Below are 53288 nucleotides of genomic sequence, written 5' to 3'. Positions count from 1 at the left end.
ACCCGACATCGCGCATCCCGTCAAAATCCATGATCGCATCAACCATCTCTTCTCCACGAACAACAGGACAAGAAGCACCTCCTGGAATCACTGCTAAAAGATTATTCCATCCGCCACGAATACCACCGGTATGTTTTTCAATTAACTCACGAAAAGAAACACCAAGAGCTTCTTCAAATGTACAAGGTGCATTTACATGCCCCGAAACCATAAACAATTTCGTTCCAACATTATTTGCACGTCCAATCGATGAAAACCACGAAGCACCTCGACGTAAAATCGTTGGAACAACGGCTATAGACTCTACATTATTGACAGTCGTTGGACATCCATAAATTCCCATATTTGCAGGAAATGGTGGTTTAAGCCGAGGTTGTCCCTTTTTTCCCTCAAGACTCTCGAGAAGAGCCGTCTCTTCACCACAAATATAAGCACCCGCACCATGATGAATAATAATATCACATGCATGCCCATATTTCGTTTTTTTACCTAGTAAACCGGCACTATAACACTCATCAACAGCAGCTTGAAGTGCTTCACGCTCGCGAATATATTCACCGCGAATATAAATAAAAGCAACATTTGCTCCCATGGCAAAAGTAGCAATTACACATCCTTCAATGAGAGTATGAGGATCATGGCGTAAAATATCACGGTCTTTACATGTTCCAGGTTCTGATTCATCCGCATTGACAACCAAATAATGAGGACGACCATCACTTTGTTTGGGCATAAAGGACCATTTCATTCCAGTAGGAAAACCTGCTCCACCACGGCCACGCAACCCCGATGCCTTTACTTCATCAATAATCCAGTCACGACCTTTTTCAATAATTGCTTTGGTACCATCCCAATGCCCACGTGACATTGCAGCTTTCAATGACTTGTCTTTTAAACCATAAATATTGGTGAAAATGCGATCCTTATCAGCTAGCATACCCCACCTTTTTTTCTTTTGCCCGTAGCATTCTTAGCTTTTCCTCAAACGCAGCTTTAAAACATATTTTTTAAAACTCTTAACTTTCCGTTAAATATTGTCATATGGGTAAAATTATAAAATATCCCCTCAAAAAATAGCTACTATGCGCCCAATCCTTCCTTATCTTTTTTCTTTGAAGACTTCAGTGATTTTTTTTCTTTACCATCAATGAGAGAAGTTAACCCGCTAATTGGCTCGGATGATTTACGACTATTTTGCGGACCAACCATTATTTCAGAACCTTTCCCCGCTGCAAATGCATCAATAATTTCTTCAAGGCGTTCTGCTGTAAGATCTTCATAAGTATCTTTAAAAATCATAACCATGGGAGCATTAACGCAAGCACCAAGACACTCCACCTCTTCCCATGATAATGTTCCATCCGAATTGGTAACAAAAGGTTCGTGATGAATTTTTTTCTGACAAACTTTAATTAATTCATCAGACCCACGTAACATACAGGGTGTGGTTCCACAAACTTGAATATGTGCCTTCGTTCCAACTGGTTTGAGTTGAAATTGGGTATAAAAGGTCGCAACTTCTAAAACACGAATATATGCCATGGAAAGAATCTGCGCGATATGCTCAATTGCAGCACGTGTCACCCAGCCATCTTGCTCTTGAGCACGCATTAATAATGGAATCACCGCAGACTGTTCACGCCCTACAGGATACTTCTTTATGGTATTTTGTACCCATATCTGATTTTCTTTTGTAAAAGAAAAATCTGCGGGTTGATAAACATCATCTGCAAGACGGCGCACGGACATTAGCGATCAACCTCCCCAAAAACAATATCAATTGAACCTAAAATAGCTGTCGCATCCGCCAACATATGCCCTCGAGTTAAAAAATCCATGGCTTGAAGATGAGCAAAACCAGGAGCACGTAACTTAACACGATAAGGCTTATTGGTTCCATCAGAAACAAGATAAACCCCAAACTCACCCTTTGGAGCTTCCACAGCTACATATACCTCACCTGGAGGTGTATGAAAACCTTCTGTATAAAGTTTAAAATGATGAATAAGCGCTTCCATCGAACTTTTCATTTCACCCCGCTTTGGGGGCACAATTTTGCGATCTAAACTCGAAACAGGTCCATTTTTTTCCGTACTTAGCAAACGATCCACACATTGACGCATAATTTTGGCCGATTGACGCATTTCTTCCATACGAATCAAATAACGATCATAACAATCACTATTCTTACCTACAGGAATATCAAATTCCATCTCATCATAACACTCATAAGGTTGGCTCTTACGCAAATCCCATGCAACACCGGCTCCGCGAATCATAACCCCAGAAAAACCACGCGCCCAAGCTTCATCAATACCCACCACACCAATATCTACATTACGCTGTTTAAAAATCCGATTTGGTGTTATAAGTGCATCCAGTTTACCAAGAGCAACAAGAAATGGATCAATAAAATTACCAATATCCTCAATTAAAGATTCTGGTAAGTCTTGATGCACTCCACCAGGGCGAAAATAATTAGCGTGAAGACGTGCTCCACACGCACGTTCATAAAAAATCATCAATCTTTCACGTTGCTCGAATCCCCAAAGTGGCGGTGTCAATGCACCAACATCCATTGCCTGCGTTGTTACATTAAGCAAATGATTAAGAATGCGCCCAATCTCAGAAAATAAAACACGTATTAATTGCCCTCGTTTTGGAACTTCAACGCCCAATAATTTTTCAATAGCAAGTACAAAAGCATGCTCTTGATTCATGGGAGCAACATAATCTAAACGATCAAGATAGGGGCCTGCTTGAAGATACGTCTTTGTTTCCATTAATTTTTCGGTACCGCGATGCAATAATCCAATATGCGGATCTACACGCTCAACAACTTCACCGTCCAATTCCAGAACCATACGCAAAACTCCATGCGCTGCAGGATGTTGCGGTCCAAAATTGATATTAAAGTTTCGAACACTGACCTCAGCCACAATATACCCCTTGCTTTTCTAAAACTTCATACCAAACGTTAATAAAAACTCTTATCACACCCAAAACTGGTATTTTAAAGACTCACATCCTAATCTTAAGCCTTATCAGCTCCCATATCATTTCTTGACATCTCCTTTGTCATCACACGGTAAAACATTTTGTGCTCCTTCCCAAGGAGAAAGAAAGTCGAAACTGCGCATCTCTTGTCGTAAAACAACTGGCTCATAAATGACTCTCTTTGCCTCATTATCATAACGACATTCAACAAACCCAGTTACAGGAAAATCTTTGCGCAAAGGATGTCCTTCAAAACCATAATCCGTTAAAATACGTCTTAAATCGGGATGCCCTGAAAATAAAATCCCATACATGTCATACGTCTCACGCTCATACCACTCTGCCCCAGGATAAATAGAACACGCGGAAGCAACGGGGGTATTTTCATCAGTACGTACCTTAACACGCAAACGCACATTCTCACGAGGAGATAAGAGTTGGTAAGAGACATCAAAACGCTTATCACGAGAGGGATAATCAACCCCACTAATATCTGTAATATTAATAAACTGACAGCGAGAATCATCACGAACAAACATTAATACATCTGTAATTGCATCAAGACGCGATATTATCGTTAATTCACCAAATGCAAGAATGGTTTCTTCAAGCTTATCGCCTAATTTGTCTTTCAAATAGGTAGCAAGTTCAACCAATGTTTCACTCATCATAACAATGAAGCCCCTATCGCTCTATGGAACCCGTACGACGGATTTTTTTCTGCAGTAATAATATACCGTACAGCAATGCTTCCGCTGTGGGAGGACACCCTGGAACATAAATATCCACAGGCACAATACGATCACACCCACGTACAACCGAATAAGAATAATGGTAATATCCACCACCATTTGCACACGATCCCATAGAGATCACATAACGCGGCTCCGGCATTTGATCGTAGACTTTTCTTAAAGCTGGCGCCATCTTATTTGTTAGAGTGCCTGCAACTACCATCACATCTGATTGGCGGGGTGAAGCGCGTGGAGCATATCCAAAACGCTCATTATCGTAGTGAGGCATAGAACACTGCATCATTTCGACAGCACAACAAGCCAAGCCAAAACTCATCCACATGAGAGAACCAGTACGCGCCCAAGTAATCAAAGCATCTGCTGAGGTAACCAAAAATCCCTTATCTGACAATTCAGCATTAACATTACGGAAAAACTCATCATCAGAACCTATTAATTTGCCCGTCTCTGGATCAATAATCCCTTTTGGCTTTGGAGCAATCATCATTGAATTGTTAGATATTAATCCCATTCAAGAGCTCCTTTTTTCCATTCATATATAAATCCGATAGTTAAAAGTGCTAAAAACACAATCATCGACCAAAAGCCAAACATACCTATCGAACTAAATGAAACTGCCCAAGGAAAAAGAAAAGCAACTTCAAGATCAAAAATAATAAACAAAATTGATACTAAATAAAAACGAATATCAAACTTCATGCGCGCATCATCAAATGAATTAAACCCGCATTCATAAGCCGATAATTTTTCTGGATCGGGAGAACGATAAGCCACTATATAAGGCATAATTAAAAGAACCCCCGCAATAACTGCCGAAACAATGATAAAGATCAAAACCGGTAAATAAGAGCTCAATAAATGAGTCATAATCCTCTTCCACCTTAAATGAAATGATCTAAACTAACGTAATCACTCCACATTATTAAACCAAACAGAAATTACGAATTACTCTATTAACTTCGCTCGCAGCATTTTAAGAACATATCGAGCAATAGTTTTCTTATTGGCATAGGTAACGCAGAGCAAAGAAAGACGCAAGCCTTATTCTTATAAAACACATAAAAAGGAGAAAAACTTAACATTCTATAGAATATTCTAAAACCAATACTCTATGCGTTATACATTCTACTAAAGATACTTTATTCAATAAAACGGGAAATCCATAAAAAAATAAGAAATGGCGCGAGTGACGGGGCTCGAACCCGCGACCTCCGGCGTGACAGGCCAGCACTCTAACCAACTGAGCTACACTCGCACACTTCTTTCGAACCAATTCATGGTTGGCATAAGCGATCGTGTAAGGGGTTCATTCGTTTATGTCAAGCAGGCTTATGCATTTTTTAAAAAAAATCATCAAACACAATCTTTATTCTTGCGTTTGTAAAATTTTTTCCTTAATAGAGTGCACATTCGATTGCTAATCATTGTATTGGGCGATTAGCTCAGCTGGTAGAGCGCCTCGTTTACACCGAGGATGTCGGGAGTTCGAGTCTCTCATCGCCCACCATTTGGTTTTCTTAAAAAAAATAAGTCATTGTTTTTTCATATCTTTTTTAGGATTAGGGAATCTAGAACAAAGATGCGGAAATAGGATTTTACAGTATACCTCTATAGGTCATCTATTTTTTTCCAACTTTCTCAAATAATTTTTAAAATTCTTCTAAGCTCTATTCATTATCAAGAAATCAAAAAGTTTTATGATAAAATTTTGCAACAAGCATAAACTTTACCTTTTCAGAAAGATATACTTTAGACTAGGTTGTGTAGAATTATGATCCTACCTTACTTCTCCACAAATTGTTTCACAATAAACTCAAAATTCCTCATTTAGTGCAATTTTCAAAAAGAACTCTATCCTAGAAATTATTTTGATTAACATTCAAGTAATTTTATTAAAAACGTTTAGAAATTCATTTAAATGATTGACCTTTTGCAAGAACTTTGTAAAAAGATGTACTTGTTTTGGAGGGGTGGCCGAGCGGTTTAAGGCACCGGTCTTGAAAACCGGCGTGCAGGAGACTGTACCGTGGGTTCGAATCCCACCCCCTCCGCCACAGCACTTTTATCGTGCTATAACTTATTGATTTTGTAGATGTTTTTTTAAGGTGCGGGATAAATAAATAAAGGTTCGGGAATAGGATTTTCAAACCTGTACCTAAAAAACACTTTCTTTTTTACCGACTCTTTCCAACAATTTTTTAAATTCTGCCAAATCTTGCTGTGAAAAATTTCCTAAAGTTCTAACAAACATGCCAACAACTTCACGCCCAAATGAATCAGAAGTCTTTATCGTAAAACTCTTACGGCAAGAATCTGCCTCTTTTCTTAACTTTGAAGCAGTTTCTTTATCTAAACCGTAAAGCTCTATGACCTTTTCTTCCATGCCAACGGGTACAAATTTTTTGCCAATCTCAACTGAAGATAAAAATGATACGGATATATCTCATTTCTCAGCCATATCTAAAAGACGTTCTGAGTGATCAAGGCGAAGTTTTCGTAAAATTTTGCCAAATGATGTCACCATATAAAAAGCCCTGTTAGAGAAGAAAGATTTCTTCTGATTCTAACAAAGCTTTTTGAGACTTGCTTCAATTATTGCGAATCAGCACTTCCTTTCCAGGTGTTTTTTGCCATACTGGATGTCCGAACTGTCTCTAATTCTAAAAAGTCAAAATCTTTAAAGATCTCTCGAACAGCATCACAATCATTCAGACTCAAAACAAATTTACCTTGCATGCCTTTGAGAACTTTTGCCATATTGACAAAATCGTCCCCAATAAAATTTCCAGAGCTATAACGCTTCTTCTTTATAAGATAAGGTGGATCTCAATAAACTGTCCGGTGCATAAAAAATTCAACAACCCGTTCCCACGATAAGTTTAAAATAACTGTATCAAGCAGTTTTTTCCTAACACGTCTCATTTTTGCTAAAAGTTTGTCCGGATTAAAGCTTACCGTTTTTTTTCCTACAAAGCTAAAAGAATAGTAATCTTCTTTCCCATACATGACGCAACGTTGGAGAAACAAAAAGCGCGCTGCTCTTTCAACTTTCGATAAGCTCTCTGGATCAATAGCAGAAAATTTTAAAAAACAACTGTCTCGAACAAACAAACCACTCCAATCGTTTGGCTAAATCATCAAAGTCATTTTGAACACATTGAAACAGATTCGTGATCTCACCATTCAGATCATTAATGACGGAATATTTTGCTGGTCTTTTGTTTAGGAAAATGACGCCTGAACCTAAAAACGGTTCAACATAAGTTGCATGATCAATGCTCTTTAAAATCGGTATAATTTTCTTACGTAGATGATGTTTTCCACCCATCCACGCAAATAGTGTCTGTGTAAAGTCTTGTTTTGTCATATTTTTAAAGGAAAGGTTTTATGTGCTTTAATTTTTGGTGAACCATTGTTTTAAATGTGCAATGACATTATCTATGGCATCCATAAGACGGGCAAAATCTAGAATAAGCAAAAAAAGAAAAAATGCTATCCATTTCATGAGGCGCGACATCACTTTCACACTTTGGTAGGCAATCATCATTTCTTGAAGAGTTGCTTTTTCCGCTTCTGTAAGCTCTGTGTGTTTTTCACCCTTTTTTCTTACCATGTTCCCACCCACACAAACGTTCGCCTTGCTTATTATGTTTTAAGATCTCTCTTGCTAAGTTTGAACTGATGACATACAAATCGTGCTGGCTTAAATAAATAGGCAACCAACCAACACAAGAAGAAGCATATTTATGGGTCACGCAACCAGTCAGAGAGAGCAGAGCGCACATCAGTATCAGTCTCTTTGTTAACTTCATTTTCTACCTCAAGACGTGTGATTGCTGTCTTTAAAGCATTCTCTGTTTGTTTTTGCTGTTCAGCCTTTTTGCCAAGTGTAAAAACTCTCGCTAAAACTATAAAAAAAGCGGCAAAAGCCGCACCTGTGAGCATGAGATTTTTTTTTATCCATAAGATCATAAACTCTGCTCCTGAAAGCGTTTGGCAACAAGGAAAAGACCAGCACCTGCTGCGAGAACCATAATCCCTGCTAATGCCCATTGGATAGGACCATTGCCTGCTAATAAGCCTCCAAGTCCAGAAAAAGAACCAATAATGGGTGCCAATGCTTCTGCTTTAAAGAGAGCTGTTGAATCCTTTGTTTCTACGGTTTGGTAGTTGGAGGAAACAAAAGCGCCTTTTGCCCATAATCCTGCTTCTGCTGCACGCCGGTGGACAAGGCCTTGTAAACGTTTACCACCTGCTTTGGTCCATTTTTGTAATTCGGCAGGTATCGCTTCATAATCGCCTTTGTTCAGTCTTTTAAGCAGTGTCGAATTTTGGAAAGCTGGAATGCCTACATTATAGCAAAAGGAAACAAGAGCACCAAACTGCTCGTCACTTAAATTTACACCCACTGCTTTTTCGACTGCTTGTTCATATTGGTGCAAATCTGCTAACAGCATGGTTTCAGCTTTTTTTTCTGTAATCACCATCCCCTCAACAACTGTTGGTTTTCCAGCTTTCCCTGTATGTCCATAGCCAATGGTCCAAACACCCGAGACATCTTGATAAGCCTGCAAGCGCAAACCTTCCCACTTTTTCAAACAGCCTAAACAATCTTCGCTTATTTTCCGTGTCATTACTTTATTCCATCCTATAAATAGACCTTTATGAGTACAGCGCCATCGCCACCATCGCCGCCAATTTTGTCATCACCGGGCTTTCCATCGAAATATCCACCGCCACCGCCACCGCATTCTTTACCACCTCTTCCCCCGTTACCACCTTTATAACTTTCACCACCTTGTCCCATGATAGAACCCTTGCACTTACCGCCACCGCCACCGCCGCCGCCCAAAAATGAACTGCCACCGCTACCTGCTCTCTTATTGTCGATTCCACCACCACCACCGTTTCCACCAGAGAAAATAGCACTCTCACCGCTGATGCCCTCTCTACTTCCCCCTCCATCACCGCCTTTCCCTCCAAAATTAACGAGGGTCATACCAACGGAATACCCTCCTTCCGCAGAAAGAACGCCCTTAATAATCGTCCTACCACCATTGCATAAAATATTACTGTCGTTACCTTTACCACCACGACCAATGTAAACTGTTTTTAATTTGTCTAAATCAGATCCTTTCATGTTAACATGAACGCATTGACCGCCGCCGCCGCCGCCACCTTTAACGCCTCCACCTCCTCCACCCCAAGCCCATATTTCAATATCTGTCTGATCGGTGATCCCTTCTGGCCAAGGAATGTCTCCATTTTCTGTCATGAGGATTTCAATAGGTTTTCTCCCCCAACTGCCATTATGAGAGCCACCGCCACCACTGCTGTTGTTGCAATTTGCTTTAATTGAAGCCATGAGGTCGGCAGGTGAGATAAGTGCATCTCTTGTTTTTGTGCCATCAATCCAGTCTTGTTTTGCAAGAGGTTGGATGAGATCAACTTTTTTCTCTACACTGCGTGCTGTCTCTTGCGCTTTATTGGCTATTGTTTGTGCAGTGGTCGCAATCGTTTTTGCATCCGCAGCATTTTTTTGTGCAACGCTTGCCTCAGCTTGTGCCTTTTCTCCTATTGCTTGTGCGTCTTTTGCTGTCTCTTGCGCTTTATTGGCTGTTGTTTGTGCAGTGGTCGCAATCGTTTTTGCATCCGCAGCATTTTTTTGTGCAACGCTTGCCTCAGCTTGTGCCTTTTCTCCTATTGCTTGTGCGTCTTTTGCTGTCTCTTGCGCTTTATTGGCTGTTGTTTGTGCAGTGGTCGCAATCGTTTTTGCATCCGCAGCATTTTTTTGTGCAACGCTTGCCTCAGCTTGTGCCTTTTCTCCTATTGCTTGTGCGTCTTTTGCTGTCTCTTGCGCTTTATTGGCTGTTGTTTGTGCAGTGGTCGCAATCGTTTTTGCATCATTTGCAACATGAAGCCCTTGTTGTGCAGCGTCTTCAACTTTATCAATTTTTGCAATCTGTGTACGTTCTTGGGGCGTTAAGATAAGATGTTCGCTTCCTTCTTTCATATTGTCCATATCAAATGCATTTTTTTCTATTTGATCTGGATCATAGACTGATTTTGACATCCCAACAGATTTTGACGCTAAAAAATAATGGATGGTATTTTTGAGATCTGCCGGAGAGATGGGATAATAAGCGCCTTCACTTCCTTTATGCCATTTTTCTATGGTTGGCTGGACAGGGCTTAGCCATCGTAGCTTTGCTCTCTCTTCTGTTGTCAAAATCTTTTTGCTAGGTCCCTCATGCATATTTTCCATGGAGAATGCATTTGCCCGCACATTGTCTGGATCATATGTTGCCATGTTCATATCGCCAATTCCTAAAGGCGATATTTTTATCCACCCACTCCCGGATAAAATGGTATTTTCATGGGCTTCTCCACCTGCATCAAGATCGCCAATTGTGACCTTATCTTTGTAAGCAAGAGCTCCGATATCTCTCTTGGCCACCGCATCATCGGCTTTTTTTCCCTGAGCTGCCGTTGCAAAATATTCCACCCCATAAGCGGCTGCGCTGCCCACTGAAACGGGTGCAAGCGCCTTACTGTCTAAAACACCTTCTTTGACTTCTTCTTTTGTTGCTGGTTCAAGCTTAAAGATATGTGTGTGATAGGGTAATGGCATGGTCTTTCATTCCTTAATCCGTTTGTTCGTGAGATTGTGTGTGGAGAGTGAGATACTGTAAGCGCAAGGCATCAATGGTTTTTTGCATGATCTCAAGACGTTGTTCTGTTGCTTTTTGATACTGTGTCAAAGCGCTTAAAAGATCGTTCTGTAGGTCGTTTTTGATAAGATCAAGGACCTTATTTAAAGGTGCGTGAACCATTTGATTGCTTGCATAAAAAAGGACGCGGATTTGTTCCGCGTCCGCAATATTATCAATAGCGGCTGGGTGATTGATCATCTAGAGAACTCACGATTTTATGGCATAAACAACTGTTGTATTCACAGGGCGTGTTTCGCTTTCACCTGTTGAAGATATGGTTACCTTATGGGTGTGTGCTCCAGCAGGCTCTGTTACTCCTGTGGTGTAATCGGGATCATAATATGGGTTTCTTCGACCAACTCTATTGGGTAGCCATCCGAATGTTTGATAGCGAAAGTTGTGGGTATGCTCCCCCGCTTCTTCAATGGTTGCAGCGTGTGTATGTGTTTTGATAGCATCATACTGCGTTTTGGCAAATTGTCGACTTCTGTCTAAGCCGCGACCATTATCAAAGCCTCGTAAAAACATTCCTCTCAAATCTGGAACTTTAAAAGTTGTATCGCTGTCTTTTCCCCATTGTGTCCCTATTGCCTCGAACAATTGCGGATAATCTTTACGTTTATAGGTTGCTCCATCACATAAAAGCCAACCATTTGGTAGTTTTTGCATCGCAAAGGTTGCAATAAACCCACAAGGGAAGGTTTCGATCTTTGGAGGTGGAAGTGGGGTGGGATTTAAGAGATACCAGCTTTCCTGTGCTTTTGTTGATACGCCATCATTATAGACGATTTCATAGATACCACCCGTTTGTAACTCACCGCCCTCTAAGGGCACTATACCCATATTGCTTGCTTTATAGAGTGGTTTTGCGCCTATATTATTCACATTTATTGTAGCAGGTCCCACATTTGTCCCACGCGCTTTAAAGCGTAGCATGATATCATTTTTATATTTTGCTATAGGCGAAATTGTTGTTAATGTTATGGTTGTTGTTTTCTCTTGTCCAGTCACGATAAATTTTGCATCAAGAGACCCACCATTATCGGCAAGATATTCACGCACACGCTGCATCATGACACGCGCACTATCATTGACAGAACTAGGAGGTTGTCCCTCTGCCCAATTAATCATGCTATCGGAGTGCGCATTTTTATCCGCTGTTAGTGACCAATCATAAATATCAGACATTCTAAGCCCCCGTTCTTTTTTATAACTCTTCTCATCGTTGTTGCATTTTTTGCTGCCCATCTGAGCAAACAGAACGAGGGGGGTGCCCCTCTGCCCCATTAATCATGCTATCGGAGTGCGCATTTTTATCCGCTGTTAGTGACCAATCATAAATATCAGACATTCTAAGCCCCCGTTCTTTTTTATAACTCTTCTCATCGTTGTTGCATTTTTTGCTGCCTTAAGGGATCAACAAATTGCCGCCTTGAGGGATCAATTAAGGGCGTTAAATCTGCCTGGCGTGCAGTTGATGGTAAAAACCCCGCCATCATTGGTTGCTGCATCATTTGTTGATGTATTCTCTCGATTTGTTTCTCTTGCGCATCTGCATTGCGTCTGATCAAATCAAGGAGCCTCATCACCCCCCCTTTAAGAGCACTAGCATCAATGCCTTGCCCCTGCCATGGTGTGTTTTTCATAGCCCCCCCTGTGAGAGCATCTCCACTTTCAGGTGTCGTTATGCTGTCTGATAATGGCCGAGCATATGCCATCAATGGTTCTCGTGCTTGAGAACCTTCTATTGTTTTTTGCAACCACGCGGCAGTGCGCAAAGGGGTCCCTTCATTTTCTACACTCTGCCCATTTCCCAAGCTTTGTTGTGCTGTTTCCTTTGAAGAATCTTGCGTGTTGTTGTAAAGTTTATAAACATGATTCATAAAGTCCTCTGCGGTCGCTTCCCTCTTGCCACCATTGAGTGTGACTGCTTGGCGCCCTAACAGCTGGCTTGCTGGCAGTGTGGGATTTTTGATCAGTTTTACCGCTCCTGCTGGTCCTTGTTGGTGTGCCAGATAAAGTTCAGCTTCTGATGGTTCTCTGCCTAATGCTGTGGTTAAATAGCGCGTATTGTCCTTGGTTAAGCGTGCCAGTGCATCGGTTGCTTGAAAGGGATCAAACTTATCATGGAGTTGATATTGCTTTGCTGTTGAATCGAGAAATTGATAGAGTCCTCCTGCACTGCTTTTGCTGTTTTTCGCATAGGGGTTGCCGTTACTTTCTATCATAGCGACTCGTTGAAGAAAGCTTTCTGGCAAGCCATATTTTTGTGCTGCCTGTGCGATGGCCTGTTTCACATGGGGAGAAAAATGGCTCATTTGTCTCTCCGTATTCTATTCACGTTTCTCTCAACGGTTCTATTCAAAAGAAAGCCAAGCAAATTGATGAATTTTGTATGATCTTCTTTGCTGATGAGGCGTTTTTTTTCTGCTTCATGGAATGTTTTTATTAATTCCACGGCTTTTTCTCTTGCCAAACCAAAATCTCCGTTTTGGCGCGCTGTGAGGAGAGCGACAAGATCCCTTTCAGTTTTTCTATGAACGTTTAAGAGTCTGCGTCCCCATTGTCCTGCTAAAATTTTGATGACTGCTTTGGTGGGGTTGAGTTCTGCATCACGCAAAACTGGTTCTACGGTTTTTGCTTTGAATTCTCCCTTATAATTTGGCAATTTTGCAAAAAGTTTTGTTCTCTCCACTTCTGGCCGCAACATTTTCATAAGCTGTTTTGCTTTATCTTCACCAAAAATCTGCTGTAATTTTTCTTGTCCGGTTTGTGTGTCAAACAAGTTTAAAAGATTATGTTCAAAATCCTGTGCATTGCTTGCTGCAGTTTCTATTTGCGCACGCACCCCTTTTTGAAAAGCCTCTTTTTCCATCGTGCCCAAATGGGCCAGTTGACTGTTGATGCTCTCCAGATCAACAGTTTTGTTAAGCGCTTGCTTTCCTTGTTCAAAAGCCTCCATGATGGTACGCTCATTCTCATAGATTTTGCGTGCCTTGGCATAATCTGGAGAGGATGTCTCCAAACTGGAGAGAAGGCGTTGTTTGACATCCCTCAAATCGCGGGCAGTGTTCCATTCTCCTTTGAGAGTGGCGACATTTATTTGGTCCTCCAAAACCTCTTTCATTTTCTGTAAAATGGGCATGTTCAGCTTTGCATATTTGTTGCTGCCATGAACAGTTTCCTCTGCTTGCTTTGGCATTTGTGCGATGGCTTTTTGGTATGCTTTTTGGAATGCGGGTTTTTCTTGCAAGAGCGATAGCTCTTCACGAGCGGCCTTTGCAAGGGGTGCAGCTTTTGCCCTTTCATAAAAGGGTTGGGTCTCTTTTTGTGCCTTTGTGAGAATTGCCTCTTCTAAAGTGCGTGTATTGTCCTTTGGCCCCATGATCTCGATCAAGGCATTTTTGACCCGCGCTCCACTGGCATCTTGCCTTTCATTCAAGCGGTTTCTTATGAGTGTAGAGGCATCAGAATCTTTTTCTGCGGCCTTAAAAGCTCTTGTGGCAAGATCATCATGAAGATCAATCATCATGGCATCGGGACCACGCTGCCTTAAGGCTCTCTCAAGCTTATCCACGCCTTCATCGCCCAAAGTCTGGCTTACTTCGCGAAGCGCTCTCTCGCTTATATGAAAGGCCTCTTTTGGTGCCATTTGCGCTGCTTTTTGCGCCATTTGTGCTGAACTTATAGGTCCACTCAACGCTGCTTTGAGTTTTTTTGTTGCAAAAGATGCCATGTTTGTTAGACCACTTGCAACATATGGCGTTGCAACCCCTAGCCCTGCGCCAAGCAGTGTGGATTTTACAGTATCCTCAAGCCCCTCTCCCTCACCACTTCCTGCTACTGCGCCATAAAGGGCACCGGTTTTTGCAGCACGCCCCAAGCTAAATCTTGCCGCCTCTTTGCTTGCTGCGGCTTTCATTGCGGCTTCGCCTGCTGCTTTTGCGGCGGCGCGCTCTGCCCCCTCTGTGAGAGCAGATTGCAGAGCTCTTTCGCCTGCTGCTAAAGCTTTACTGGTTATTTGTGCGCCTGCAGCTGCTGTTTGATTTCCTGCTGCTTTTTCTACTGCATATTTTGCAACTTGTTTTGTCCCGTCTAACAAAGCTTTACCGGCTATTTTTGCTCCCATTGCGGCTGATCGCCCTTTTGAAAGAGCAAGTACAGCACGAGTAGCGGCATTGATTCCTGCAGGTACGCGCGCAATAAGTCCTGGACCCAATAAGCCCGCTAGAGTACCGACTACATTCCCCGCAAGAGATAAATAAAAATGGTCTCGGTCCGCGGCTTTTTGATAGTCCCGCCATCGTTTTGTCACTTCATCATATTTTTTGACGGCTTCTTTATCTCCCATCCAATAATCAATAGGGTTCGCCGCTAATGCTCCCGCCAGTTCATCATCATAGCCTAGGGTTAAGCCGTGAAGCGCTCCCCAACCAAAAGAACCAAGAGCACTTGGATGTGGATCATCTTCTGCTGTTATGGTTTTATTTTCTGTAAAAGAATCCCTTAATCTTTCTTTATTTTTTGAAAAGAGCTCTTGCAGTTGTTCTGGTGTATAATCACTCACATGCCCTATGACTCTGGTATTTTTTCTAGGAATGAGAGAAGGAATGAATTCAGCCATTGGTTTTTTCCTTAATGCGTCCGTCACGATCTATAAAAAATATGCCTTCAGGCAATGTTTCGATCTGTTTTTCGAAGAAATCATCAGAGGGCGTCTTTTTTTGTGTCTCAGCCTCTTTCCCATAGGCATCTTGGACGTGTTCGCCCATTTTCTGTGCACCACCAAAAAGAGTTGCCCGCGTTTGTGCGTCGGATTGATTGAAAATATCGATAACGGTTGTTAAAGATTTTTTTATCTGTTCTGGTGAAAGATCTTGCTTGAGTGCCGCTATGGAATTTTGCAATGCTTGCAATTGCTGATGAAACAAATTCCCCAAGCCAGTTTCGCCATTTGGTAAAAATTCTTTTGCTTTTCTCAAAGCTTCACGCTCGATATTCGCCTTTAATGAATCAAGCATATGCATAAATTGCTGCACAGACTCTGTTCCGGGAATTTTTGCTAACCAATCTTCAATTTTGCCAACAATGTGCGGACTTTCCTCCAGTTTTTTTCTTAATTTTTCTGCTGATGCGATTGCCAGATTTGCTCTGGTAAGCTGGTCTGCCTCTTGCCATTGTCTTTGCTGGTTTTGCCTTTCCTCATTCTGCTGCTCTTGGATTAATTTATGTTCTGCACCACTTTCTGCCATTGGCACTGCGGGTATGCCATGAGATGTCTTTTCCTCCCTCACAAGCATAGAGCCCGTTTCTGGCTTTAAGAGCCTCTTTTCGGCATCCCCTTCTTGTCCAGAATCCATGGAATTCTGGTCCCCTTGTAGAGGTATCATTTCCCCTCTCGCGGCTGAAATTTGCCAATCCCTCTGCGCAGCACCGCCCTGTTCTGGCTTTTCTTCTGCTGTGCGTGTTCTATAACCTTCTTGTGCGTTTAAGTGACTTCCCACGATTTTATGAGCGAGATCTGGGGTTTGCACGATTGCTTTTGCCTCTTCCTCGCTATAGCCTTTTGCGCGCAAGAGATCTAAAGTTTGCTGATGAGAGGGTTCTTGTGCGTTGAAGTGATTTCCCATGATTTTCATGGCGAGATCTGGGGTTTGCACGATTGCTTTTGTCTCTTCCTCGCTATAGCCTTTTGCGCGTAAAAATTCAAAAATAGGTCTTTGTTGTGCACGTACATTCTTGCCTTGGCGCATAATAATTGCTGCATTTGAAAAGCTTTCTTGGGGTGTTTTTCCAGAGGCTAACCCTGCAAAAAAATCCATGAGATGTTCGGAAAATTCTGATTTTCTAAAACGCTCCCATAAGCTCTTTGGATTTTTGTCTTTATGGATAAAATTCCCAACAGCATTTACATAATCTGTTGCCTGGTGAGAAAGATCATCGGTTTTTAGCTGTTTTTCTTCTTTTTCTTGCTGAAGAGAGAGCTGAGAAGGCGTTTGTTCCTTGACCAGGCTCCAAGCTTGTTTTGGCATGGCTTGTTCATTGCCTGCCACCATCTCCTTCATGGCATTTTTCTGCTGTTGCCCTGCCTCATTCCCATCAGATTTATCTATATTCGCACCAAAGGAAGATTGAGAAGGCAGGGGGAGAATGCCTTTTTGCTGTGGGATGCCTTGTTTTTCTTGCTCTACACCCTCTTTTGCTTGAACAAAATCCTTTGAAACATCCGGCAAGGGAGGCATTTGATTTTTTAAATCATCCAAAGACATCAGCAATTCTGCTGGTGTTTTTTTTCTAACTTCTGCTTCCCTTTGCTCCCCACGGATCAGTCCAGCAAGATTGACTTTTTGTGGATTATCAGAGTGGTCTTTTTCCTCAAAATGGTTTGTGCCAAAAGCAGCACGTTCCAAAAGAGAGGGCTTGTATCGTCCTTCAAACGATGTGTTTGAAGGCGTAGAATATTTTTGAAAAAGATCTTTAGGGAACTGAAGAAGACCCTGATGTATTAAAGGGCGCAGAACTTTTGGATTCATAAAGAGTGATAAAGTCTTAAAGCTATTTTGTTCCATCACTGCACCCTTTCCCTTTCAAATCCAAGCTTGCCATAATCCACATGCAAAAAGCCTGTGATCGGATGCAAGAAAACAGCTTCGGGCTTTGCTTTTAAAATGTCTTGTGCCATGACCCCGCGATAGCGCTCTGGAGAGCCCTTATAGTTGTATTCATAGAGTTTATAGCCATTTTTCTGCCCAGCTTGTGTGATGTTTTCTTTTGCCCGTCTATCGCTTAGTCCAGCAAAAGTTCCAAGGATCGTTCCCACATTGCCAATAATTTCCCATGGATTTGGTTCTGGTCGCGGCGTGAGGAGGGTCTGTTGTCCGGTTTGTGTTCCGTAATTTCCAGCAGAAGCCGCACCCGCTGCCAGCAATTTACTTAACTGGTCCCAATCCAGATTATTCTGCTGTTCCCATTTTTGTCGCTGTGCGTCTAAGAATTGTTGTTGCTTGGCATCAAGCAAGCTTCCCCCAGCCAATGCATTGCTATTTGCCTGACTTTGCCCTTGAAAAAAGTTCTGCGCTCCAGCCAACTGATTTTGATTGGCTTGATCAATAAGAGTATTGGCATTGATCATATTATTGACGTCTTGGTTATATTGCTGAGAGAGCGCTTTCGTTGCTATACTCCCCAACTCATCTGCCAAAACCCCTGTATGCGCGCCAGAACCATAACGCCCTGCGCCAGACAATGAACTGTTAATGGTGTTTGTTGCTTTGTTGAGGGCATCTTGCAGTGCTTCATTAAAGTAAGGATTATTGCCTCTCTCATGGCCTGACGCCATATTTTTTAAATTTTGGCTGGTTGAATTTTGCCCCGTGGCCAAGTTATTTAAGTTGCTGTTTTGATAATGAGAAGCGACAGTGTTCAGCCCATTGATGGCATTTTTTGTTTGCGCACTGAGATCTGCGACACGCTGGCCATCATAAACGGCTTTTCCGCTGCCTTGATTATAAAACTTCATGGCATCTTGAGCAGCCCGTTCAAAGATGCCCTTTGCCCAGGCGGGTGGTGCATTTGTTTGGGTGGTATTTTGCGTTGTCTGAATTGGTTTTGAACTTTTTCCCATGTTAAAGCTGCTTTCTCTATTCTAAAAGATTTACGAAATAGCCATGTGGTTTTAGGGATTTTCCCAGCCACACCGACCGATAATGATAAGTTCTTTTGCCCCTTTTTCTTTGTAAGAGGCTTCAATTTACCCATTGTAGATGTGCATTTGTTTGATCACTTAAAACCTGCAACCCGCTGCACAGCTTTCCCGCTCTTCTGCCACACAGCCTTTCCGCTCTCTTGATTATAAAGACGCATAGTATCTTGCGCGGCACGTTCAAACAGCCCCTTTACCCATTCTGGTGGAGCATTTGTTTGCGCCATCTTTCACGTCGTCTTTTGCGCCGTCTGAATTGGTTTTGCCCCGTTCCCCTAAAGCTGCTTTCTATATTCTAAAAGATTTACGAAATAGCCATGTGGTTTTAGGGATTTTTCCCAGCCACGCCGACCGATAATGATAAGTTCTTTTGCCCCTTTTTCTTTGTAATAGGCTTCAATTTGGGGAATAAGCTTTGTGAGGTGCGCTCCTCCTTTTCCCCCCAATGTCACAATCACGGCCCGCAAAGCGCCCGTGACAAGTTCTTGTAATTCTGTTGTGACATGTGCCAGGAAGTTTTCCTGCTCATCCACAATAATCCAGAGCAGTTTCTCTCCTTTCAAAATATCCTTTAAAATCATCTCGATCGTATAATCATCAGGGAATTTTTGTTGAAAAGAGGAGATTGATTTTATAACCTTGTGCAAATAGGGTGCCATTTGCTGCACACTCCATTTTTGGGTGTTATAAATTTTACACTTCATCTTATTCCTGCGGGTTTTAGTGTCACATCAAAGCCAGTTATATGGGTCCATGGTGTGCCTTCTGGAATTCTCAGTCGCAAAGCATGATAGCGTGCGCGTGCGCGAATATTGTACATCCCACAGCCATAGCCTGCATAACGTTCTTTTGCGAAATGTAATTGATTTCGCTCATCAATGATAAAAGCTGAACCAACGCTTAAAAGGCCTTTTGTTGTATCTGCTTGAACGAAAGCCTCACTCATCAGATTGATCTGTCTTCCTGTATTGCCTACCACTTGTGAAGCAATGACCGCTTCCATAGGCAGCCCAGCAAAGAAACCAAATCTGTTGTCTTGTGTAAAAGCTCCCAACATTGGCGCGCCATTTTGCCACATTTTACTATCGAGAGAAGCGCGTAAATCTTTCAAGCATTTTTGTACTTCGTCTAAGCCTTCTAAGGTATAACCTGCTGCAAAGAGAGGGAATAAGAGAAGTTTTTCGCCTTTGATAACGGTCCAATTTTGTAAGAGCCAATCATAAACATAGATATTCATGCCCATAATATCGTCATTGATAGAAAAATAAACGCGTGAATAGACCGGATCAATACAAGCTGTCATTTCATCGATGGAAAAGTTACTGTAAAGTGTAAAGATGGTTTTATCGACTTTTCCAAAACCGATAGGCCACATTTCCCCCATATTGTTGATTTGATAAAAACCATCATCAGAGACAAAGAAGGTATAGTCTCCACGGCTTGCAATTGCGCTGCTGCTTTTTGCCCCTATTTTGTCTTTTATTTTTACAAAACTAAAGATAATTTTAGAGCCTGGAACAAAGGTTGCATGATAAATAGCAGAACGCATAAAAATCAGTGGATTTGTTGCTTGTGTTGCTCCTTGGACATATTCGCCATCGGGAAAATCTTGATAATCGCAATTTTTCTCCCCGACTGTCCAATGTGTTGCATCATTAAGACCAGACCAGTAAACACGATTTGGCTTATCTGTTAATTGCATCAAACAGACAAAATCTCCCCAAATACGCACCAGTCCAGCACGGGGGGGATTTCCTCCCAAATCATCAAATCTCTCGTCTGTTTTTAATGCCAGTATTTGTGGTGCGTCATTGTTGTTCACAGCAATGATGGCTTCGCCAAAGAGCGCAAAAGACCAAGGTGTCATTTCATTGGCATGATAGGGTTCGCCAAGCTTGCTGACATCTTTCCAGCCGCGTGTGCTGTTATCATATTCGTAGAGTTTTGTTGCTGTTCCAACAATGATGCGCACGCCAGTTAATGATCGTACAGCATAGACCCCCAAAATAGCCTCTGGAAAAATTTCTGAAACGGGTGCGACTTTGGGAACTGGAATATAGGAATTTTGGGCAGGTAAAACGTTAACGATCTCAGCAGAATAGCCACTATTGGTAAAAGCAACATCGGGTCTAAATTCAGCAATAGGAAGAAAAGTCATCAGAAATCCGTATGTTGAATTTTGAGCAAATTCTTGCGCCGTGAGGTTTCGATTTGCAGCGCCTCCAGTTGCTCGTTAAACATGGCAAAAGCGGCGGCTGCCATTTGTGGTTCTTTGATAATATTGATGTAAATTTCATATTTAGCCCGGGTTTTGATCAGTTCATAGGCTTCCAAAAACCATAGGGAGGCTTCTTGTACATTTTCAATTTCTTTTATTCTTATCGGATCAAGAATGAGCCTGAGAGAATAGATGCGGTCTGGAATGGGATATAAAATAAGCTTTTGTGCAAAATAACTGTATTGTGTGGGCATCCCCTGGTGTTGCTCATTCTCAAGCTTCTCAAGAAGGAGTGGATCTATATGCAAAAGCTTTGATTTGCTTTGATAATCCCCATAGATATAAGCATCTACGATGCGAACAGCCGCCGGAATTATTGGATTTTCCTCTCCGCCATAACGGTTTTTTCCTTTGATCGTGTTCAAAACAACTTCGCGACTTTCATTAAAATAAAACGGCAATCGTTCACAAAAGCGAATGGCTGAAAAGATCGCCTTTTGCACTTGATCGACATATTCATCTGTTTGATCATCTATTTCATCTTGAATATCATTCACCATCTGAATGAAATTTTTATCATGAGGAACAATGGTCTGTTTGTCGCCAATCGGACCACTTGTTTGTACTATTATTGTCATCATTCACCCTCTGAATGTCTTCAAAACGCTTACATGAGGAACAATGGTCTGTTTGTCGCCAATCGGACCACCTGTCTGTCCTCCACTTGTCATCATGCCTTTCTTTCACATGTCTTTAAAATGCTTCAGAGCAAAGGGAGGATCTTTTGAGAAAAGAGGGGGCGCAAAAATAACCGCCCCCTTTATGCGTTTCCCTTTATGCCTTTAACAATTGGTATAAAACTCCACAATCACCTCAGCCTCGCCTGTGCTGCTTTGTTTGTCTCGTGTCATATAAATCGTTTTTTCAGCGTCTAATGAAACATCTCGTTCTTCCATGGGTATGTACATATCGCCATTGATAGTTTGCAAAAGATCTATATCTCCATAATCATCACCATAAGGCTCTTTTCCAAGTGTGGCTGTGACGTCTTCAAAGTCTGTTATGGTATAAACCATAATTCTTTTGATAAACGCCCCACGGGGGAGAACACCAATTTTCGTTGTTAATCCGGGATCGCTATGTTTAATGCGCGTGCGCAAAAAACTCACCTGCTGGGTTGTGTTGTTGCGTCCTTGTAAAATAGGTGGCAATCCCTCCTCGGTCATGGCAACGCCCCACGCATTTTCCACGCTTGGCGCAGTTGTGTCACTTTGTGCTGTTGCTTGTTCATCCATTTCTGTTGTCATTTGCGATGTTTTTGCCATCCTTATCATCCTTTCCTGAAGTTAAAATGGTTAACTGATTTCAGCAAAAGAAGGGATAACAATCGTGCCAAAGTCTTGTCCTCCTTGATCAGAATGTGGGCTGCTATAGCGTGATTTTTTCATGCCGATAATGGTTTTTGCAGCCACCCCGAATTCGCGTTGATAATCAAACAGTTCTTCGACAAGTTTATAGCGTGTTGCGCCTTTTCCATCGCCGCCCATTGCGCCATTGCCCACGCGCCCATAAGCCATGATCACGCTTTGCGCGCCAAGCAACACGGCACGGCGAACAGAGGGAACGGGTTCGCGTGTTTTGGAATGGACCCCATTTGGCACATGTTCTGCCTCACGCAAGATGACACCGTTATACATCCCCAAAGATCCCTCAAGAATTGGGTTTTGAGCGCGTGTTCCCTCATAAGCGGCTTTGGTAATGTCTAACCATTGCCCACTGTTTGTATTGGTGCGCAATTGTGTCACTTGGGTTGGATGGAGATACATCACATAAGCGGATTTTCCCTCAACCCGCACAGGGCGCAAACGTGGATTAGCAAGTTTCGCCCGTTCAACGGCTTTATCTATAAGATCTAAGGTAAAAACATCCTCTTTTGTCAGTTCTTCATCTGTCTTTTTTTTCGCGGGGCGAAGAACGCGCAATGAACTTGGTTCTAAGGGTGTATTAAACCCATAATGCACGGGTTTAAGGGTTATGGTGCGTCCTTCAAAATGAATCCATGGTGCGCTATAGCCTGCTGCCTGAATGAAGAACATCAAGCTTAAACGGTCGGCATACCAATCGACAAGCCCATCTTTTGCTTCCGTGCGTAAGTTAAATAACACCCGTTGTTGATCAATGGTGCCTTCATATTTCACGCGCACGGCATGAGAAAGCTCGTTGATGTGCACCGTTTCATTCATAAATTGGAGGGCTTCTTCATTTCCTTCGAGCGTTTGCCCCTCGCTCACGCCGTCTCCCATCAGTTGGACTCGTAATCCGCTTGTCACGGTGTCGCCTGCGGATTTTCCGAGCATATCCAAGACTTGGATAATGCTATTTTTGCCTTTTCCCATCAGCGGTGCAATGGGCAACGCCTTTGAGGTTTCTGTGTTTAGCATCTTAGCCCACACGCCAACGGCTAATGGGTCATTAAGATTTACTTGTGTTACTGCCATTTCAAACAATGCCTTTCTTGGTTTTTTTAAAACGCGCCTTGCGGCTTATCCCCCCAAACGATAACCATCACTTGGGTTCTCTGTGTTGCGCTCATGCGCAGATTTCCTTGGCCCATGCGCAGATTCCTTGCTTCCGCGCATCATTCCTTGCTCTCGCGCAGATTTTCACGCTCTGCTCATAATTTGTTCAAATTTTTCGGGATTTTTCTCAACCCATAGGGCAAATTCGGCTTCTGGCATAGCAAAGAGCGTTCTGACATCCATTCCCCCTGTTGGGGCTTGGCCGGCGCGCGCTGTGAGTGTGCGTGCGGCTTGAGAGCGCTCTTGAAGGGTTTCCACCTCATCCTTCATGGGCGTGCCATTATATCCAAAAGCCTTTGCTTTTTGCACGAGCAGCTCCACGGGATTTATGCCGACTTTTTGGCATTGCTGGCATATTTGGCGCAATTCAACACCAATTTGTTGTTGTCGTACCATGGGGTCTTTCCATTGCGGATAAAGACCAGCTTGTGCTTGGAGAGTCTTGTCTGCTATTTGATAGAGATAATCGGTGATATGGTCTAAATCTGGATATTTTTCTTGCACCTGTGCTTTGGCTTCTTCAAAATAATCTCCCAATTGCTGGCGTTCATATTCCTCTTGCCGCACACGTTCTTGGCTTTCTCTCATGAGAGCAAACTCATCAAGCAGCCTTTGTTGTTCTTGTACCTTATGACTAAGCCAGGCCACATGTGCTTTTGGATCATCTTCTAGGGTTGGAATATTTTCATCGCGCGCTCTTGCGGCCTCTTCTTGTATTGCGGCATATTTTTGTGCAAATTCCATAGCCAATTCACGCGCTTCTATGGCATTTTGCTCTGCCTTTTGGCGAGCTTGTCGTTCTTGCTCTAGTTTATCAAGGCTTGGCTCTGGTTGCTCTTCTTCTCTTGGTGTTTGCTCAGAGTGTTCCTCTGTCTTAAAGACATCCCTCACTTGCTCAGGCTCGACGACTTCAACAGACTGATCAACAAAAGTATCACTGGCAAAATGTTCGTCATAGATTGCTTGTTCTTCAGGGGTAAAGGCTTCTTCCATAGTCTCTTTTGCTCCTTTTATTCCTTTGTGTTCCTCTGTCTTATGGGCGCGCTTGTGTTCCTTAGCTTTATTGCAGCAGCTGCTGTTGTTGCTGTGCTCTCACGCTCTTGTGCCCTTAGCTTTATTGCAGCAGCTGCTGCTGTTGCTGTGCTCTCACGCTCTTGTGCCCTTGTGCCTTTAGCTTTATTGCATCTGCTGCTGTTGTTGCTGCACTCTCACGCTCTTGTGCCCTTAGCTTTATTGCATCTGCTGCTGTTGTTGCTACACTCTCACGCTCTTGTGCCCTTGCACTCTTGCGCTGCGGCTTTCCTCAACGCATACTCTTGCACTCTCACACTCGGGCGTTCATTGCGAAGCTTGGCTTATGGGGGCGTCTTTCCCCTTTTCTCAATATGCCTTTCGCTCGATCGCTCGCTGCTCTATCTCATTCTTTGCCCGTTGAAGTTCGAGCTGCATGCGCGCTTGTTCTTGTTTTAAGAACAGTTCGATATTTTTCTGCTGCAATGCCGCTTGTTTTTGCTGCATATCGAGTTGATAGAGTGTACTCTTTGCTTGGGCCTCTTGTTGCAACGCTGCAATTTTTGCTTGTTTTTCTGGCGTTAATTGTGCAGCTTGGCTTTGTTGCATCATCTGCTGTTGCTGTTGTTCTTGTTGTGCTTTTTGTGCTTTTGCCGTTAAACTTGCCACAAGTGTTGCTGGCAGTGGTGAAAGCTTTAAAAGATCTGGGATCATCTCTGGTGTCAAGAAGCCCCCAAGCAACGGCAACATCTGTGTCATTGCCGCAAAAGTTTTTTCTTTTTCATTGGGGCTTGTTGGTGAATCATCAACGATAATATCGTATTCAAGGGTTGTTACGGCTTCACGGGTTAAGGGAATATACTTCGCATTTTCTGGACCAGAGATCCGTACCAAACGGCCATCGGAAAGATGGTTTTGAATCAGATAAAGGATAATCTTTCCCTGTCGACAGCGATAAAGTTTCAGATTATCAAAGAGTCCTGCCAGCAAATTCAGTGTTGATTGGCGTCGTGTATTTTCCAAGACATTTGCTTGATTCACTTCTCTTGTGCCGATAAACTCTGCCGATAATCCTGTCACATGGGTCATTGCTTCACGCGCTTCATGAAACAACTGAAAGAAGCCTTGCGGAAATTGTGCGGCTGGTTTTGGTTGGATTTTTCCCCCTGTCAGCGCACCGTTTTTCACCCAAGTAATGCTATCGGTTCGTGCCCAATTTTCGAGTGCTTGACGTTCATCATCAAAGGCCCCTCTCTCTGCCATCAAGCCCCCTTTGGCTTGACTATTCAAAATATACATGACTTGACTAAAATATTTATTCGACCATTTTTGCGGATCTTTTGCAGGGCGCACAATGCCATAAAACTGGTTTTTGAGTTTATCCAGCGTGCCGGTGATGCATTCCCAACCAAGCTGCCCATCGGGTGCTAAGGGTTTATCAGGTTTTGCTAGAAGGCGGCGTCCCAAAAAAGCGCGTCTGACCACTTTTTTATGAAAAGACACCCCTTGGAGTTGTGGCACAACCCTTTGCAGCTGTTCGAACTCTTGTTGGCTCCATTGACGCATCGCCCCGGTTTGCGGATCCGGTGCCTTGTAATAAGTTTCGTATTCAAACCACCGGCATTCCACGAGTGTCACAGAGCGTTTGCCAGCAAGGGGCTCTGATGACAAAGCGGTATGAGCATATTCATGATAAGCACCAAGCGATCCATGATACGCCTCACACGCGGTTGTTCCATCGGCGGTTGTTCCATCGATTGCCCAATCGGCATGAAGGTCTTCAACGGCCACATGGGGGAAAAGATTTTTTGCATCCTCAATGGGTTTCCGGTCCACATACCACAGACGCTGCGCATCAACGAGATTGGGTCGCACAGCATTGGCATCCCAAACCATTTTTAAGGGGTCTAAACGCTGGACAGAGGGCGTTCCTTCCGGATTTGTTTCATAATCAAGTCTTGTATCAGTCCAGCCCATGCCACAAATGACCATATCCTGGAAAGCATCGGAATCGGCATATTCTGCCCCTGCCTCATCACGAAACCATTCTGCAGCACCGGTGAGCAATTCATTGGATATTGCGGCACCTACTTGTCGTGGTTGAAATTGCACTTCACGCTTGTTATTGCGCTCTGCCCCAACAATTGCATTGACAAGGGGCGCAATACGATTAAAGGTCATCACGGGGCGGCGTTGCGCCTTTAATGCGGCAAGATCTTCCTCAGCCCATTGACGACCATTATAAAAATCAAAATCTTCACGTGCTTGCTCGCGCCATTCATTGACGTGTTCGACATCTTCCGTATACCAAGCTTTTAAGCGCCTATAGAGTTCATATTCATCCAAATCTGTTGTTTTTTTTAAGTTATGACTTAAAATGCCATCCATGATGCCGTTTCTCTTTCCCTCGTGCGATACCGTTCTTGTTGCGGTTTCATGCGTGGTGCTTCATAACCCACACACATCAAGCCAAAGGCATCGGCACCATGACTGGACCAATCATGCTCTGCCCCTAAGCCAATACCACGCTTCTCATCCCACTTTTCATGATACCAATTGAGTGCTTTGCGCCCCGCTACCGTCGTTTCTTCATTGAACCACACAGAAGGCAAAATACGTCGCACCGCCTCTATCCGCATTTTAACAGCACCTGCCCCTTGATTAGGGATCACTTGCGTTTCAAACCCTGCATCATTCAAGGCACTCTCAAAACTCACATTGTGCACACGGTCTCTGGTTGCACCATCATGGGGGAGAACCATCAGTGCTTTCTCATAACCATTATCCCGTAACCAACCGATATGCTCTGAGAGAGGCTGTCCTTGTGCCTCGTAATAATCAAGCACTCTGATTTCTCTGCCAATAAACTGCGCTATCCATATCGCTGTTGCATCTGCCTTAGCGCCCGTGCCCCCAATATCCCAAAAGGCGCGTATCTGCATCAAAGGGTCACGTGCAACACGCCCTATCCGCCCCTCCTGCTCTGCTGCCAACATCTCCTTTTGAAAGTAAGCCCCTTGAACAGCGGTAAGATAAGCCCCCTCCCATATATGCTTATAGGTCTCTGGTCGATTTCTCAGATCATCAAGACGCGCTTCATTCAAAATCTTGGGAAACTTCGGATTATCTGACCAGTTGATCTCAACACGTTTAATCGCTTCATTGTCTGAAAAACGAAAGCGCTTCTCAACGGGGGCATTGTCTCGTAACGGATTCCATGTCACCCATAACTCTGCTCTCCAACCCTCGCCTTCTTCACGCAATGTCGGTATAAGCGTCTGCCAAGCTGTCTCTGTGACCGGCTCTGCCTCATCGACCCAACAAAGCAAAATGCGCCCCATGGATTTGATGCTGGCTATATTGCGGTCTAGTCCACAAAACTGAAAACCTATACGCCCATCATTCGACTTAATCGAAGACTCCCCAACCTTGTAATAGTCCTTTAAAAAGTCATGGGCTTCAATGGCACGTTTAATCTCCTCCAAAGAACTCTCAGCCAGCGAATTTTGAAATTGGCGTGCACAAAGGATAGTCCCTGATATTCCCCCCATACCAAATTGATAGCCCTTTAAAGCCGCCATCAAGGCAAAGGATCTTGTCTTTCCAGACCCCCGTCCTCCAAAAGCAGCACGCACCAAAGCCTTGCCTGCAAAAATCGGTATAAGCTTTGGAACAATCTTAATCTGTCGTGTTATCATTTACCAAAGGGGCGATTTCCACACGCCCTATCATCTTAATGGCTCCCCCGTCCTCTCCTGTCACTTGCAAGGGCAAGATCTTACCAAGCAAGGCTAAATAAGCGGTAGGGCATTTAATCGCTTGCTGTTCCAGATAAGAGATGAGCCCCTCTTTCCCATATTTGCTGCCTGCTTGTTCAGCTGCTTTAAGCACCGCCTCTTTAAGAAGCCGTGTCGTTTTGTTTGGCACGCCTTTAATGCGCCCTCGCCCCGCATTGGGAGGCATTCTTTTCGGGCTTGTTGGGCTTTTTAGGCTTGTTGGTGGCAAAGCCCTCTGTGTCTTTGTCTCTGTCATCCAATCTTTTCTCCAAAGCATAAAAACCCCGCAAAACGCAGGGCTGTCAATCCTCATGTCGTTAGAACATAGCATTATAACAGGAGATCACGTCAATTGCATCACAGCAGCTCACAAGGCTCATCAGAGGAATCTCTGTTCATCAAGGAATTTCGTTTAATAAAAAGAATTCAATTGAATCAAAGGCGTTCAAACTCATCAAAGGAACTCAGGAAGAATTTTAGACGCACTCCACCCTCTACAGCAGAGTCATAAAACACCATTTTTCACGCGCTGTCAACAAAAAAATCAATATATTGTATATTTTTTTGTTTTTTACCGCAATGGAGTGTTTTTAGTCCCCCATCAGAGATCATTGTCTCCCTTAAACGAATCAATTATACACTTGAGGGGGGCTAAAGAAGCGGAGGAGAAATGTACAATAGCTGCAAGACAACATTCATGCTAGCTACAATCTTTTCTTACTGTCAACAAAAAGAGGGGGAGATGCAAGTGATTGATCAAACTTGCCAATCTTTACAGCATGAAATGATATCAACATGACAACACAAACATCAAGGACATTGCGTGAAAAACAAAATGATCTGTCTCCTCAATGGGAGGCTGCACTCAATATCCAAAAAGAGCTTAAGGAAACAATCGCAACGGGTGTGGTTTCACGAGTAGAATCTCGATTGATCCTCTTTATAAGCCTCTGTCTATCGATTTTTCTCGTCATAACAGGGAATGCTGATAAAAGCCAAATGGATGCAGCAACTGCAATAGGGTTGATATGTCTGTTGTTTCTCTACGGCTCCTTACCAATTTCTGCTATCGTGTACATCGTCATAAAGAAGAAACTCAACAAAGCTCTTCAACAACTCGATGAAGCAATTGCTCATCAAAAGCTAAGATCAAGGAGAGAAAAATAATGTCTGCTGCAATGTTAGGGCAACTGATCGGCGTTATAGGTGCTTATGCAATAACAACAACCTCTCTTTCACTTCTTTATTCTGTCGTTAAGTATCTGAAATTGTATCGTAAAGCGATAAGAGGACGTGATCTCGCTCTTCAAGAACAAAAGAGAACGATTGACACGTAAAAAAGGGAAATTCAGTGTTCTTTTTCAAAAAAAGCAGCTCTCTTCATCATCGTGATCAATGGGCTTTTTCTTTCTGATTATACCAACAGTGAACAGATTCCTATTCAATATCAGTCTTCTCATATGGATAAAAATTTATATGAAAAAATGAGCGTTTTGCAAAAGCAATATGGAGCGCAACAGCATCCCCAAGAGATTTTACGAGACAGTGGAATTCATCAATATAACATTTCGTTTTCCACTGTTTCTGATTATGAAAAGCCTCGCAGACGCATAACATTTGATGATTTCATCGTTGTCATAGCAGTCCTCCTCTTATTCGTATCATGTCCATTATCATTAACTTACTTTGGCGTTTTAAATTAAAAATTCCTGCTTCTTTATTTTTATGAACAACAGTCTCAATTATTTGTACTCTATTATTCCTTTTAATCCTTAATTAAAAATCAAAGTCTTTTATAAAAGATTTGTCTTAGCTTTACATATATTTTTTCTATGTCCAACAGCCAAAACTAACACGACAAGCCCTTATCATAGAGTTCACTTGGTAAACGAATAGATATTGTCATAACACAATCCTCATATTTGTGTTCAGTGTAATACAAATACAACGTATTGTACGGAAAAACACTTCACACCATGCTGCTTACTTTAACATCGTTTAGATGCGTAAACAAAACTACGTAAGAAATGTTGCTAGCTTAGCAAGGACTTCATTCATAATCATGGGAGGGACTGTTTCCATTTTCTTACCCTGACGCGCTCCAATATCAAGAGCACGTGGCTGGTCACAACGTATCACGCCTGTTGTATGCAATCCTACTCCCATGAGTGAGACAGCAAAACCTGCTGTTCTAGCAAAATTTCCCCCGCTTGTAATAGGCAAGACAATAGGTGTTTTCGTTACACGATTAAACGCTTCTGGTGATACAATCAGTACAGGACGCGTCCCTTTTTGCTCATATCCTGAAGTTGGATCAAGAGATACAAGCCAAATTTCACCCCGCTTCATCACAAGAGCTCTCTACCAACAGGTTTGGCATCAAACCACTCCATATCCTCATCTGCAAAATCATCTGAAGGATTGCATTGGGCTAACAATTCATCAAGAGTGTAACGAGGAAATGCCTGTGGTTTCACAACCAATTGTCCATTATCAACAGCCAAACCAACTTGTGTGTTTTCAGTAAGATGGAGAACATCAAGCAATGCGGGTGGTATAGAAAGCATCACTGACCCTCCAACTTTACGTAATTTTGTCGTATGCATAAAATACCCTCTCTAAAATATTATATAAAAATATAATATCTTAAAAACTATTTCAAGAGCTTTTGATGCTTTTATAAAAAGACGCGTAAAACATTTACCATTTCTTTTTTTGCTCAAAATATTTCTGGAGAGCATTCAGAGCAATACGCAATGAACTTACAAGATGCGGTAGCTCTTGGTCTTCTACAACAAGATATTGTAAAGCGGCATGAAGGTTATACTGTCTATAGAAACACTGTGTCTCTCTTATCACCTCTTGTATATTTGAAAACTGCTCTGTTGCACGTTCCACCCACTTTTCTCTTGCTTCCTCATCACAAGAGGAGGGCATTTCATCATAAACAGCGCTTGGCAAACCTTTTGCACACGAATAGTCATTTCTCACTTCAAGATATTTTTGCGCAGCATCATACTGGTCTTTTGTAAGCACAGCTTTTAAACACAGCCGCCCAACATAAGTCCCGACAAGCGGATTTTTAGCCTCTTCAATGGTCAAACAGAAGCGCTTTGCACGCATTTCTATTGCCAATTGATTAACAGGATCTTGACGTACTGTTACTTGTGAAACGGCAGCATCTTGCTTTCTCATACATCCCCTCCTCTATGGAAACTCACATTTTTTTCTTTTTGCTCTCTCTTTCAATCAAAACGGCATGCTGTCATGAGCAGATATGCCATAATCATCAGCACCTGAAGCGATAGCATAACTTTGAGAAGTAACGGGAGAGGAAGGAGTGGAGTGCTCTTTTTTTGCATCAAGTAGGTGCAATTCGCCTTTGTATTGTGACAAGACAATCTCTGTTGTGAAGCGGTCAATACCATTTTTATCTTGCCATTTACGGGTTTGTAATTTGCCTTCTACATAAACTTTTGAGCCTTTGTGTAAATATTGAAGGGCAATTTTTGCCAAATGCGGATTAAAAACCACCACGGAATGCCATTCTGTTTTTTCTCCTTTTTGGTGCGTGTTTTTATCCGTATAGCTCTCAGATGTTGCCAAGCGAAAATTGACCACTTCACCACCAGAATTCATTGTTTTGCTTTCAGGATCAGCTCCTAAATAGCCAATTAAGATCACTTTATTCAACATGTTTTTAGTTACCTTAAATTTGTATTTAAATATATAAAAATCTTATCATAATTTGCTATTTTTATCAATTATTTCAAAAGTATATTATTATTTATTAACATATAACATTATCTTTTAAAGCATTCAGGATAAAAAATTGCATTTTGCTAATTTATTCGAAATTTTGTTTCATGTAACTTTTTTCTGTGTTATACGTTACATGAAACATAATGGAGATTTTGTTATGGCTACAATGCATGTCAATGAGCGGGTAAAAAAACATCGCAACGCACGAGCAAAAGCAGGTTTGCGCTTAATGCAAATTTGGGTACCAGATATCCGCCAACCGAACTTTACAGAAGAGTGTCGGCGCCAATGTCGCTTAGTGGCAAAAATGGATAAAACAAATACATCTATGCAGTTGTTGATGGATCAATCTTTAATGGATCTTGATGGCTGGACAGAATGATGCGTGGATCTCTCGTAACAATCGCTATGCAAGGCGATTTTGGTAAACCAAGACCGGCGTTAATCATTCAAGCCAATCAATTTAGTGAACATACAAGCGTAACAGTTTTACCCATTACCGGCACACTTGTTGCAGCGCCATTACTACGCATTACTCTCCAACCAGACACCCAAAATGGTCTCCAAAAAACTTCTCAGGTCATGATTGATAAGATTATGACGGTAAGATGTGAAAAAGTGAGCCCAGCTTTTGGCTCCCTTCATGCAAATAAAATGGTGGAAATTGAACGCTGCTTAGCTGTCTTTTTAGGAATCGTAAAATGATGAGTCCCCCATTCACATCTCTGTCTTATGCTTTTTTTGGAGAAAATATCGTGAGGCAATTTGTTGAATTTGGTCTATGAATTGAAAAAGACTTTTATACAATAAAATTATACAACAAACAAAGACGCTCCCAGCGCCGCTGCTTTTGCAACAGCGTTTCTTAAAACACGCGTGGCATCTGTTGTAACCAATTTGTCATGATCAAGCACTTTTTAAATTTCACTTTTGTTTTTTAGTGCAAGACTGATCATGGATCAATAGACCTCTTTATGAAACGGCGCGTACGCAACATAAGAAACACTCTACAGACTCAAAAAGCCTCCCAAAGAGCACTGTTTCAAGAGCCAACCAAATACGGCACCCAATAAACAAGAAAACTCATGTTCGACGTTGCTTAGACATGAAGAGCAAAGAAACCGTTTCCTTGATCACTCTTTGGAAAAATAAAAACGACAAGCGCTTAAAACTGATACGCTTTTTAAGAGTTTGTGCATCTATTTTTGTGCATATTGTGCATAGAGTGTTGTCAATGCGCTGTTCGTCTCTCCAATCCGGAGTATCATCATGTTTTTCTTTTGGCCATGTTTCTCTTTAGAGAGTATTGCACTTTAAAAGGAAAAGGAATACGAGCATTGCATAAACTTACAAAAAGAGTTGTGCCTCTTCGCAAAGAAACAGATGCAACGATCAAAATCGTTTGAATAAAGGAGAGATTTTTTATTTCTCAAAAACATAAAAATAAAAATGATTATGTACCAAACAAAGCTCTTCTCTGCTTATCTGTGAACCTATAAACTTGTAACTCTGTTCATTTCCTTTGAAATCATTTCTCATTACGCTTTTGCCATATCAAGCAGCTCCTGAACGTTTTTTAATCTCTGTGTTGATCTCATCTATCAATGCTTCAAAATTCAATACACTTTTTGGCAAATTACCACCGTAAATCCATGCCTTCACTTGCGCTTTGGTACTAAAATCTGCCTTTTCTGGTATGGTGTAATACTGACCACCATCAAACTTTTCATACTCTCTCCTGCCGTCTTCATATTCGTAGAGGTTGTAAAAATATTCAGCCGCTCCATCTCCCCACGGCACATATCCAACAGCCGTTGCCACAAACTTTTTTTGCATGGGCTTTTTACGTTGTGTTAAGAACAGGTGTTGTAAAATTTGCATGTCTTCATCCTTCAATTTGCCAATAGGTTTTTTTGACTCAAATTTGACCGTACAATGCATTTTACACTTACAATGTTTATTGTATCAAAAAAGTTATAAGTCCCTCTGTATGGTACCTTTTTGTTGATTTAAACGCCTATCTCATCACAAAATCGACTATAGTTTTCACCATTTTGCTGTTTTAGGCTGCTTTCTCACTTTGCTCTTTAAAAGCATTTAAAGCCCGTTTGTTTTGCTCTTCACCAGGCTTGCCTATTCTTGTGGATGAAATGCGCTTGCCTCCCAAAGCGAGGTTACGCGTATTTTCAACAGCTATAAAAACTTTCTCAGAAACTCCAAGAAGACTGCTTTCTAAATCACGACAATACTGTGCAAGATCAGCACAAGAGGGCACAAAGGTTGTTGACATGCCTTTGGCTTCTCCACGTATCAGATTTTTAACAGCCTGTAACAAAGCCCAGAGTGAAATGCCCTTAAGAGCTGCGATATAAGCCTTTGCACGTGCTTGTGCATTGGCAACTTTTTGCATTGTCAAACCACCTTCAAGCACATCAAGAGCCTCTGCAATGTCTTCAACAGAGGCTTTCAAAGTAAGTAAGTTTTGAACTGTCTGATACGTTACTAAAGCTTGTTCCTCTAGAGCTGGTGTCAATTTCATGCCACTGATCAAGGTCCATGGATACTCCCTTGTGACGTATTGCGCCATCTGTTGTGCAATGTTTTGAAGTGGCGTTACTAAATCCTGCGTCACGGATAAGGTGACGGATTGCCTCTCCGGTACCACCACAAGTTTTTTGATCTTTTGAAAAATTTCCATTGCTTCCACCACTGTTTCCACCATTGTCATTCATTTCGTATTTTTTTGAATTTCTTACCCAGTTACGCCATGTTGCTTGCCAATCGGTTTTGGTTGCATTTGCTCCAACTTTTGAACGCCAGTAGTCTCTAAACTTTGCCATCTCGACTTTGATACGCTCTGGAGATAAGCCCTCTGTGCGTGCAAAATCGTAATCGGGTTCAAAATCATCAGACAATCGACACCCTCGATGAGCTTTCGTTCGTTTTGCTTTTTTCGAAACGTTTTCTTGCTCGTGAAGGGTTGTTTGGTTTTCCACTACCATTTCGATTTGCTCTGATTGACTTTCAACATCACCATCCTCGATTGGTTCTTCAACCAAATGGTTTGTTTCTAAATTTTCAGAATGAATTTCTTTTTTTGCTAAAACGATAGTTTTATTTTTTTTATTATAACTGTTATTGTTAATGTTTATAGCATTGCTTGTGCATGGGGCAAGGCTATGCACATCGTATGCGCTCTGCATAGAATGTGCATATGCGTTTTCATTGATACGCTTCTCATCATTTTTACTTTTGGTTTTATGCCATCTAGAATGCGCTGCTTTTGAGGCTGCTTCTGATTTTTCTTTGCTCTCATTTAATTCCGATTCAACATCTCGATTCCACAAACGACCATCTGCTAAAATGATCATTTTATTTTTAAGCAACAAAAGATCTAATGCTTTGATAAATGTTTTGACTGGATAACCAACATAAAGCGCTAATGCCTTTACATCATTCACAAGTGGTTCTCCCGTGTAGAGCATTTGAAACCGTAACATCACATAGATGCATTTTTCTACTGGTGATAAACAAGAAACTTCATTCATCCATTGACCCGCATCAAGCCTTGTCCATGATATTTTACTGGACATGCATACCCCCTTCTTTCCTTAAATATAAAATGCTAAAGCATCTGCTTCATGATCATCACAAGGCGCATGTCCTTTTGCACGCATTGCCTTTATCCTCTCTTCTTGCGACGCCTTCCCCTTGCCCCCTCGTCGCTTTCTTCCCCCTCGTCGCTTTCTTCATTGTGCCAACTGAAATAGCTTCATAGGGTCTTTGATAATGTTCACACCATGGCGTTAAGGTTGCTCACAAACCGCCATACCCATGCGCTGCATCGCTACCCACATGCTGGCGTACTTCTTCAAAATACACTGCATCAATTCCACCTGCTATCTGCTTTATATCTGTAAGCCACCCCTTAAAGCGTAAGTAACGCATTCCACCGCCTTCAAAACGGCGTGAGATAAAATCAATGGTCCCACTCTTAATCCTTCCATCCGCACCACCAATGGCCGCCCTGTCTTGGCGCCTAGATCAAGACAGAAAATCCTTTGTGCTTGCGTGCTCGTAATCCCCCTTAAAGCTTGTTGCGTCTTTATGTGTGCATCATAACAAAGTGTATTGTGATTGCCTGTTTTGAAAAAAGATTTGTCAAAAAGTCACTTACCAACGTCAACACACCACACTTCATTAAGCCATCCCTTAAGCCATGCCGAGAAAGTCCTTCAAACTCCTTTTTCCCAAATTTTTTACTGCCATTTGAGGGCAATAAGCTTAGAAGCCTTTACTCTTCGAATGAACGCTCTTGTTTTTGAATGACATCTTTTTATGCGCGTATTCCTTTAGACTTTTTATCTCTTCTTTTGTTTTTTCATTCTTTTTCGAGCGTTGTGCACCTTTTATAAAAGGAACACATCACAGAAACATAAAGACACACAAATATCATGATATTGGCATCATGATATTGGCGGTAAAAAGCACAATCATCGTTGCAACATTGTCCCTCTTTCTTTATTTCCTCTCTTCATATTGACGCTGTTTTTCTGCGCACGATTTTTCATTCAAACTAAAAGCGTTGACAAAAGAAGACGGCGGAGATGTTGCTTTTATGAGCGTCGTAAAATTTTCTTGGTACCAGTCACTAGGACTTACATAATTGTCCGTAATCTTTGCTATTTTCTTTATTATTCTAGGCTTAGGAAACCTCTTTTTATTGATATAACGCGCTATTGATGTCTGAGTTACACCTATAGAAGCAGCAAACTCAGCATAAGTAATATTATTCTTCAATAAATATGATTTGAGCTTAAACATTCGCGAATCATACCATATCGGTATCTTCAATGCAATGTATTTTTTACCGAATTGGTATTTGAAAGATATTTTTTTTTTAATAGGATACGAATCATGAATAATTTGAAATTTTTTAGAGAAAAGATGGGGTTGAGCTCCAAGAGACTTGCCGAATTAGCAGGCACGAGTCAGCCACAGATTTTTCGCTTAGAAAATGGACATCGAAAATTAACGAAAGAATGGGCTATCCGTTTAGCACCTCATTTATCTGTTACGCCGAAACAATTAATGTTTTCAGACCAAGAAACACATAGCTTAGATGAACAAATAGAAGAGATGTTAGAGCATCTAAGCTATGATAACAAAGTTAAGCTTCTTGATCTTCTTTCTTCATTTTATCAAGATAAAAAAGAATAAATCTTTTTTTTTCATCCTCAGTTAGTTTTTTCCAAAATGCTAATATTTTTGCATTAATCAATAGATGTTTATCCATTGTCTCCCCCTCTCCCAATATAAAAAGTAAAAAAAATAACCATTTTGGTATTGACTCACTATTACCATTGCGGTATAGATATTTCATAAACTACAAACAAACAATCGCCAAGAGGCAAAGGCGTTAAGGGAGGGGAAATTATGAAAAAGCCAATTCTTATAAAGTCCAATGAAATTTTATTAGTTACCTACGATGATGATCAAAACATTGCAGAGTCTGGACCGCTTAATGCAAATCAAATTCTAAGCATTGTTGATGAGGGAGATAATGCTATCCAAATCTTTCGTATAAATCCTTCTGAAAAGAGTTGCGAAGACATTTCTGAAGAGATTGCAGACGCATATGTAGAAGAAAATATCGAACATCTCTATGAGGAGAGCGAGGTTCATTCCTTTATACGCGAAAGTGATGCTTACAATGACCTTTTAGATGATTTAGCAAAAGAAAGATATAATGATGAGGTCTACGGTACTTATGAACAACAGCACCGTTTGCGTCCTTGTGATGTGCTTTAAAAACTACCCAAGCTATAGGCTGCATTTCTAAGAGCCCCCTTTTTTCAAAAATTTACAACACAAACCAATGCCGCCCTTTCTCAAGAGCGACAAAGGTGGAGTCTCACTTAAAGGAAACAAATCATGGAAAAAAATACGAATTTACGGATGAGACAACTAAGTTTGATGATCACACTCTCCACCGCATACGTGCTTTAAGAGACTTTGGAGATCTTAAGACCGGTGATCTTGGCAGCTTTATTGAACAGGAAGGCAATCTCTCTCATGGGGACGATTGTTGGGTTGGGGATTATGCTACGGTTTATGATGATGCACGTGTTTATGGCAATGCACAAGTTTGTGGTGAAGCAGAAGTTTACGGTGACACTCAAGTTTTTGATAATGTACATGTTCATGAGGGTGCGAAAATTTACGATGAAGCACACATTTACGATAAGGCGCGCGTTTATGGAAATGCCAAAGTTTTTGGTGATGCACACATTTACGGTGATGCAGATGTCTCTTGGGATCAATGGATTGGCGGCGATAACAGAATATCAACTTGAGAAAAAGCCAGATGAAAAAATACGAACTGACTGATGAAACGATTGAAATGGGTGAAAAAACACTTCACCGAATGAGAGCATTGAGAGACTTTGGAGACGTTAAAGCAAGTGATCTTGGTGGATTTATAGAACATGAAGGTAACCTCTCTCATGATGGCAATTGCTGGGTAGCTGGTTCGGATCGCCCCTTTGAGAGTGGATATGTTTTTGGCAATGCCAAGGTTTTTGGAGATGCCATGATTTCTGGTGATGCACGCATTTATGGAAATGCCAAGGTTTATGAGGGTCCCTTCGTTTTTGATCGTGCATGGGTTTATGATCATGCAAAAGTTTGTGGTTATGCCGTGGTTTGTGGTCGTGCCAAGGTTTATGGTTTTGCTAGGATTTATGGGAATGCAAGAATTTATAATAACGCCAAAATAAATGGTGGTCATATTTTTGGACACACACAAATTTATGGAAATGTTATTATTGATGCCGATTCAAGAATTTATGGCGATACAAAAATTTACGATAATTCAAAAGCTTGTCAACAGCCTCTGACTGCCCAGAACGGCGGCTCTTCAAAAAAGGACATTCATCCTTTCTAGCAACCAAACCAAACAACTTTTAACACAAGCGTGATTCATGCCACGGGGGAATTGCACTTTAAATGGAGGAAATCAAGATGAATGAAATAACTACCACACAAACGGAATTCGTAGAAAAAAATAACGATTGTGAAATCAAACAAACAGTTATGGATCGCATTTTAACGAGAGCTTTAGAAAATAACGTCGATATGGATCGTCTTGAGCGTCTCATTGCCTTACGAGAAAAGGAAATAGAACGACAAAATTATCAAAACTTCATCTCTGATCTTTCTGCTATGCAAACCGAATATCAAAAAGTACAAAAAAACGCTCTTAATACCCATACCAAGAGTACATATGCAACACTTGATCAGTATATTGACGCAGTAAAAGATACTCTTGCAAAATACCACTTCGCTTTGTTTTTTCGTATTAAAAGTCAAACCGCAACAAATGTTACCATAGAAATAACTCTGTCTCATCCCTCTAGCAATCAAATCTCAACAGAAGGAACATTTCCAATTGATGGACAAGGCAGCAAAAATAACATTCAATCTGTTGGATCCACGATTACTTATGCACGTAGATATCTTTTAGGCATGCTTCTTAATGTAATCAGTGATGAAGATGATACTGATGGCAACACACTTATTGCAGGTGTCACATCTGAACAAATGAATGAAATCAAAGAATTCATGGAACAGACACAAGCAAAGGAAAGCGATATTCTTTCTTTCATAGGCGTAAAAAATCTCACACAGATGTCTTATAAACAAGCCCAAACTGTTTTGTTTGCTTTGAAAAAAAAGCAACGCTCGCAAATGAATAAAGCACAACAAGAGCAACAAAAGGTGATGTGAAATGGAACAAAGAACAGCAGAATGGTTTCAAGCCCGTTTAGGTAAAGTCACCGCTTCAAACGTTTATAACGTACTCAGTAAAACAGCCAAGGGCATGCCTACAAGCAAATATGAAGACTACAAAATAAAGCTTATGACAGAGCGATTAACAGAGGAAATAAGCCAATCTTATACAACACCGGCTATGCAATGGGGCATCGACCATGAAGAAGATGCCTTGAGAGAATATACATTCATTTATGATACAGAGGTTAGCAGGTGTGGATTTGTCCAACATCCTACAATCGAAATGGCTGGTGCTAGTCCTGACGGGTTTGTTGGTGAAGACGGTTTAATAGAGATTAAATGCCCACAATCCCCAAACCATTTACGTTTTTTTATAGATGACACTATCAAGCCTGAATATATCGCACAAATGCAATTCCAAATGGCTTGTACAGGACGTAAATGGTGTCATTTCATGAGCTATAATCCACATTTTGTAGGCAGATCATCTCACTTGCGTATGAAAATCAAACGCGTCGAGCGTGATGAGGAACAAATTCAAAAAATGAATCAAGCGGTTGAGATATTCTTGGAGGAAATAGAGCGAGATCTAAAACAAATCTTGACAAAAGCCGCTTGACATTATGGGGGTGCCTCTCCTCCCAGGCACCCCACCCTCTTCTGTAAGGAAATGAAACGTGTGTACCTTTATACATCCTGCTAAAGATGAAAAATCTCGTTTTTTTACCATTGGATATCAAGGAAAATCTCTTGAGAATTACCTTTATTGTCTCATGGAGAACAATATCAAAGCGTTGTGTGATGTTCGTAAAAATCCCATAAGTAGAAAACATGGATTTTCAAAAAGACAATTAGAGAAAGCTGTAATCAACATTGGTATTGAATATAGACACTTGTCTGAACTTGGAATTGCCTCTGAAAAAAGACGCAGTCTGAAAACACGAGAAGATTATGAACATCTTTTTGAAGATTACCAAAAGACAACTCTTAAGAATAATCTTCATGCAATAGAAAAATTATACCAGCTTTTTTTAGATAAAAGACGTGTTGCAATTACTTGCTTTGAATCTGATGTGTGCATGTGTCATCGAGGACAAATCGCGAAAACTCTTACACAACTAAAAGATTGGAAATATGAAATTAAACATATCTCACAAATACCTTGCAACTTTTTAAACTGAAGGTGTTCTATAACACCTCTCTCTCCAACCTTTCCTAACAACTTTCAATCAATTCGTGATTGACAACAGGGGTGAATTGCACCTAGATTAAGGGGAACCGACATGGCACACCGCCCACCTACCATAACTCAACCAGCCATTGCACGGGCTTTAAGAGAAGCGAAAAAACAAGGAGCAGAGGTTGTAGAAATCAAACCCACTGGAGAGTTACTCATTCATATCAATAAAACTATAACCCCACCAACAATAAGGAGTCATGCTTATAGTATTGAAGATTTTCTACTTCTTGAAAACGAGAAAGAAGAATGTAGTACTCACCCATCTTGCCCCCCTATTGATGACATAAAGTTTTAGTCATGACAAAGCGTCGTCCACCCTATCTTGTTCGTGAACGTACACGCCATGGTAAAGTCATATGGTATGTCCGTATTGGTCATGGACCACGGGTTCGGATTGAAGGGGTTTACGGAACGCAAGAGTTTGTTGATAATTATATACTTGCCCTTAAGCATGCGCAAAATGGCACCTCCAAGAAAACAAAACAAACCAGACTTGTAGAGGGCTCTTTCGATTGGTTATTGCATCAGTATTTACAAAGCATGCAATGGCATAATCAATCGGAGTCAACGAAAAAAGTTAAATATAGAATTCTCAACAATATTTCTCAACATATTGGTGATCGCGCTTATAAAAGCATAGGAAAACACCATATCCTCGATGCCATAGAAAGAAGACGCAAGACTCCCGCAGCAGCAAAACATTTTTTAACTTCTCTAAACGGTCTTTTTAATTGGGCTGTTGATAACGCTCTTTTAAATAGAAACCCCGCTTTTAATATCAAAGCCCCGAAATCTCTTAACACTGAAGGATTGCGCCCATGGTTAGAAGAAGATGTTGAGAAATATTATCAACATTGGTCTGTGGGGACCCATGAACGCGTCTGGATTGATATTCTTTTATATACGGGCTTGCGCCGTGGTGACGCCGTTCGCATTGGTTGGAAAGACGTTAAAGATAATATTATTCATCTCAAAACAGAAAAGAGCCAATTTAAAACGGATGTTTTTCTTCCTATTTTACCAGAACTTGCAGAAACCCTTAAAATTGGTCCTGTAGGTGATGAAACATTCATTTGTGGTAAAAGTGGAAATAAGCTTGTAAAAGAAAGTTTTGGCAACTTGTTTCGTGAAGCGTGTAATCAAGCAGGAATAAAAAAATCAGCCCATGGATTGAGAAAATTAGCAGCAACACGTGCTGCTCATGCTGGTGCTACAGTTTCACAAATGAAAGCACTTTTTGGCTGGACAGAAGATAAAATGGCATCCCTTTATACAAAAACAGCCGATAGAAAACGTCTAGCAATAGAAGCAATTAAAAAACTTCAAAAAAGTTAGAGCAATGGGTAGCAGCTAAAAACAAAGAAAAGCACCAGAAAAATTATGAACAAAATCAAATGTGTGTTTGATTATCCTTAGAAACTAGAGGAGAAATATTTGGTTGTGCCTGTTGCATTGTTTGCCATAAATTATAGTTTGTTTGCATATCTAACCAAAATTTTGCTTTACTAAAACCAGCCAACTCTAATTTAATCGCAAGCTCGGTACTCATAGAAGCGTGTCCGTTAATCACTCTTGAGAGAGAAGCTCTTGTCATATGGAGGTGATCAGCTAATTTTTGTATTGATAGGCCCATTTCTTCCAAAAAAGCTACTTTTAGAACCTCACCCGGATGTGCAGGATTATGCATCATTTTTTATTCCTTTCATCAATGGTAGTCTTGATAATCAACAAGCTCCACATCTGTTCCTATAAAGCGAAAAGTAACACGCCAATTTCCATTCACTCCTATAGAATAATATCCTGTAAGTTCACCTTTAAGAGGATGCATTTTAAAGGCAGGTGCTTTCAACATTTCAGGCGTCGTAGCACTTGTTAAAGCTGTCAAGATAACGCGTAATTTTTTTACGTGATCTGCTTGAATAGCTTTTGTGGATCCTGTTGTATAAAATAATTTTAAGCCCTTATGTTTGAAACTCACAATCGCCATTACCACCCCTTATCGTATACTGATACTATACGATTCATAAAAATAAGAGTCAAGTTCTATATGACCAAATTTAGTTTCGTATTTGGATAAAATGATTGAAAATAATCTATAAAAGGTTCGGGATAGACAGAAAAACAAACTCATAAAATCAATAACCATAAAATTCCCTTACCTTTATATAACCTATTGATTTTATATAAACATAGCAATCCCACCCCCTCCGCCACAGCACTTTTATCGTTGTAGCTTGCCAGCAGGTTTTGTATATTTTGACACCAAGTTTTGTACCAATTTATTTTCTTTCAAATGATTTTTAAGGGGTTCTCAAAGGGTCTTCAAAGGCCTTTCAAAGGGTGTTTTTAGATTCGTCATTTTTTGTGAGAATCTATGGGGTTTTGCTTCTCAATCATCAGATCACTATTTTGCGCTCAAGCGGATATTTCTGGAAAGTTGTCGTTATCCGTTAGGTCACTAAAGCATGTAAAGTCAGATTGGAAAGCCAGAGGGACAATTCCTGTTGGTCCATGACGTTGCTTGGCTATGATAACCTCAGCTTTGCCCTTAACTTGCTCCATTGCTTCTTTCCATTTGTGATATTCAGCACTGCCTTCTTTGGGTTCTTCATTTTTGAGATAATATTCTTCACGATAAACAAACAACACAATATCGGCATCTTGCTCGATTGAACCTGATTCACGTAAATCGGAGAGTTGGGGACGTTTATCTGTTCTATTTTCAACTTGTCGTGATAATTGCGAAAGCGCAATGATGGGAATATTGAGTTCCTTTGCAAGCGCTTTAAGCCCCATAGTAATGGCTGTAATCTCTTGAACGCGGTTTTCAGAAGAACGCTTTGAACCGCTTGTCATCAGTTGGATATAATCAATGATCAAAACATCTAGACCATATTGTCGTTTAAGACGCCTTGCACGGGCCGCCAATTGTGCAAGAGATACAGCTCCCGTTTGATCGATATAAAGAGGAATGGTTTGAAGGGAACGCGTCATATGAACAATGTTTATAAACTGATCATCAGAAAGATTACCACGTCGAATATCAGAAGAAGAAACCTTTGTTTGTTCTGAGATAATACGGGTTGCAAGTTGTTCTGTTGACATTTCAAGGGAGAAGAAACCGACAATTCCCCCTTCACTGGCTTGGTTATCATGACGCTTGCAAGCATTGGCAATATTAAAGGCAATATTGGTTGCAAGGGACGTTTTACCCATCCCAAGACGCCCTGCTAGAATAATCAAATCAGATGGTTGCAACCCTCCCATTTTTTCATCAAGAGTTTTAATATGGGTTGCCATGCCAGAAAGCTGTGAGGAACGCTTTTTTGCAGCACTTGCAATGTTAATGGCTTTTGTAATGGCTCTATCAAAGTTTTCAAAACCAGCTCCATACTTGCCTTTCTCTGCCAATGCAAACAACTGATTTTCAATCGCTTCAATTTGTTTAGAGGGGGTAAGTTCTAGAGGAGAATCAAAAGAACTATTCACAATTTGAGTGCCAAGGTTAATTAAAGAACGCCGAATAAACAGATCATAAATAACCTGTCCATAATCTTGAGTATTGATGATTGTGACAGCTTCTTTGGCTAAACGAACAACATAATTAAAAACTGTGATATCTCCAATTTTCTCATCATTTGCAATAAAGGGCTTCATGGTAATCGGATCTGCAACTTTTCCCTTTTGAACAATTTGTAAGATGATATTAAAAAGCCTTTGATGCAATACTTCAAAAAAATGTTCTGGTTTGAGAAAATCAGAAACGCTCTCAAGAGCATCATTATTGATCATGATTGCCCCGAGCAACGCTTGTTCTGCTTCAATATTATGGGGAAGTTGCCGAAAAGAAGGGGCAAAATTATCTCTTGGATTTTCTGTTTCTAACACGTTTAATTTCCTCATGCCTCTTTTCCTTGATTTGGCGCTTCTAGGGTTATTTCTGTGGTATAGCCGCTTTGCTTTTCATAGCGGTGAGTCACGGTTGCGGCTTTCCATGGTCCATTGATTTGCATACGAAATCCTTGGAGGAGAAGGGGGTGATTCGCCATGATTTCGGGGCGTCCCGCAAGGGTCAAAGAACCACTGCCCACAGCACGACACAGCCTGTCTGATTCTGATGCAGCAGCAGCTTGTGCTTCCGCCTCACATAGATAACAACTGCGCAAACGGCGACTGGGCCATTAAAACCTGTTTGATGCTTGACAGACAATTGTTGCCCTTTTGAACGATCAAAATAAGAAGCTTCAATAGTGCCATATTGGGTGCGAGGCTCTAGTGTGAATTCCATTGCGCACAATCATGTTGATGAATTGTCTGTAGGCGAAGATGATCGCCACTTAAAAATAAAAACTTATTATCTTTGATCAAAAAACATGCCTGCATTCGATCAGCAAAGCGAGTTAAAAAAATCAATCGCCGACTGCTCTGTCCGAATCACATAAGGCAAGGCTTGTTTGGTAAACTGTGGACTTACCTTTGCTTGATAACCATGGCGTTTGGCAAGGGTCTCGACAATCTCACCTACGGTATTATGGTCAAAATGTTCGCTCACCTGTTCTTTGAGTTCCCCACGCATAGAGGCGCTTTTGCCACAAAGGCGCAAAATCTCTCCATCACTGCCTCCACAACTTACAACCGATTCGCCCCCCCATAAAGGTACGGATGCTGTCCTGATAACCAAAGGTGACGTGGAGTGCACTGTTACTGGAGGGAATCTCTAAATCATTGCCACTATCGTCAAATTCCGCCTCAAATGTATCAGTTTCATTACCTGCATGATCGGTGATGGTTACCGTTAAGAGACGCTGGTAAAAAAAACTCATGAACAAGTTTCTCCCCCATCATCACCTCAATAAAGGGATGTGTGCGCATTCATCCCATAGCCGCTTTACCACACTGTTCTTTTCTTTGTTGACAAATTCAGACAGAATAACCTTTAGTCCCCTTGGCAACAGAGCACCATATCTCGCAATTTCTAGATTGGCTATCAGTATGGCTTCTAAATAACCTCTGATCGCTCCAACTTGAGATCTGTCTCCTAACACAGCCATGGCATGTTGAAAACAGATCAGATCCAGACTCATATCCTCTAAATCCACCACGAGATGCTTTTCTGATATTCTCATAGAGTTTGTCTTCCTTCATCATATTCCACTTGGTACTGACCTCGTGGTTTTCCGCTATTTAAAGGGCAACAGACTGATCGCATAGCGAATACGCTGAGATTGACCAGAACGACTGATATAGTCGTGGTCTTTCGTGATACTGGTGATCACCACGGGACCATGGAGAAGGATACTATAGGTCGTATGATTGATCCAACGAAGCATCTGGACCGGCTTTGCTCTTTTGATAGTTCTGGTAATGGCATCAATAGCAACCCGATCCCCAAACTCTTCTGGAAACAACACACCATGGATGGTTTTGGGGGCATTGCCATAACCAGTAAATTGCAAACTAGGGGATCTGTCAAAACGCTCCATCGAAACCCATGAGGCAGAGAATTCCTCTTCCAAAGATTGGAAATTCAGCCAGTCCACATAAAATTGATGCGGTCTTAACATCATCAAAGGATCTTGATGCTTCCTCCCCCCATTCTGTGCTCGCATTATTCTGTCCCACCATGCAGGGCGTTTGCCCGTGTCAGTTGCAGAGCATGGACAACCGCATGACCTGTGACAATATGATCACCTGCACCATTGACATGCACTGTGACATTTTGATTGTGCGTGATGTTGGAGCGGTCTTTCTCTGTTTGCTATGTGAAAGGAGCATCTGCACGACCAGTACCTGCAAATTGCACAATCGGTTGAATGGCTGTTTTGTCCCCAAACCAACTTGGCAAATGAAAGAGATCTGATAAATCAATCGACCCAATCCAGCCCTTTATGCGACTGGGCAAAGATTTTAAAAAATCCATCAATTTTGTGATGGTCCCCGTAAAGCTATCGACAATCCAATTCGCCAAATCTTCTCCTGCTTACTCCATACCCGCTTTGGCGCTCTCTGAGAGCTTTTCCCTAGTAAAAAAGCTCCCCAACCACTCCCAAAAGTTGGAGAGACTTTGTTTAAAACCCTCCCACACATTGCCAAACCACTTAGAAACAGAAGAAAGTCCTTGTTTAAACTTTTGCCAGTGGGCAGAAAAATCAAAGGCAGCGGCAATGATGTTTTTCCAACGTGTGATGGTTGCCGTGTCAGCACCCAAAAAACGCATGACGGCTTCAAAGGCACGACCAAAAGCACACATCACCCCCCGTGTAAAACCTTTGACAAAGGAAGAAAAGCGATCCCAATATTTCCACAAAACAAGTCGCAATGATGACAGCTACAACAGCAGCAATCAGAGCACAGATTGGGGTCAATACAGCCCCAACAACAGAGGCAATACCTGTCCCAACCACTTCGATCACGGTTCCTATCAAACCAAAGCTGCTCGCAAATACCGCCCCTGAGACGGCAATCCCCCGCAAAGCGCCCATCAATAAAGTCATGAGGCGCAAAAGTCGGAGTGAACTTGCTCCAAGACCTGCGGTAAGCAAGCCCAGTGAGCGGCCTGAAACCAAGAGCCCACGCCAACTTGCTCTCAGCGTGCGGCTAACAGCCCCAAGTTTGATAAAAGAAGCCATAAGTTGAAGAATCCTTAAGCGTGTGTCAGCGAAGGCAAAGCGCAGCACATGCAAAGCAATATTAAAAATCATCAGGGCGGCAATGGTTTTGATAATGGCGCTCGTTAAAGCTAGACGAACATTAGCCCATGCCATAAGAACATTGATAAAACCACCAACACTTGGCATTAAACTCTCGACAGGAGGCAGAAGCACTTCACCAATGGTAATCCCCAAAGCCACAACGCGGTTTTGCAAAAGTTCAAATTGCCGCATAGCACCCCTTGCTTGTTTGTCTGCCTCTTGCTCTACAGAGCCTTTAAAAACTTGTAGATCTTTCACATAATCTAAAGCTTTCCCTAATAGTTCAGGGTTGCCAACCAATTTAGCAAAATCGCCGGTAAAATCGCGCCAGAAATAGCAATCAGAGAGCGCATCCCCTGTTCGGATTTGCCCAACACATCAAAAAAGCGCACCAAAGTACCGGTAGCATCTTTTTCAAAATCTTCCATGAATTTTTCACGGGAGAGCCCAATATTAGTAAAAGCATCTTCAATATGTTTACCCCCTGCCTGTATGCGCGCACTCATGGCATTAAAACCACGTGCTGCACTCTCTGGAACAATCCCAGCAGAAATCATCGCTGTACCAAATGCTGCGGTTTCGCGGGCTGTCAGTTTAAACATGGTTGCCGCTCCGGTCGCCCGATTGGTAAAATCAGAGACTTCACTCGCCTTTGCCGCCATGTGGTTAGAGAGATGGTTGATGGCATCGCCTAGATCTTCAATGCCTGCTTTATTAAGCTTAAAGACATTGCGCAATTTGGCAAAGCGCTCACCAATCTGATCCCCCGTCATATCAAAGGCGACCGCTGCCTTGGCGGCATAAATACTAAAAGCCTCGAGATCTTGTTCACCAATCCCTGCTTGGCTGGCACTGATCATCAGTTCTAACACTTCACGAGCGGCGAGAGGAATTTTGGTGGAGGTTTCAAGGGCAAAACGACGCAATTCTTTTAAACGATCAAGGGGGGCATCCAGAACCTTTTCCAAACCTTTCATCGATTGATCAAATTGCATGGCTTTATAGAGCGGTGCAATTAAAGTTGCGGTTTGGGCAACAGCCCCCACCATGCGCCCACGCGCATGATTATAAGCACTTTCTGCATTTGCTGTGGATTCCTTCAAGTGCTCAGGGTCAAACCACCCTTTAAAATGCTTGCGTGTTTGGTTTTGGAAATGCGCAATATCGAGGCTAAAGGCTCTTAAGTCTCGCTTGGCAGAGGCAATCCCTTCTTGCAGATGATTCACAAAACGGACAACAAGGGAAACATCCATGATCGCATCTTATCCTAACATTTGGCTTTCATATTCTTGTTGTTTCAAGCGCACTAATTCTTCGCGATAGGAAATCACTTCCAGCCAATCCATCTGATTGATCTCTAAAGCCGACCAGTGGTAATAAAGAGCTAGTTCTGCTCCAAATTGTCCCGCATAGGGGATTGGCGTTGCGTAAAAAAGTAAAAAAAGCCTTAAACACTGCCACAAGATCAACAACATCAAGACGATCAATCAGTTCAACAGATTCATGAGACATTTCTGCCAAAAGCGCTGTAATGCCTTCTGTCGCCTCATGGGTAAACAACACTTGTGAAAGCTTAAGAATGAGAACATCATTGCTAGGTATTTTTTGCTCTGCAAATTCAGGTACAAGCAGCTCTGTCAACTGTGGTCCAATCAGCACAGACAATTGCTTGGCATGTTTGAAAGTAGGGCGATAAAAGGTCAATTTATGCCGATGAGCTTTTCTGCCCTCACTGTCCTTATACAGAATGGGAACCTGCAATTCCACCTCAATACTGGTTTGTAAACTTGTCATGATCAATTCCTATAAATTGAGAATAGAGCGGCGACGCCCACCAATATCTTGTCCATTGCGCACCAGCCAACCGCCCCGTTTAAAGGAAAAGCGGTGCAAAACAGAACCATCCCAAAATTCTGTGTAATCCCAAACATTCTTGATCTCGCAATCATAGCCTGTGGCTTTTCCAGCTGTTAAGCCTTCGCTATCGACTTTGACCAAGCGTCCTGTAACATCAATGGAATGTTCATGCTCGCGCCCATCTTCTTCAGATACCACATGTTTTTTGCCGGTAAATTTATGACGAAGACCAGGAGGACCACCAAAGATACCAATGATTTCTGGAGTGTGGCTGCGGATTTTCATTCGCAAGCTCAAAGCTTTCACACCAAGACCACTCACATCAATTTGCATGTCAGAGCCCCCTGGTTGATAGGTTTCGGTGATTTCTTCCAACGTGGGAAGTTTGAGCGTTTCAAGATCAAGATGAAGATTGACATCATCATCAACAATCAGGGTAAAACCACGAGCAATTCTTAACGTCATACATCACTCCTTGCTGCCTTGCGATAGGTGTCAAGCGTATCGCCAAAAGTATGGGTCATTTTATTTTGGATATCTTCAGAGAGCCAATTAAAGTAAGCGCCATTGCGCCGGCTGCCGAAGCTTAAATCTTCTAGAGGAGGGACTTCTTCTGCATCAAATTCCACCCGCAATTTTCCCAATTGCAAATTGCTGTTTGAATTCAAATCGCGGTCAAACCAGACACGTCCTCCTAAAAGCGCACCGCGCGCAATCATATCATCAAGAAACTGTGTAAGGCTGCGGGTAATGGCAATGACATGTTGACCGGTCAGATTCTCGTCATTCGCCCAAGGGCGTAAATTGTTAATGATGGTTTTTTCCAAGGCTGCGCGGGTGCGTACCACATTGACAAAGCGCCAGAGTGGATCACTGGAGGTGGTGTGATTGCCCCATAAAATGCGTCCATTTGCAGCCATTTGCCCATGCGCATTTTGGCTAAGGCGGGCGGGAATAAAGGTGGCAATATCGGCTTTATTGAGACGATTAGCCTCATGATCAATTTCCCCATCAAAATAGCTAATGGGGCGCGCTGTGCCTAAAATACCTTTAACATCTTGGTTGGAGGGAGACCAAAAAACACCTCCCTTTTGTTTGTCCCGTTTGATAAACATGGCTGCCACAAAGGGGCTTGCGGGTTTTATACTAAAGCCCCCCTCACTATCTGCTACCCGCACAAAGGGATCAATCAGATAACAAAAGCGTGAGGAAAAATCCGCCCGAAAGGCAAGGCTTTCTTCCGTATTTTTGCCCCCCGTATCAAAAACCGCAATGGCTTGTAGCTTTTCGGCAACCTGTTCTAAAGCATCTGCTAGTGGATTTTTAGCATTATCAAGGCGCCCTGCACTATAAGCTGGCGCTAAGAGAATGCCAGGTTCCACACCCAAATACCCTCTAACATGCGATAAGGCATGCAGCGGTATTGGATCCCACCATTTCCACTTGTGTCTCAGCAATAGTAGATTTTTCCTCCACCCGCACAAGGATCACTTGTGCCTCAATCCCTTGCGCGCGCAACATTGATAACATCAAAGGTTGTACCTTTTTACCCAAGCTTTTGGATTTTCTCTGTTTCATAGATAAAGAGAAGAACAGGACCGTTGAAGAAACAAGTCTGTGCATCCGCATCAGAGGCTGTAACAATCGCTCTAATAGCAGTTTGATTAAATGTTGCTTAAGAACGTAGTTTTATACGTCGTTTAACTATTTGACCCTAAGTTATTGTCAAATACACAGAGTTACTCTTTATTTTGAGTTTTCCTTCATTCTGTAATGGAAACTCCACCGATCTCCCCCAATCATCTGTCTCCACTTCATCAATCACTACAACAGTCGTACTTGGATTTTTATTCAGAACATCAACTAATAATTGAGTTGTTCCTTCAATTAATTGCCATTTCTGCTCAGGGGTAACTTCTCATTAGAAATTTTAATGTTTATGTAAGACATGATATCTCCATAATTCATAAATTTTGAACAAAGCAGCTCAAATACATGAACGCAAAAAGATTAAACATTAACTCACACAATGCATATTTTTTAAGATCACATATTGATATGAGAAAAAATGTTGTTTCCGCAGTGATATCTTTCCTATACAATAATGAAATGCAAAACTCGGTGGTCTCTTATGATTAATAATATTTACTGCGTTGGACTCAATTATATTGAACATGTCCACGAGCTGGGCAATGTTGTTGAAGATAAACCTGTTATATTTAGCAAACCGAACAGTTCACTCGTGTTAGGAAATCAAATTTTTCTCCCTGATTTTTCTAAAGAAATACATTTTGAAACTGAAATTGTGCTGAGAATCTCGAGAAATACTTTTATGGTCAATGAGAGAGAAGCTGCAGAATGTTACGATGCAGTGACGGTGGGGCTTGATTTAACCGCTAGAGACTTACAAACAAAATTAAAAGAAAAAAAGCTTCCTTGGCTTTTGTCTAAAGGATTTAAAGGAGCCGCATACGTTTCTGATTTCATAAGCACAGAAAAAATAAAAAATCCAATAACTTTTGAAATGAAGCTAAATGGTAAGACTAGGCAATTGGGCAATACAAAAAATATGATCTTTAGTTTTGAGAAAATAATATCATTCTTAAGTCATTACATCCAACTAAAGAGTGGCGATATAATATACACAGGCACTCCACAAGGTGTAGGAAAACTTTCTTCACTTGATAGAATAGAATTATATCTCGAAGATAAATTAGTTTCAGAAATAAAGGTTAAATGAGTCATCAAATAGTTACCTTTTTCATAGTCTCATTATTTTTAGTCATCTCCCCTGGTCCTAATATGGCTCTTATCATCGATAACGCAACGAAATTGGGAAAAAGAATGCACTCTCTAGCGTTGCGGGATTATGCACAGCAACATATGCGCATGGGACATTTTCTATACTAGGTATGTCAGCAATTATTCTCAACAATAAAACGCTCTTTTTTTAGTAAAACTTATGGGCGGCTGCTATTTATTATATATGGGTGTTAAATCCCTTAAATCCGGAATAAACAACTTAAATTCAAGAGAAATAATATCACAAAATAAAAGTAATACTAAGGGTGAAGTAAAGATTTTAACTAGCTATATAAATGGTTTTATGACGCAAATACTAAACCCAAAGGTATCGATATTCTATATCGCAGCTTTTCCAAAATTCCTATCTTCTGGTGGTAGCGTTAAAATAGGATTTGAACTTGTAACCGTAGATTCCTTTAATATATTCGCATAGTTTACTTTGATGACCATTTTTATATCATTTGCTAGTATTATTTTAAAAAATAAACGCGTTAAAGGATATATTAATATAGCGACAGGAACCATTTTATCTTTGTTTTCTTTATTCATTTTCTTTGGATAGTTTCATGTTTTGATAACAAATTACACGACTTTCAGAAAAAGCTTTTTATAGTCTTGTCTGTTGATCGCTATTCATATCGATATTTTAACTTTCACCCCCAATTATACTACTATTAATAATTTTTCTTCAGTTTTGTGTAGAGTAAAACAATAAACTAATCTAGCATGATCCTCAAATTTTTAAATGAAACCTCCTTGCAACGATTTTAGCTATCCTCTTTACATCTCTACCATTAAAAATCGCTATAAATTGTAGATAATGGATGTTAGAATATGCTCATTATAACATACTTTCTAACACGATTATATGCAAACTATCCCTGATGGATAGGCGTGATAAACCCAGTCGTTGATTTTGTTGATGCGGGACAATTATTTATCTCTTAAACCTAGTTAAAATGATTTCTTTGTCGTTTTCAATATACAGGTCAAGAAAATCTCGCCAGATTATAATTTGAATTTTACAGATAGGCTTGCATACTTTCATATCAGCATTTCATTTTTATACAACTTTATACAACGGCTCTTCTACGATAAAAAAAGAGTGAAATAGGTATGAGAATTTTTCTTTTTATTGCTCATACACGAGCAGATTTTTCTTTATTTTTAACACTAAGAATTAAATTTAATATATTGTTTCTAACAAAATATCTCATGTTTTTTTAATATAGCTCTTATTCGCATTTTAAAAATGTTAATAAAAATTTTTACTTCTCATTCTCAATATCCTCTAAGTCTCTCCAAGATTATCTCTCCAAATGTTATCTTTTAAAAATAATCTATTGCAATAAATAATAGTTAAAATGAATATTACATAATATAAATT

General features: G+C 41.3%; 61 protein-coding genes, 3 tRNA genes and 7 pseudogenes. 18 read left to right on the top strand and 53 right to left on the bottom strand.

What is annotated here, in order from left to right:
* The 7 genes from nuoF to FS875_RS05245 form a co-directional block, all read right to left on the bottom strand.
* A partial coding sequence (nuoF, locus tag FS875_RS05275; RefSeq protein ID WP_144753979.1) for an NADH-quinone oxidoreductase subunit NuoF occupies positions 1-937 on the bottom strand: 937 nt, incomplete at its 3' end.
* Between the two features lie 143 nt (positions 938-1080).
* On the bottom strand, positions 1081-1749 hold the full coding sequence (gene nuoE, locus FS875_RS05270) for an NADH-quinone oxidoreductase subunit NuoE (protein WP_144753976.1): 669 nt from the start codon (positions 1747-1749) through the stop codon (positions 1081-1083).
* Entirely contained in the window at positions 1749-2939 is a 1191-nt protein-coding gene (locus FS875_RS05265) for an NADH-quinone oxidoreductase subunit D (RefSeq protein WP_144753973.1), read from the bottom strand. Before FS875_RS05265 ends, nuoE begins: the two co-directional genes overlap by 1 nt.
* Before the next feature lie 117 nt (positions 2940-3056).
* Positions 3057-3665, bottom strand: coding sequence for an NADH-quinone oxidoreductase subunit C (locus FS875_RS05260; protein WP_207999974.1), 609 nt, complete (start codon positions 3663-3665; stop codon positions 3057-3059).
* Between the two features lie 16 nt (positions 3666-3681).
* A complete protein-coding gene (locus FS875_RS05255; RefSeq protein WP_144753967.1) occupies positions 3682-4263 on the bottom strand; it encodes a NuoB/complex I 20 kDa subunit family protein in 582 nt (193 codons plus the stop codon).
* Positions 4254-4619, bottom strand: coding sequence for an NADH-quinone oxidoreductase subunit A (locus tag FS875_RS05250; protein ID WP_144753965.1), 366 nt, complete (start codon positions 4617-4619; stop codon positions 4254-4256). Before FS875_RS05250 ends, FS875_RS05255 begins: the two co-directional genes overlap by 10 nt.
* A gap of 311 nt (positions 4620-4930) precedes the next feature.
* Positions 4931-5007: transfer RNA gene (locus tag FS875_RS05245), tRNA-Asp, on the bottom strand.
* Positions 5008-5183: 176 nt separating this feature from the next.
* On the opposite strand from FS875_RS05245, the gene FS875_RS05240 reads away from it, so the two are divergent.
* Positions 5184-5259 (top strand) — tRNA-Val (locus FS875_RS05240).
* 457 nt (positions 5260-5716) lie between these two features.
* Positions 5717-5806 (top strand) — tRNA-Ser (locus FS875_RS05235).
* A 101-nt stretch (positions 5807-5907) separates the two neighbouring features.
* On the opposite strand, the pseudogene FS875_RS05230 reads toward FS875_RS05235, so the two are convergent.
* From FS875_RS05230 to FS875_RS05120, 25 genes and pseudogenes are all read right to left on the bottom strand, one after another.
* Positions 5908-6276, bottom strand: a pseudogene (locus FS875_RS05230) (XRE family transcriptional regulator).
* Positions 6277-6344: 68 nt separating this feature from the next.
* Positions 6345-6509 carry a hypothetical protein gene (locus tag FS875_RS11035; protein ID WP_246067861.1) on the bottom strand — a complete coding sequence of 55 codons (165 nt, stop codon included), beginning with the start codon at positions 6507-6509 and terminating at the stop codon, positions 6345-6347.
* A 69-nt stretch (positions 6510-6578) separates the two neighbouring features.
* Entirely contained in the window at positions 6579-6863 is a 285-nt protein-coding gene (locus tag FS875_RS11030) for a hypothetical protein (RefSeq protein WP_246067865.1), read from the bottom strand.
* Positions 6820-7080, bottom strand: a complete 261-nt coding sequence (locus tag FS875_RS11025; protein WP_246067863.1) for a DNA adenine methylase — start codon at positions 7078-7080, stop codon at positions 6820-6822. Before FS875_RS11025 ends, FS875_RS11030 begins: the two co-directional genes overlap by 44 nt.
* Before the next feature lie 66 nt (positions 7081-7146).
* Positions 7147-7365, bottom strand: a complete 219-nt coding sequence (locus FS875_RS05220; RefSeq protein WP_144753962.1) for a hypothetical protein — start codon at positions 7363-7365, stop codon at positions 7147-7149.
* A 131-nt stretch (positions 7366-7496) separates the two neighbouring features.
* A complete protein-coding gene (locus FS875_RS05210) occupies positions 7497-7724 on the bottom strand; it encodes a hypothetical protein (RefSeq protein WP_144753956.1) in 228 nt (75 codons plus the stop codon).
* Positions 7721-8386: a lysozyme gene (locus FS875_RS05205; protein WP_144753953.1), complete on the bottom strand. Its 666-nt coding sequence runs from the start codon at positions 8384-8386 to the stop codon at positions 7721-7723. The genes FS875_RS05210 and FS875_RS05205 overlap by 4 nt, the downstream gene beginning before the upstream one ends.
* 14 nt (positions 8387-8400) lie before the next feature.
* Positions 8401-10383 carry a glycine-rich domain-containing protein gene (locus tag FS875_RS10810; RefSeq protein ID WP_281282244.1) on the bottom strand — a complete coding sequence of 661 codons (1983 nt, stop codon included), beginning with the start codon at positions 10381-10383 and terminating at the stop codon, positions 8401-8403.
* A gap of 13 nt (positions 10384-10396) precedes the next feature.
* Entirely contained in the window at positions 10397-10663 is a 267-nt protein-coding gene (locus FS875_RS05195; RefSeq protein ID WP_144753949.1) for a hypothetical protein, read from the bottom strand.
* Between the two features lie 9 nt (positions 10664-10672).
* Complete coding sequence (locus FS875_RS05190; RefSeq protein ID WP_144753946.1) at positions 10673-11653, bottom strand: tail fiber protein; 981 nt, start codon at positions 11651-11653, stop codon at positions 10673-10675.
* Positions 11654-11684: 31 nt separating this feature from the next.
* Positions 11685-11816 carry a hypothetical protein gene (locus FS875_RS05185; protein ID WP_425456899.1) on the bottom strand — a complete coding sequence of 44 codons (132 nt, stop codon included), beginning with the start codon at positions 11814-11816 and terminating at the stop codon, positions 11685-11687.
* A gap of 31 nt (positions 11817-11847) precedes the next feature.
* Positions 11848-12783, bottom strand: a complete 936-nt coding sequence (locus FS875_RS05180) for a transglycosylase SLT domain-containing protein (RefSeq protein ID WP_144753943.1) — start codon at positions 12781-12783, stop codon at positions 11848-11850.
* Entirely contained in the window at positions 12780-15089 is a 2310-nt protein-coding gene (locus FS875_RS05175; protein WP_144753940.1) for a hypothetical protein, read from the bottom strand. Before FS875_RS05175 ends, FS875_RS05180 begins: the two co-directional genes overlap by 4 nt.
* The gene (locus FS875_RS05170) at positions 15082-17034 is read right to left on the bottom strand and encodes a hypothetical protein (protein WP_144753937.1); all 1953 of its coding nucleotides are present in this window, start codon (positions 17032-17034) and stop codon (positions 15082-15084) included. Before FS875_RS05170 ends, FS875_RS05175 begins: the two co-directional genes overlap by 8 nt.
* Positions 17034-18089, bottom strand: a complete 1056-nt coding sequence (locus tag FS875_RS05165) for a tail fiber domain-containing protein (RefSeq protein ID WP_144753934.1) — start codon at positions 18087-18089, stop codon at positions 17034-17036. The genes FS875_RS05170 and FS875_RS05165 overlap by 1 nt, the downstream gene beginning before the upstream one ends.
* 155 nt (positions 18090-18244) lie before the next feature.
* Complete coding sequence (locus tag FS875_RS10150; protein ID WP_166428883.1) at positions 18245-18394, bottom strand: hypothetical protein; 150 nt, start codon at positions 18392-18394, stop codon at positions 18245-18247.
* Positions 18395-18442: 48 nt separating this feature from the next.
* A complete protein-coding gene (locus FS875_RS05160; protein ID WP_144753931.1) occupies positions 18443-18826 on the bottom strand; it encodes a hypothetical protein in 384 nt (127 codons plus the stop codon).
* A 41-nt stretch (positions 18827-18867) separates the two neighbouring features.
* On the bottom strand, positions 18868-20325 hold the full coding sequence (locus tag FS875_RS05155; protein WP_144753928.1) for a hypothetical protein: 1458 nt from the start codon (positions 20323-20325) through the stop codon (positions 18868-18870).
* Complete coding sequence (locus FS875_RS05150; RefSeq protein ID WP_144753999.1) at positions 20325-21023, bottom strand: phage adaptor protein; 699 nt, start codon at positions 21021-21023, stop codon at positions 20325-20327. The genes FS875_RS05155 and FS875_RS05150 overlap by 1 nt, the downstream gene beginning before the upstream one ends.
* Positions 21024-21227: 204 nt before the next feature.
* Positions 21228-21710, bottom strand: coding sequence for a hypothetical protein (locus FS875_RS05145; RefSeq protein WP_144753925.1), 483 nt, complete (start codon positions 21708-21710; stop codon positions 21228-21230).
* 30 nt (positions 21711-21740) lie between these two features.
* The gene (locus FS875_RS05140) at positions 21741-22883 is read right to left on the bottom strand and encodes a N4-gp56 family major capsid protein (RefSeq protein ID WP_144753922.1); all 1143 of its coding nucleotides are present in this window, start codon (positions 22881-22883) and stop codon (positions 21741-21743) included.
* A 165-nt stretch (positions 22884-23048) separates the two neighbouring features.
* A complete protein-coding gene (locus FS875_RS05135) occupies positions 23049-23957 on the bottom strand; it encodes a hypothetical protein (protein WP_144753919.1) in 909 nt (302 codons plus the stop codon).
* A gap of 387 nt (positions 23958-24344) precedes the next feature.
* Positions 24345-26363 (bottom strand): portal protein, encoded by a 2019-nt coding sequence (locus FS875_RS05130; protein ID WP_144753916.1) that lies wholly within the window; start codon positions 26361-26363, stop codon positions 24345-24347.
* Entirely contained in the window at positions 26348-27673 is a 1326-nt protein-coding gene (locus tag FS875_RS05125) for a PBSX family phage terminase large subunit (protein WP_144753913.1), read from the bottom strand. The genes FS875_RS05130 and FS875_RS05125 overlap by 16 nt, the downstream gene beginning before the upstream one ends.
* Positions 27654-27938 (bottom strand): hypothetical protein, encoded by a 285-nt coding sequence (locus FS875_RS05120; RefSeq protein ID WP_144753995.1) that lies wholly within the window; start codon positions 27936-27938, stop codon positions 27654-27656. The genes FS875_RS05125 and FS875_RS05120 overlap by 20 nt, the downstream gene beginning before the upstream one ends.
* Positions 27939-28546: 608 nt before the next feature.
* On the opposite strand from FS875_RS05120, the gene FS875_RS05115 reads away from it, so the two are divergent.
* Genes FS875_RS05115 through FS875_RS05110 form a run of 3 tightly spaced genes read left to right on the top strand, consistent with a single transcriptional unit; the run spans position 28547 to position 29454 of the window.
* Positions 28547-28918 carry a hypothetical protein gene (locus FS875_RS05115; protein WP_144753910.1) on the top strand — a complete coding sequence of 124 codons (372 nt, stop codon included), beginning with the start codon at positions 28547-28549 and terminating at the stop codon, positions 28916-28918.
* Positions 28918-29088, top strand: coding sequence for a hypothetical protein (locus FS875_RS10145; protein ID WP_166428885.1), 171 nt, complete (start codon positions 28918-28920; stop codon positions 29086-29088). Before FS875_RS05115 ends, FS875_RS10145 begins: the two co-directional genes overlap by 1 nt.
* 51 nt (positions 29089-29139) lie before the next feature.
* Positions 29140-29454: a hypothetical protein gene (locus FS875_RS05110; protein ID WP_246067860.1), complete on the top strand. Its 315-nt coding sequence runs from the start codon at positions 29140-29142 to the stop codon at positions 29452-29454.
* Positions 29455-29767: 313 nt separating this feature from the next.
* Here the strand turns inward: FS875_RS05110 and FS875_RS05100 are convergent, their stop codons facing one another.
* The 4 genes from FS875_RS05100 to ssb all read right to left on the bottom strand — a co-directional run bounded on the left by FS875_RS05100 (position 29768) and on the right by ssb (position 31447).
* Positions 29768-30100, bottom strand: a complete 333-nt coding sequence (locus FS875_RS05100) for a type II toxin-antitoxin system PemK/MazF family toxin (protein WP_144753992.1) — start codon at positions 30098-30100, stop codon at positions 29768-29770.
* The gene (locus tag FS875_RS05095; protein ID WP_144753906.1) at positions 30100-30357 is read right to left on the bottom strand and encodes an AbrB/MazE/SpoVT family DNA-binding domain-containing protein; all 258 of its coding nucleotides are present in this window, start codon (positions 30355-30357) and stop codon (positions 30100-30102) included. The genes FS875_RS05100 and FS875_RS05095 overlap by 1 nt, the downstream gene beginning before the upstream one ends.
* Positions 30358-30451: 94 nt before the next feature.
* Positions 30452-30946, bottom strand: a complete 495-nt coding sequence (locus FS875_RS05090; protein WP_144753903.1) for a hypothetical protein — start codon at positions 30944-30946, stop codon at positions 30452-30454.
* Positions 30947-31000: 54 nt separating this feature from the next.
* Positions 31001-31447, bottom strand: coding sequence for a single-stranded DNA-binding protein (gene ssb, locus FS875_RS05085; RefSeq protein ID WP_144753900.1), 447 nt, complete (start codon positions 31445-31447; stop codon positions 31001-31003).
* 223 nt (positions 31448-31670) lie between these two features.
* Here ssb and FS875_RS05080 point away from each other — a divergent pair, with 223 nt between their 5' ends.
* Together FS875_RS05080 and FS875_RS05075 are read left to right on the top strand one after the other, a co-directional pair.
* Positions 31671-31895: an antitoxin MazE family protein gene (locus FS875_RS05080; RefSeq protein ID WP_144753896.1), complete on the top strand. Its 225-nt coding sequence runs from the start codon at positions 31671-31673 to the stop codon at positions 31893-31895.
* A complete protein-coding gene (locus FS875_RS05075) occupies positions 31895-32218 on the top strand; it encodes a type II toxin-antitoxin system PemK/MazF family toxin (RefSeq protein ID WP_144753988.1) in 324 nt (107 codons plus the stop codon). Before FS875_RS05080 ends, FS875_RS05075 begins: the two co-directional genes overlap by 1 nt.
* 849 nt (positions 32219-33067) lie before the next feature.
* On the opposite strand, the gene FS875_RS05070 is transcribed toward FS875_RS05075, so the two are convergent.
* From FS875_RS05070 to FS875_RS05050, 5 genes and pseudogenes are all read right to left on the bottom strand, one after another.
* Positions 33068-33394: a hypothetical protein gene (locus FS875_RS05070; RefSeq protein WP_144753893.1), complete on the bottom strand. Its 327-nt coding sequence runs from the start codon at positions 33392-33394 to the stop codon at positions 33068-33070.
* 181 nt (positions 33395-33575) lie between these two features.
* Entirely contained in the window at positions 33576-33983 is a 408-nt protein-coding gene (locus tag FS875_RS10510; protein ID WP_246067859.1) for a hypothetical protein, read from the bottom strand.
* Positions 33967-35106 (bottom strand): DUF1376 domain-containing protein, encoded by a 1140-nt coding sequence (locus tag FS875_RS05060; RefSeq protein WP_144753890.1) that lies wholly within the window; start codon positions 35104-35106, stop codon positions 33967-33969. Before FS875_RS05060 ends, FS875_RS10510 begins: the two co-directional genes overlap by 17 nt.
* A gap of 18 nt (positions 35107-35124) precedes the next feature.
* Positions 35125-35571 (bottom strand): annotated as a pseudogene (locus FS875_RS05055) (hypothetical protein).
* Positions 35572-36034: 463 nt separating this feature from the next.
* Positions 36035-36337 carry a helix-turn-helix domain-containing protein gene (locus tag FS875_RS05050; protein WP_144753887.1) on the bottom strand — a complete coding sequence of 101 codons (303 nt, stop codon included), beginning with the start codon at positions 36335-36337 and terminating at the stop codon, positions 36035-36037.
* A 93-nt stretch (positions 36338-36430) separates the two neighbouring features.
* On the opposite strand from FS875_RS05050, the gene FS875_RS05045 reads away from it, so the two are divergent.
* The 9 genes from FS875_RS05045 (at position 36431) to FS875_RS05005 (ending at position 41882) form a co-directional block, all read left to right on the top strand.
* Complete coding sequence (locus FS875_RS05045) at positions 36431-36733, top strand: helix-turn-helix domain-containing protein (RefSeq protein WP_144753884.1); 303 nt, start codon at positions 36431-36433, stop codon at positions 36731-36733.
* 216 nt (positions 36734-36949) lie between these two features.
* Positions 36950-37324 carry a hypothetical protein gene (locus tag FS875_RS05040; protein WP_144753881.1) on the top strand — a complete coding sequence of 125 codons (375 nt, stop codon included), beginning with the start codon at positions 36950-36952 and terminating at the stop codon, positions 37322-37324.
* 95 nt (positions 37325-37419) lie between these two features.
* Positions 37420-37869 (top strand): LbetaH domain-containing protein, encoded by a 450-nt coding sequence (locus FS875_RS05035; RefSeq protein WP_144753878.1) that lies wholly within the window; start codon positions 37420-37422, stop codon positions 37867-37869.
* A gap of 11 nt (positions 37870-37880) precedes the next feature.
* Complete coding sequence (locus FS875_RS05030; RefSeq protein WP_144753874.1) at positions 37881-38459, top strand: LbetaH domain-containing protein; 579 nt, start codon at positions 37881-37883, stop codon at positions 38457-38459.
* A 77-nt stretch (positions 38460-38536) separates the two neighbouring features.
* Positions 38537-39301, top strand: coding sequence for an ERF family protein (locus FS875_RS05025; RefSeq protein WP_144753871.1), 765 nt, complete (start codon positions 38537-38539; stop codon positions 39299-39301).
* Position 39302: 1 nt separating this feature from the next.
* Positions 39303-39926: a lambda exonuclease family protein gene (locus FS875_RS05020; protein WP_144753868.1), complete on the top strand. Its 624-nt coding sequence runs from the start codon at positions 39303-39305 to the stop codon at positions 39924-39926.
* Between the two features lie 58 nt (positions 39927-39984).
* Positions 39985-40488, top strand: coding sequence for a DUF488 domain-containing protein (locus FS875_RS05015; protein ID WP_246067858.1), 504 nt, complete (start codon positions 39985-39987; stop codon positions 40486-40488).
* A gap of 102 nt (positions 40489-40590) precedes the next feature.
* The gene (locus FS875_RS05010; RefSeq protein WP_144753865.1) at positions 40591-40842 is read left to right on the top strand and encodes a hypothetical protein; all 252 of its coding nucleotides are present in this window, start codon (positions 40591-40593) and stop codon (positions 40840-40842) included.
* A gap of 2 nt (positions 40843-40844) precedes the next feature.
* A complete protein-coding gene (locus tag FS875_RS05005) occupies positions 40845-41882 on the top strand; it encodes a tyrosine-type recombinase/integrase (RefSeq protein ID WP_144753862.1) in 1038 nt (345 codons plus the stop codon).
* 55 nt (positions 41883-41937) lie between these two features.
* Here the strand turns inward: FS875_RS05005 and FS875_RS05000 are convergent, their stop codons facing one another.
* From FS875_RS05000 to FS875_RS10985, 11 genes and pseudogenes are all read right to left on the bottom strand, one after another.
* A complete protein-coding gene (locus FS875_RS05000; protein WP_144753858.1) occupies positions 41938-42237 on the bottom strand; it encodes a HigA family addiction module antitoxin in 300 nt (99 codons plus the stop codon).
* Positions 42238-42252: 15 nt separating this feature from the next.
* On the bottom strand, positions 42253-42534 hold the full coding sequence (locus FS875_RS04995) for a type II toxin-antitoxin system RelE/ParE family toxin (RefSeq protein ID WP_144753855.1): 282 nt from the start codon (positions 42532-42534) through the stop codon (positions 42253-42255).
* Between the two features lie 428 nt (positions 42535-42962).
* The gene (locus FS875_RS04990) at positions 42963-44450 is read right to left on the bottom strand and encodes a replicative DNA helicase (RefSeq protein WP_144753852.1); all 1488 of its coding nucleotides are present in this window, start codon (positions 44448-44450) and stop codon (positions 42963-42965) included.
* Positions 44447-45419, bottom strand: a pseudogene (locus FS875_RS10870) (phage late control D family protein). The gene FS875_RS04990 and the pseudogene FS875_RS10870 overlap by 4 nt, the downstream one beginning before the upstream one ends.
* Complete coding sequence (locus tag FS875_RS04980; protein ID WP_144753850.1) at positions 45392-45673, bottom strand: tail protein X; 282 nt, start codon at positions 45671-45673, stop codon at positions 45392-45394. The pseudogene FS875_RS10870 and the gene FS875_RS04980 overlap by 28 nt, the downstream one beginning before the upstream one ends.
* A pseudogene (locus tag FS875_RS04975) lies at positions 45670-46156 on the bottom strand (phage tail protein). Before FS875_RS04975 ends, FS875_RS04980 begins: the two are co-directional and overlap by 4 nt.
* Positions 46156-48492 (bottom strand): annotated as a pseudogene (locus tag FS875_RS10865) (phage tail tape measure protein). The pseudogenes FS875_RS04975 and FS875_RS10865 overlap by 1 nt, the downstream one beginning before the upstream one ends.
* A 131-nt stretch (positions 48493-48623) precedes the next feature.
* Positions 48624-49033: pseudogene (locus FS875_RS04965) on the bottom strand (hypothetical protein).
* A 9-nt stretch (positions 49034-49042) separates the two neighbouring features.
* Entirely contained in the window at positions 49043-49561 is a 519-nt protein-coding gene (locus FS875_RS04960; RefSeq protein ID WP_144753847.1) for a phage major tail tube protein, read from the bottom strand.
* Positions 49558-50750: pseudogene (locus tag FS875_RS04955) on the bottom strand (phage tail sheath family protein). Before FS875_RS04955 ends, FS875_RS04960 begins: the two are co-directional and overlap by 4 nt.
* A gap of 60 nt (positions 50751-50810) precedes the next feature.
* Positions 50811-50951, bottom strand: a complete 141-nt coding sequence (locus FS875_RS10985) for a tautomerase family protein (protein WP_425456901.1) — start codon at positions 50949-50951, stop codon at positions 50811-50813.
* Between the two features lie 276 nt (positions 50952-51227).
* Here FS875_RS10985 and FS875_RS04945 point away from each other — a divergent pair, with 276 nt between their 5' ends.
* Both FS875_RS04945 and FS875_RS10480 read left to right on the top strand, forming a co-directional pair.
* The gene (locus FS875_RS04945; protein ID WP_144753845.1) at positions 51228-51836 is read left to right on the top strand and encodes a fumarylacetoacetate hydrolase family protein; all 609 of its coding nucleotides are present in this window, start codon (positions 51228-51230) and stop codon (positions 51834-51836) included.
* 222 nt (positions 51837-52058) lie between these two features.
* Positions 52059-52334, top strand: a complete 276-nt coding sequence (locus FS875_RS10480; RefSeq protein ID WP_342778860.1) for a LysE family translocator — start codon at positions 52059-52061, stop codon at positions 52332-52334.
* On the opposite strand, the gene FS875_RS10475 is transcribed toward FS875_RS10480, so the two are convergent.
* Positions 52238-52450, bottom strand: coding sequence for a hypothetical protein (locus FS875_RS10475; RefSeq protein WP_246067864.1), 213 nt, complete (start codon positions 52448-52450; stop codon positions 52238-52240). The two genes, FS875_RS10480 and FS875_RS10475, sit on opposite strands and share 97 nt — an antisense overlap.
* Positions 52451-53288: the final 838 nt, after the last annotated feature.

It is taken from the genome of Bartonella saheliensis (assembly GCF_902162175.1).
Note: the sequence above shows the minus strand (reverse complement) of the source record. Positions and strands in the feature narration are given on the sequence as shown.

Bases quoted from the DNA above. Each gene is read 5' to 3' on its own strand.
- nuoE (WP_144753976.1), bottom strand. From the start codon at position 1,749: ATGTCCGTGCGCCGTCTTGCAGATGATGTTTATCAACCCGCAGATTTT.
- FS875_RS05260 (WP_207999974.1), bottom strand. From the start codon at position 3,665: ATGAGTGAAACATTGGTTGAACTTGCTACCTATTTGAAAGACAAATTA.
- FS875_RS05255 (WP_144753967.1), bottom strand. From the start codon at position 4,263: ATGGGATTAATATCTAACAATTCAATGATGATTGCTCCAAAGCCAAAA.
- FS875_RS05250 (WP_144753965.1), bottom strand. From the start codon at position 4,619: ATGACTCATTTATTGAGCTCTTATTTACCGGTTTTGATCTTTATCATT.
- FS875_RS11035 (WP_246067861.1), bottom strand. From the start codon at position 6,509: ATGGCAAAAGTTCTCAAAGGCATGCAAGGTAAATTTGTTTTGAGTCTG.
- FS875_RS11025 (WP_246067863.1), bottom strand. From the start codon at position 7,080: ATGGGTGGAAAACATCATCTACGTAAGAAAATTATACCGATTTTAAAG.
- FS875_RS05220 (WP_144753962.1), bottom strand. From the start codon at position 7,365: ATGGTAAGAAAAAAGGGTGAAAAACACACAGAGCTTACAGAAGCGGAA.
- FS875_RS05210 (WP_144753956.1), bottom strand. From the start codon at position 7,724: ATGATCTTATGGATAAAAAAAAATCTCATGCTCACAGGTGCGGCTTTT.
- FS875_RS05205 (WP_144753953.1), bottom strand. From the start codon at position 8,386: ATGACACGGAAAATAAGCGAAGATTGTTTAGGCTGTTTGAAAAAGTGG.
- FS875_RS10810 (WP_281282244.1), bottom strand. From the start codon at position 10,383: ATGCCATTACCCTATCACACACATATCTTTAAGCTTGAACCAGCAACA.
- FS875_RS05195 (WP_144753949.1), bottom strand. From the start codon at position 10,663: ATGATCAATCACCCAGCCGCTATTGATAATATTGCGGACGCGGAACAA.
- FS875_RS05190 (WP_144753946.1), bottom strand. From the start codon at position 11,653: ATGTCTGATATTTATGATTGGTCACTAACAGCGGATAAAAATGCGCAC.
- FS875_RS05185 (WP_425456899.1), bottom strand. From the start codon at position 11,816: ATGTCTGATATTTATGATTGGTCACTAACAGCGGATAAAAATGCGCAC.
- FS875_RS05180 (WP_144753943.1), bottom strand. From the start codon at position 12,783: ATGAGCCATTTTTCTCCCCATGTGAAACAGGCCATCGCACAGGCAGCA.
- FS875_RS05175 (WP_144753940.1), bottom strand. From the start codon at position 15,089: ATGGCTGAATTCATTCCTTCTCTCATTCCTAGAAAAAATACCAGAGTC.
- FS875_RS05170 (WP_144753937.1), bottom strand. From the start codon at position 17,034: ATGGAACAAAATAGCTTTAAGACTTTATCACTCTTTATGAATCCAAAA.
- FS875_RS05165 (WP_144753934.1), bottom strand. From the start codon at position 18,089: ATGGGAAAAAGTTCAAAACCAATTCAGACAACGCAAAATACCACCCAA.
- FS875_RS10150 (WP_166428883.1), bottom strand. From the start codon at position 18,394: ATGGCGCAAACAAATGCTCCACCAGAATGGGTAAAGGGGCTGTTTGAA.
- FS875_RS05160 (WP_144753931.1), bottom strand. From the start codon at position 18,826: ATGGCACCCTATTTGCACAAGGTTATAAAATCAATCTCCTCTTTTCAA.
- FS875_RS05155 (WP_144753928.1), bottom strand. From the start codon at position 20,325: ATGACTTTTCTTCCTATTGCTGAATTTAGACCCGATGTTGCTTTTACC.
- FS875_RS05150 (WP_144753999.1), bottom strand. From the start codon at position 21,023: ATGACAATAATAGTACAAACAAGTGGTCCGATTGGCGACAAACAGACC.
- FS875_RS05145 (WP_144753925.1), bottom strand. From the start codon at position 21,710: ATGGCAAAAACATCGCAAATGACAACAGAAATGGATGAACAAGCAACA.
- FS875_RS05140 (WP_144753922.1), bottom strand. From the start codon at position 22,883: ATGGCAGTAACACAAGTAAATCTTAATGACCCATTAGCCGTTGGCGTG.
- FS875_RS05135 (WP_144753919.1), bottom strand. From the start codon at position 23,957: ATGGAAGAAGCCTTTACCCCTGAAGAACAAGCAATCTATGACGAACAT.
- FS875_RS05130 (WP_144753916.1), bottom strand. From the start codon at position 26,363: ATGGATGGCATTTTAAGTCATAACTTAAAAAAAACAACAGATTTGGAT.
- FS875_RS05125 (WP_144753913.1), bottom strand. From the start codon at position 27,673: ATGATAACACGACAGATTAAGATTGTTCCAAAGCTTATACCGATTTTT.
- FS875_RS05120 (WP_144753995.1), bottom strand. From the start codon at position 27,938: ATGCCTCCCAATGCGGGGCGAGGGCGCATTAAAGGCGTGCCAAACAAA.
- FS875_RS05115 (WP_144753910.1), top strand. From the start codon at position 28,547: ATGACAACACAAACATCAAGGACATTGCGTGAAAAACAAAATGATCTG.
- FS875_RS10145 (WP_166428885.1), top strand. From the start codon at position 28,918: ATGTCTGCTGCAATGTTAGGGCAACTGATCGGCGTTATAGGTGCTTAT.
- FS875_RS05100 (WP_144753992.1), bottom strand. From the start codon at position 30,100: ATGAAGCGGGGTGAAATTTGGCTTGTATCTCTTGATCCAACTTCAGGA.
- FS875_RS05095 (WP_144753906.1), bottom strand. From the start codon at position 30,357: ATGCATACGACAAAATTACGTAAAGTTGGAGGGTCAGTGATGCTTTCT.
- FS875_RS05090 (WP_144753903.1), bottom strand. From the start codon at position 30,946: ATGAGAAAGCAAGATGCTGCCGTTTCACAAGTAACAGTACGTCAAGAT.
- ssb (WP_144753900.1), bottom strand. From the start codon at position 31,447: ATGTTGAATAAAGTGATCTTAATTGGCTATTTAGGAGCTGATCCTGAA.
- FS875_RS05080 (WP_144753896.1), top strand. From the start codon at position 31,671: ATGGCTACAATGCATGTCAATGAGCGGGTAAAAAAACATCGCAACGCA.
- FS875_RS05075 (WP_144753988.1), top strand. From the start codon at position 31,895: ATGCGTGGATCTCTCGTAACAATCGCTATGCAAGGCGATTTTGGTAAA.
- FS875_RS05070 (WP_144753893.1), bottom strand. From the start codon at position 33,394: ATGCAAATTTTACAACACCTGTTCTTAACACAACGTAAAAAGCCCATG.
- FS875_RS05060 (WP_144753890.1), bottom strand. From the start codon at position 35,106: ATGTCCAGTAAAATATCATGGACAAGGCTTGATGCGGGTCAATGGATG.
- FS875_RS05050 (WP_144753887.1), bottom strand. From the start codon at position 36,337: ATGTTTAAGCTCAAATCATATTTATTGAAGAATAATATTACTTATGCT.
- FS875_RS05045 (WP_144753884.1), top strand. From the start codon at position 36,431: ATGAATAATTTGAAATTTTTTAGAGAAAAGATGGGGTTGAGCTCCAAG.
- FS875_RS05040 (WP_144753881.1), top strand. From the start codon at position 36,950: ATGAAAAAGCCAATTCTTATAAAGTCCAATGAAATTTTATTAGTTACC.
- FS875_RS05030 (WP_144753874.1), top strand. From the start codon at position 37,881: ATGAAAAAATACGAACTGACTGATGAAACGATTGAAATGGGTGAAAAA.
- FS875_RS05025 (WP_144753871.1), top strand. From the start codon at position 38,537: ATGAATGAAATAACTACCACACAAACGGAATTCGTAGAAAAAAATAAC.
- FS875_RS05020 (WP_144753868.1), top strand. From the start codon at position 39,303: ATGGAACAAAGAACAGCAGAATGGTTTCAAGCCCGTTTAGGTAAAGTC.
- FS875_RS05010 (WP_144753865.1), top strand. From the start codon at position 40,591: ATGGCACACCGCCCACCTACCATAACTCAACCAGCCATTGCACGGGCT.
- FS875_RS05005 (WP_144753862.1), top strand. From the start codon at position 40,845: ATGACAAAGCGTCGTCCACCCTATCTTGTTCGTGAACGTACACGCCAT.
- FS875_RS05000 (WP_144753858.1), bottom strand. From the start codon at position 42,237: ATGATGCATAATCCTGCACATCCGGGTGAGGTTCTAAAAGTAGCTTTT.
- FS875_RS04995 (WP_144753855.1), bottom strand. From the start codon at position 42,534: ATGGCGATTGTGAGTTTCAAACATAAGGGCTTAAAATTATTTTATACA.
- FS875_RS04990 (WP_144753852.1), bottom strand. From the start codon at position 44,450: ATGAGGAAATTAAACGTGTTAGAAACAGAAAATCCAAGAGATAATTTT.
- FS875_RS04980 (WP_144753850.1), bottom strand. From the start codon at position 45,673: ATGAGAATATCAGAAAAGCATCTCGTGGTGGATTTAGAGGATATGAGT.
- FS875_RS04960 (WP_144753847.1), bottom strand. From the start codon at position 49,561: ATGACGTTAAGAATTGCTCGTGGTTTTACCCTGATTGTTGATGATGAT.
- FS875_RS04945 (WP_144753845.1), top strand. From the start codon at position 51,228: ATGATTAATAATATTTACTGCGTTGGACTCAATTATATTGAACATGTC.
- FS875_RS10480 (WP_342778860.1), top strand. From the start codon at position 52,059: ATGGGCGGCTGCTATTTATTATATATGGGTGTTAAATCCCTTAAATCC.
- FS875_RS10475 (WP_246067864.1), bottom strand. From the start codon at position 52,450: ATGAATAAAGAAAACAAAGATAAAATGGTTCCTGTCGCTATATTAATA.